General features: G+C 63.3%; 49 protein-coding genes and 1 pseudogene (1 of these 50 running past the window's edge). 25 read left to right on the top strand and 25 right to left on the bottom strand.

Features of this window, described 5'->3' with window-relative positions; all coding sequences use genetic code 11:
• Window positions 1-274 precede the first annotated feature (274 nt).
• Window positions 275-436: pseudogene (locus tag ACZY1I_RS31585) on the top strand (amidohydrolase family protein); the annotation flags it as partial.
• Window positions 437-797: 361 nt separating this feature from the next.
• Window positions 798-1148, top strand: coding sequence for a hypothetical protein (locus tag ACZY1I_RS31590; RefSeq protein ID WP_463761543.1), 351 nt, complete (start codon window positions 798-800; stop codon window positions 1146-1148).
• A 61-nt stretch (window positions 1149-1209) separates the two neighbouring features.
• On the opposite strand, the gene ACZY1I_RS31595 is transcribed toward ACZY1I_RS31590, so the two are convergent.
• Window positions 1210-4578: an NACHT domain-containing protein gene (locus tag ACZY1I_RS31595; RefSeq protein ID WP_463761545.1), complete on the bottom strand. Its 3369-nt coding sequence runs from the start codon at window positions 4576-4578 to the stop codon at window positions 1210-1212.
• A gap of 612 nt (window positions 4579-5190) precedes the next feature.
• Between ACZY1I_RS31595 and ACZY1I_RS31600 the strand changes: the two genes are divergently transcribed.
• A complete protein-coding gene (locus tag ACZY1I_RS31600) occupies window positions 5191-5448 on the top strand; it encodes a type II toxin-antitoxin system Phd/YefM family antitoxin (RefSeq protein ID WP_463761546.1) in 258 nt (85 codons plus the stop codon).
• A 406-nt stretch (window positions 5449-5854) separates the two neighbouring features.
• On the opposite strand, the gene ACZY1I_RS31605 is transcribed toward ACZY1I_RS31600, so the two are convergent.
• From ACZY1I_RS31605 to ACZY1I_RS31625, 5 genes are all read right to left on the bottom strand, one after another.
• On the bottom strand, window positions 5855-6784 hold the full coding sequence (locus tag ACZY1I_RS31605; protein WP_463761549.1) for a TniQ family protein: 930 nt from the start codon (window positions 6782-6784) through the stop codon (window positions 5855-5857).
• On the bottom strand, window positions 6774-7775 hold the full coding sequence (locus tag ACZY1I_RS31610; protein ID WP_463761551.1) for a TniB family NTP-binding protein: 1002 nt from the start codon (window positions 7773-7775) through the stop codon (window positions 6774-6776). The genes ACZY1I_RS31605 and ACZY1I_RS31610 overlap by 11 nt, the downstream gene beginning before the upstream one ends.
• Before the next feature lie 3 nt (window positions 7776-7778).
• Window positions 7779-9848: a Mu transposase C-terminal domain-containing protein gene (locus tag ACZY1I_RS31615; protein ID WP_463761553.1), complete on the bottom strand. Its 2070-nt coding sequence runs from the start codon at window positions 9846-9848 to the stop codon at window positions 7779-7781.
• Complete coding sequence (locus ACZY1I_RS31620) at window positions 9845-10564, bottom strand: TnsA-like heteromeric transposase endonuclease subunit (RefSeq protein WP_463761611.1); 720 nt, start codon at window positions 10562-10564, stop codon at window positions 9845-9847. The genes ACZY1I_RS31615 and ACZY1I_RS31620 overlap by 4 nt, the downstream gene beginning before the upstream one ends.
• Window positions 10565-11400: 836 nt before the next feature.
• Window positions 11401-12468, bottom strand: coding sequence for a tyrosine-type recombinase/integrase (locus ACZY1I_RS31625; protein WP_463761555.1), 1068 nt, complete (start codon window positions 12466-12468; stop codon window positions 11401-11403).
• 713 nt (window positions 12469-13181) lie between these two features.
• Between ACZY1I_RS31625 and ACZY1I_RS31630 the strand changes: the two genes are divergently transcribed.
• The 4 genes from ACZY1I_RS31630 (at window position 13182) to ACZY1I_RS31645 (ending at window position 18998) form a co-directional block, all read left to right on the top strand.
• Entirely contained in the window at window positions 13182-14285 is a 1104-nt protein-coding gene (locus ACZY1I_RS31630) for a tyrosine-type recombinase/integrase (protein WP_463761557.1), read from the top strand.
• A complete protein-coding gene (locus tag ACZY1I_RS31635; RefSeq protein WP_463761559.1) occupies window positions 14282-14629 on the top strand; it encodes a helix-turn-helix domain-containing protein in 348 nt (115 codons plus the stop codon). Before ACZY1I_RS31630 ends, ACZY1I_RS31635 begins: the two co-directional genes overlap by 4 nt.
• 76 nt (window positions 14630-14705) lie before the next feature.
• Window positions 14706-16109, top strand: coding sequence for a hypothetical protein (locus ACZY1I_RS31640; protein ID WP_463761561.1), 1404 nt, complete (start codon window positions 14706-14708; stop codon window positions 16107-16109).
• Between the two features lie 147 nt (window positions 16110-16256).
• On the top strand, window positions 16257-18998 hold the full coding sequence (locus tag ACZY1I_RS31645) for an NACHT domain-containing protein (protein WP_463761563.1): 2742 nt from the start codon (window positions 16257-16259) through the stop codon (window positions 18996-18998).
• A 631-nt stretch (window positions 18999-19629) separates the two neighbouring features.
• Here ACZY1I_RS31645 and ACZY1I_RS31650 read toward each other — a convergent pair.
• Complete coding sequence (locus tag ACZY1I_RS31650; RefSeq protein WP_463761564.1) at window positions 19630-19848, bottom strand: hypothetical protein; 219 nt, start codon at window positions 19846-19848, stop codon at window positions 19630-19632.
• Window positions 19849-20056: 208 nt separating this feature from the next.
• Window positions 20057-21721: a TerD family protein gene (locus tag ACZY1I_RS31655; RefSeq protein ID WP_463761565.1), complete on the bottom strand. Its 1665-nt coding sequence runs from the start codon at window positions 21719-21721 to the stop codon at window positions 20057-20059.
• A gap of 591 nt (window positions 21722-22312) precedes the next feature.
• Between ACZY1I_RS31655 and ACZY1I_RS31660 the strand changes: the two genes are divergently transcribed.
• Window positions 22313-22519 (top strand): PE family protein, encoded by a 207-nt coding sequence (locus tag ACZY1I_RS31660; protein ID WP_463761567.1) that lies wholly within the window; start codon window positions 22313-22315, stop codon window positions 22517-22519.
• A gap of 1275 nt (window positions 22520-23794) precedes the next feature.
• On the top strand, window positions 23795-24697 hold the full coding sequence (locus ACZY1I_RS31665) for a bestrophin family protein (RefSeq protein WP_463761568.1): 903 nt from the start codon (window positions 23795-23797) through the stop codon (window positions 24695-24697).
• A 34-nt stretch (window positions 24698-24731) separates the two neighbouring features.
• On the opposite strand, the gene ACZY1I_RS31670 is transcribed toward ACZY1I_RS31665, so the two are convergent.
• Together ACZY1I_RS31670 and ACZY1I_RS31675 are read right to left on the bottom strand one after the other, a co-directional pair.
• Entirely contained in the window at window positions 24732-25829 is a 1098-nt protein-coding gene (locus ACZY1I_RS31670) for a coiled-coil domain-containing protein (protein ID WP_463761613.1), read from the bottom strand.
• Window positions 25830-25966: 137 nt separating this feature from the next.
• Entirely contained in the window at window positions 25967-28183 is a 2217-nt protein-coding gene (locus ACZY1I_RS31675) for a fatty acid desaturase (RefSeq protein WP_463761569.1), read from the bottom strand.
• Window positions 28184-28254: 71 nt separating this feature from the next.
• Between ACZY1I_RS31675 and ACZY1I_RS31680 the strand changes: the two genes are divergently transcribed.
• Window positions 28255-29283, top strand: a complete 1029-nt coding sequence (locus tag ACZY1I_RS31680) for a helix-turn-helix transcriptional regulator (protein WP_463761571.1) — start codon at window positions 28255-28257, stop codon at window positions 29281-29283.
• Here the strand turns inward: ACZY1I_RS31680 and ACZY1I_RS31685 are convergent.
• Window positions 29280-29573, bottom strand: coding sequence for a hypothetical protein (locus tag ACZY1I_RS31685; protein ID WP_463761573.1), 294 nt, complete (start codon window positions 29571-29573; stop codon window positions 29280-29282). The genes ACZY1I_RS31680 and ACZY1I_RS31685 overlap by 4 nt on opposite strands.
• Before the next feature lie 246 nt (window positions 29574-29819).
• Between ACZY1I_RS31685 and ACZY1I_RS31690 the strand changes: the two genes are divergently transcribed.
• Complete coding sequence (locus tag ACZY1I_RS31690) at window positions 29820-30671, top strand: alpha/beta fold hydrolase (protein WP_463761575.1); 852 nt, start codon at window positions 29820-29822, stop codon at window positions 30669-30671.
• A 71-nt stretch (window positions 30672-30742) separates the two neighbouring features.
• On the opposite strand, the gene ACZY1I_RS31695 is transcribed toward ACZY1I_RS31690, so the two are convergent.
• The gene (locus ACZY1I_RS31695) at window positions 30743-31312 is read right to left on the bottom strand and encodes a DUF2510 domain-containing protein (RefSeq protein WP_463761577.1); all 570 of its coding nucleotides are present in this window, start codon (window positions 31310-31312) and stop codon (window positions 30743-30745) included.
• 315 nt (window positions 31313-31627) lie between these two features.
• On the opposite strand from ACZY1I_RS31695, the gene ACZY1I_RS31700 reads away from it, so the two are divergent.
• From ACZY1I_RS31700 to ACZY1I_RS31710, 3 genes are all read left to right on the top strand, one after another.
• On the top strand, window positions 31628-32209 hold the full coding sequence (locus tag ACZY1I_RS31700) for a dihydrofolate reductase family protein (RefSeq protein ID WP_463761579.1): 582 nt from the start codon (window positions 31628-31630) through the stop codon (window positions 32207-32209).
• Between the two features lie 106 nt (window positions 32210-32315).
• Window positions 32316-32744: a DinB family protein gene (locus ACZY1I_RS31705; protein ID WP_463761614.1), complete on the top strand. Its 429-nt coding sequence runs from the start codon at window positions 32316-32318 to the stop codon at window positions 32742-32744.
• Window positions 32745-32750: 6 nt separating this feature from the next.
• Window positions 32751-33395: an alpha/beta hydrolase gene (locus ACZY1I_RS31710; protein ID WP_463761580.1), complete on the top strand. Its 645-nt coding sequence runs from the start codon at window positions 32751-32753 to the stop codon at window positions 33393-33395.
• Between the two features lie 6 nt (window positions 33396-33401).
• Here ACZY1I_RS31710 and ACZY1I_RS31715 read toward each other — a convergent pair whose 3' ends face one another.
• Together ACZY1I_RS31715 and ACZY1I_RS31720 are read right to left on the bottom strand one after the other, a co-directional pair.
• Window positions 33402-33863 carry a nitroreductase family deazaflavin-dependent oxidoreductase gene (locus ACZY1I_RS31715; RefSeq protein WP_463761581.1) on the bottom strand — a complete coding sequence of 154 codons (462 nt, stop codon included), beginning with the start codon at window positions 33861-33863 and terminating at the stop codon, window positions 33402-33404.
• Window positions 33856-34707 (bottom strand): NmrA family NAD(P)-binding protein, encoded by an 852-nt coding sequence (locus ACZY1I_RS31720; protein ID WP_463761583.1) that lies wholly within the window; start codon window positions 34705-34707, stop codon window positions 33856-33858. Before ACZY1I_RS31720 ends, ACZY1I_RS31715 begins: the two co-directional genes overlap by 8 nt.
• A 119-nt stretch (window positions 34708-34826) precedes the next feature.
• On the opposite strand from ACZY1I_RS31720, the gene sigI reads away from it, so the two are divergent.
• Both sigI and ACZY1I_RS31730 read left to right on the top strand, forming a co-directional pair.
• Window positions 34827-35702 (top strand): RNA polymerase sigma factor SigI, encoded by an 876-nt coding sequence (sigI, locus tag ACZY1I_RS31725; protein WP_463761584.1) that lies wholly within the window; start codon window positions 34827-34829, stop codon window positions 35700-35702.
• A gap of 9 nt (window positions 35703-35711) precedes the next feature.
• A complete protein-coding gene (locus tag ACZY1I_RS31730; RefSeq protein WP_463761585.1) occupies window positions 35712-36707 on the top strand; it encodes an SMP-30/gluconolactonase/LRE family protein in 996 nt (331 codons plus the stop codon).
• 16 nt (window positions 36708-36723) lie between these two features.
• Here ACZY1I_RS31730 and ACZY1I_RS31735 read toward each other — a convergent pair whose 3' ends face one another.
• Together ACZY1I_RS31735 and ACZY1I_RS31740 are read right to left on the bottom strand one after the other, a co-directional pair.
• Window positions 36724-37359 (bottom strand): TetR/AcrR family transcriptional regulator, encoded by a 636-nt coding sequence (locus ACZY1I_RS31735; RefSeq protein ID WP_463761586.1) that lies wholly within the window; start codon window positions 37357-37359, stop codon window positions 36724-36726.
• Window positions 37356-38084, bottom strand: a complete 729-nt coding sequence (locus ACZY1I_RS31740; RefSeq protein ID WP_463761588.1) for an oxygenase MpaB family protein — start codon at window positions 38082-38084, stop codon at window positions 37356-37358. Before ACZY1I_RS31740 ends, ACZY1I_RS31735 begins: the two co-directional genes overlap by 4 nt.
• 313 nt (window positions 38085-38397) lie before the next feature.
• Here ACZY1I_RS31740 and ACZY1I_RS31745 point away from each other — a divergent pair, with 313 nt between their 5' ends.
• Window positions 38398-38991 carry a hypothetical protein gene (locus tag ACZY1I_RS31745; protein ID WP_463761589.1) on the top strand — a complete coding sequence of 198 codons (594 nt, stop codon included), beginning with the start codon at window positions 38398-38400 and terminating at the stop codon, window positions 38989-38991.
• A 7-nt stretch (window positions 38992-38998) separates the two neighbouring features.
• On the opposite strand, the gene ACZY1I_RS31750 is transcribed toward ACZY1I_RS31745, so the two are convergent.
• Genes ACZY1I_RS31750 through ACZY1I_RS31760 form a run of 3 tightly spaced genes read right to left on the bottom strand, consistent with a single transcriptional unit; the run spans window position 38999 to window position 40997 of the window.
• Window positions 38999-39568 (bottom strand): zeta toxin family protein, encoded by a 570-nt coding sequence (locus ACZY1I_RS31750; protein ID WP_463761590.1) that lies wholly within the window; start codon window positions 39566-39568, stop codon window positions 38999-39001.
• On the bottom strand, window positions 39565-39948 hold the full coding sequence (locus ACZY1I_RS31755; RefSeq protein ID WP_463761591.1) for a TA system antitoxin ParD family protein: 384 nt from the start codon (window positions 39946-39948) through the stop codon (window positions 39565-39567). Before ACZY1I_RS31755 ends, ACZY1I_RS31750 begins: the two co-directional genes overlap by 4 nt.
• Before the next feature lie 59 nt (window positions 39949-40007).
• Window positions 40008-40997 carry a helix-turn-helix transcriptional regulator gene (locus tag ACZY1I_RS31760; RefSeq protein ID WP_463761593.1) on the bottom strand — a complete coding sequence of 330 codons (990 nt, stop codon included), beginning with the start codon at window positions 40995-40997 and terminating at the stop codon, window positions 40008-40010.
• Window positions 40998-41465: 468 nt separating this feature from the next.
• Between ACZY1I_RS31760 and ACZY1I_RS31765 the strand changes: the two genes are divergently transcribed.
• The 3 genes from ACZY1I_RS31765 to ACZY1I_RS31775 all read left to right on the top strand — a co-directional run bounded on the left by ACZY1I_RS31765 (window position 41466) and on the right by ACZY1I_RS31775 (window position 43691).
• The gene (locus tag ACZY1I_RS31765) at window positions 41466-42434 is read left to right on the top strand and encodes a sensor histidine kinase (protein WP_463761594.1); all 969 of its coding nucleotides are present in this window, start codon (window positions 41466-41468) and stop codon (window positions 42432-42434) included.
• On the top strand, window positions 42431-43081 hold the full coding sequence (locus ACZY1I_RS31770) for a response regulator (RefSeq protein ID WP_463761596.1): 651 nt from the start codon (window positions 42431-42433) through the stop codon (window positions 43079-43081). The genes ACZY1I_RS31765 and ACZY1I_RS31770 overlap by 4 nt, the downstream gene beginning before the upstream one ends.
• A gap of 64 nt (window positions 43082-43145) precedes the next feature.
• The gene (locus ACZY1I_RS31775; RefSeq protein ID WP_463761615.1) at window positions 43146-43691 is read left to right on the top strand and encodes an FKBP-type peptidyl-prolyl cis-trans isomerase; all 546 of its coding nucleotides are present in this window, start codon (window positions 43146-43148) and stop codon (window positions 43689-43691) included.
• Here the strand turns inward: ACZY1I_RS31775 and ACZY1I_RS31780 are convergent.
• Window positions 43669-44007, bottom strand: a complete 339-nt coding sequence (locus tag ACZY1I_RS31780) for a WhiB family transcriptional regulator (RefSeq protein WP_463761617.1) — start codon at window positions 44005-44007, stop codon at window positions 43669-43671. The two genes, ACZY1I_RS31775 and ACZY1I_RS31780, sit on opposite strands and share 23 nt — an antisense overlap.
• Before the next feature lie 222 nt (window positions 44008-44229).
• Window positions 44230-44661: a VOC family protein gene (locus tag ACZY1I_RS31785; protein WP_463761598.1), complete on the bottom strand. Its 432-nt coding sequence runs from the start codon at window positions 44659-44661 to the stop codon at window positions 44230-44232.
• Between ACZY1I_RS31785 and ACZY1I_RS31790 the strand changes: the two genes are divergently transcribed.
• Window positions 44650-45423, top strand: a complete 774-nt coding sequence (locus tag ACZY1I_RS31790) for a helix-turn-helix domain-containing protein (RefSeq protein ID WP_463761599.1) — start codon at window positions 44650-44652, stop codon at window positions 45421-45423. The genes ACZY1I_RS31785 and ACZY1I_RS31790 overlap by 12 nt on opposite strands.
• A gap of 1 nt (window position 45424) precedes the next feature.
• On the opposite strand, the gene ACZY1I_RS31795 is transcribed toward ACZY1I_RS31790, so the two are convergent.
• Window positions 45425-46300, bottom strand: coding sequence for an HpcH/HpaI aldolase/citrate lyase family protein (locus tag ACZY1I_RS31795; protein ID WP_463761601.1), 876 nt, complete (start codon window positions 46298-46300; stop codon window positions 45425-45427).
• A gap of 103 nt (window positions 46301-46403) precedes the next feature.
• On the opposite strand from ACZY1I_RS31795, the gene ACZY1I_RS31800 reads away from it, so the two are divergent.
• A complete protein-coding gene (locus ACZY1I_RS31800) occupies window positions 46404-47261 on the top strand; it encodes an aldo/keto reductase (protein ID WP_463761603.1) in 858 nt (285 codons plus the stop codon).
• Window position 47262: 1 nt separating this feature from the next.
• On the opposite strand, the gene zwf is transcribed toward ACZY1I_RS31800, so the two are convergent.
• On the bottom strand, window positions 47263-48762 hold the full coding sequence (zwf, locus tag ACZY1I_RS31805) for a glucose-6-phosphate dehydrogenase (protein WP_463761604.1): 1500 nt from the start codon (window positions 48760-48762) through the stop codon (window positions 47263-47265).
• 54 nt (window positions 48763-48816) lie between these two features.
• Window positions 48817-52764: an ATP-dependent RNA helicase HrpA gene (gene hrpA, locus ACZY1I_RS31810; RefSeq protein ID WP_463761618.1), complete on the bottom strand. Its 3948-nt coding sequence runs from the start codon at window positions 52762-52764 to the stop codon at window positions 48817-48819.
• Window positions 52765-52801: 37 nt separating this feature from the next.
• Between hrpA and ACZY1I_RS31815 the strand changes: the two genes are divergently transcribed.
• The 3 genes from ACZY1I_RS31815 to ACZY1I_RS31825 all read left to right on the top strand — a co-directional run bounded on the left by ACZY1I_RS31815 (window position 52802) and on the right by ACZY1I_RS31825 (window position 54507).
• On the top strand, window positions 52802-53266 hold the full coding sequence (locus ACZY1I_RS31815) for a PPOX class F420-dependent oxidoreductase (RefSeq protein ID WP_463761605.1): 465 nt from the start codon (window positions 52802-52804) through the stop codon (window positions 53264-53266).
• A 259-nt stretch (window positions 53267-53525) separates the two neighbouring features.
• Entirely contained in the window at window positions 53526-54170 is a 645-nt protein-coding gene (locus tag ACZY1I_RS31820) for a cutinase family protein (protein WP_463761607.1), read from the top strand.
• A 196-nt stretch (window positions 54171-54366) separates the two neighbouring features.
• The gene (locus ACZY1I_RS31825; RefSeq protein WP_463761608.1) at window positions 54367-54507 is read left to right on the top strand and encodes a hypothetical protein; all 141 of its coding nucleotides are present in this window, start codon (window positions 54367-54369) and stop codon (window positions 54505-54507) included.
• Here the strand turns inward: ACZY1I_RS31825 and ACZY1I_RS31830 are convergent.
• On the bottom strand, window positions 54504-57671 hold the end of the coding sequence (locus ACZY1I_RS31830) for a hypothetical protein (protein WP_463761610.1). It continues 12990 nt past the right edge of the window; 3168 of the gene's 16158 nt are visible here — the last part of the coding sequence; its start codon lies off the right edge, out of view; its stop codon occupies window positions 54504-54506. The genes ACZY1I_RS31825 and ACZY1I_RS31830 overlap by 4 nt on opposite strands.

Here is a 57671-nt window from a genome sequence, read left to right on the forward strand (position 1 = left end):
CCCCGAAACCGCACCACCGAAAGTAGTGTCAGCGATGTCCTGACAACAACGTGTCAGGGATGTCCCCGGCCACTACACAATAACCACCGACCACGTGGCCTACTTTTCACCGTCGCTTGTGGCCTAGTTTTCGACCGTCGTCAACACCACTGATTGCTGAATGCGATCGCGTCGATATTCACGGTGAGGCACTGTAATCGCGGGAGGGCCTAGCGGCCCACTCATTTTGACAACTGATATTCCTGCAGTTCGAGGTAGATGAAGGCGTCGTGACGGCAACACTCCTACTGACGTGTTTCGCCGTAACTTCTGATCGTGCTTCATCCGCGACTAGGTCGGCATCGAGAACCGGCATCGCATCGGAGTGGAGACCATCTGCTGGGAGATGGACTACCCGCACTCGGACTCGAGTTGGCCCGATGCACCCGAACAACTCGCTCCCAAAGGCGACGCGATCCTCATCGTCAAGATCGACCGCGACCACTTCCACCACTGCGTCGAGTGCGCAGAAGTTCATCGCCGCCACGCGGAGTGACCTCAACGCGCTGGAGAATCAGCTGCGCGGGTGCACTGCAACGACCGGCAGCAGGCCGTCAGAACACGGCCCGGAATAATTTCGACACCGTTGGTGAACGCCGCTTGTCACCCGCCGCCCAAGGTGAACCCCGAGGAGGAGTTGGCGACCGCGGTGTGGGGACGGCGAACTGATAAGACCGGCTGCATTGCAGAAAATGGCACGGCGTCGTGATCCGAGTTCGACGGCGTCTTGTGTCGGTCTGCCGCGAGATGCTGATCCAGTGAAATACATTCGACACAGCCGCATCGTCGAATTGACGGCGCGCAATATCACCGCTTTGTTGGCGAAGTTGGACGATCCAGTCTCAGCCCGCACGCTGGAGTCCCCGGACGGCCAGGTGAGCGTCCGGTCGGTCGCCGACACGTCCGCTCACGGTAGTGAGACCACCACCCAGGCTGTCGGCTCCGAAGGAGTCGTGATATTGACCCGTGACGAGCTGTGGCATCTGATGACGCCCGGCACGACAGTGATGGTGGCTGGCTACACGGTGCTCTCTGTGCCTGACGAAGCGCACTACGGGTATCGCGCGCCGGGCGAGGTCTACATGCCCGAATCCGGGACGAGCTGGTAACACACGGTCGTTATCGGCGGGACGGGCCGCTCCTGCGACGGCGCAGCCTTGTTTGATGGTCTTACCGGTAGACCGGCTGGGAATCGACTTTGAGCCATCGTCCTGATCTGGCAACGCTTAGGAGCGACGCTTGAGGCGCCCCTCGGTCACGCTGCGTTTGCCTGCCTGGTTTCGGCGGGGTTTGCGATGGTAAATCGGTACGCATGCTGATTAGAGCAGCCAGATCGGGGTCGGTCACGTCGCCGGTCACCGGGCGATCATTCAACCAGCCAGAACAGACGATCTGCTTGGCTGCACGCAGGACCGAGCGCCGCTGTGCTGGAGGAAGGTCGGTGAGCACGCGCTCCAGCACGGCGAGTAGCTCCGAGACGACGTTGCCGGATCCGATGCTCCACAGCGCAAGTGCCCATTCCGCGCGGCCTTGTTCATCGCTGATGGCTTCGAGCTGTTGTCGCCACCAGTTCGCGTCGTTGAGGTGGGCTCGCGCTTGAGCGAGAAGCTCGCAGGGGTGGGCGGTATCGCCGAAGGCCGAAGCGCTGGGATTCTTCACGTATCCGGTATTCAGGGGCGACGCGGCACCGATGATGGCGATCTCGGAGGCGAGCCAGCATCGTCCAGCATGTGCGTACAGGGCGGCCGAGGTGTTAGCCCACGGGAAGGTGCTGCCCTTGTGACCAGTCATGAACGCGCGCGCTTTGGCGATCGGCGCGTACGCGGAGCGAGCGCTCGTAAGCTGGTTGATGGCTTCACGGCGACGCCGCTTGGTCTTTTCGTTTGTGTCAGTGAAGCCGGTCGTGGAACTGGTGAAGAAATCACCGGGCGCGAGTGCCGCAGCGACCTGGGCCGGCATCGACCGGATCGAGGTGACCTTTGCGCACTGCCCGTCCAGCACGGCCCCTAGAAGCGCTGATTCGAGCGGGCTGCCGGAGGTCGGCACGAATCCCGTGTTCAGGAGTAGCTCCGCGGCGCCGTCGGACACGTCCAGATCATCGAGTCCTGCGGTCACTCCGGCGGCGGCTTCACATTCGGCCCCAAGCCTGAGCCAACCATCTTGATGCTCAGTACCGATCGCCGCGGATAGTTGCTCCAACCACCACGCGGCGAACGACCCGCGTTGGTTGAGCAGTTCACGAAGCGCGCGAACGCGGGCACTGTTCGCCGGGTCAGCAGGGTTCGCGCTGATCACTGCTGTCAGCCGTGTCCAGGTCGGGTCCGGGCCGTCGTCGTCGGGGAGGTCGGGCAGCGCGGACAGTGCGCCTATATCGCGACGATCGAGCGCCGACAACAGGATGGGCAGCCCGGTATCCGAGCACAGCGCGGTGAGGACTTTGCGGGCCTCGCGGGGACGAAGATGGAACACGCCGTCGGTGAGCAGTGTCCAGGCGGCCAGGTAGGACGCGGTCGACGAACTGTGGGACAGCTCGTCTTCAATGCCGGCCGTCAAGGTGTAGATCCCGTTGCCTTTTGCATTGCCGCCGTAGAACCTGGCGGTGTTGAGCCAGTAGGGTCGGCGCAGCAACTCTCGCAGTACGGTTGCGCTGTCGAACGCCGGGTTGTCTTCTCCTGCATTGCGATACAGGTACCGTGCGGCGAAGTACTCCCGCAATGAGAGGACCTCGAATTCGTAGGTTCCGTCGACCTTGCTGGTCAATGCCCACAGACGGTCGCTGGCCCCCTCGAAGAGTTCGTCTACGACCGATTCGCGATTGCCATAGGTGCGTTGGAAGTGGCGCATCGCCTCTTTGAGTTCGGCGATGCTCATGCGGCCGTTGATCTGCGACTCCTCGGTGTGCGCATGGAGGTACCAGCCGAGGAACGGGATGATCTCGATGAGTTCCTCTTTATGGTTGCGAACGGCCTTGGGGTGCTTGTTCGCTTCGCGAGCCAGAAGGAGGTCGACGTACTTGTCGTAGAGACCGGTGCGCTGGGTGGGAGTGGCGGCACCCTGCTCGTGAAGCAGGTCGAGCAGGATCGTCAGCTGCATCGGGTTGCCGGCGAGTTCGTTGATATAGGGTTCGCGGCTCTTATCTTTGAAGCTCTTTCGTAGCGAGCGGCCGTCTTTGCCTCTGATTCCCCGCACTGCACACCATTTGCGGAGATAGTCGTTGCGTTGCTCGGTGTCCAACTGGTTGAGGGTGATGATCTCGAACAGGTCCGGGGACGGCTCGGGTAGCTCACCTGCGCTGGGGCGTGTAGTGACCACAACTCGTGGCGGATCGGTATACGCCTTGCCCCGACCCACGAACTTATTGATGGACTTGACGACCTTGCCGCGGACCGTGGGGCTGCCGACTTCATCGAGGCCATCGAGCACGACCAGACTCGGTACCCGGTCAAAGATGTCCTGGACGTCCTTGGCGCTCAGCGTGATCCCACCGCTCTCGTGAGTCATCAAGTCAGCAAGGAAACACTCGACGGTCGCCTCGTCGCCGGTGCGTGTTTTTACCTTGGGGCGTCGGTGGCCATCGGTGTGGTCCCAAACGTCGTTGCCGTTGAGCCACAGAGCGTAGTCGCTCAGATCGAGTCGGATCGGGAATCGCGGCGTGTGCTGCTTGGGCAACGCATGGGGTCGTTCCGTTGCCGGTACGAACGAGCTTCGGTGGGTCTGGCAAATGTATTGGCTCAGTGTGGATTTGCCTTGGCCGGGGGCACCGCGGACCAAGGTAAAGGGTGTCTGTGAGTGCAACAGATAGTTGGCTGCGCCGCCGACCGTGGCCGGGTCTGGTTCTCGTCGGCGATTGGTCCCGGTGGTGTGGACCCGGTCAGCGGTGACATCGACGAACAGGTCGACAACGTTTTCCCGGTCGACATCGGATTGGCTAAATTTGACGCGTTTGTCGTCCTCCCACTGGGCCGCCGCGACCTTGCGGATGAGGTCACGAAGGCCCTTGTCCTTGGCGGCGCCTGTGTGCTCGGCGACAAGATAACGCACCAGATCCCAGCCGGCCAGCATCTCAGCGTAGGCCCACTTCGTCTCGGTAGGGGCATTGTCGACCCAGGGGTTGAGCGCCTCACGCCAGATGCAGGTCATCTGCTCGTAGCCGAAGTCCTTGGCATACGCCTCGAGCTGCCTGTCCAGTTGGTCGAACGTGCCCGATTCCGGCTTGGCCGTGCTGCCCACGTTGGTGACCAAAATGTAGTGTCGAACGCCTTGTGTAGCCAGGCGGCGCAGGTTGGCCTCTTCCAATCGCACGGCTTGGTCCAGCCAGCTGACGGGGTCTTTCTCCTTGCCTGCGACCGACCACTTGACCTGGTAGATCAGCAGCTTTCCGGCGTCGCCTTTGCGTATGCCGTCACGTCCGCCGTCGGCCTGGCGCAAAGCCATCGGGATGTACTCGGAGAACTGGAGCGCGAGCAGCGCGCCGACCAGCTGTTGAAAGTCGTGATCACCGAGGCGCTCGTAGAGATATCGATGTCGACTCTCGGGCACCAGATGCCTCCTTCGCTTCACCTGATCATCGAGGCACCGTGGTGGGTACTTCAATTCCTGTGGCCTATTAAATCTGGGCTCACCGACATGATCTCGGAAGCTCACCCGGTGTCGGCCGAAACAAGCCCGTCGATGCCGTGGTTTGTGACATCGGTGTTCGCAATGGGTGTGAGTCGTGATCGTTGGTCTGACGCACCCAGAGCCCCCTCCACAGCCGTACACAGTTGCCGATTACAAGAACATGGTTGGAAGGTCTGGCCGTCTTGGATACTCCAATAACGTTGATTCATAACTGATTCCAAACGACAAACTGAGGACGGGAAACGAGTGGCGAAGCTGCGTTGTCAGCGAGCTCGAGGCTGCCACTAAATTCCGGCGATGTAAGGGACGCAGATCAAGATCTCTGTGACACAGTCACGTATCGGCTCCGGTTGAATGCCGAGCAGCCTGCTCCGCAACTACCTGCTCACTTGTCGATCGGGGGCCGACAGTCACGGCCAGGGGGAAATCGTCACTGTCTCTTCAAGGCGTTCGCAAACCTCGTCGATCGACATGGATCGCCACAGTCGTGGTCGACCGTCGCTGGCGAAGGTGGATGCGAGGTAGCAGCACATGTCCTACTTTTGGTGTGTGGAGACAGTGGGGTGGGGCGAACTGCGCCGAAACGCTTCTGAACTCGTGCGGCGCGTAGACGGGGGCGAGGAGATCACGATCACCGTGGACGGTCGGCCCGCGGCGAGGCTTATCCCGGCGGCAGCGCGTGCCTGGAGACGATGGTCGGACGTGGCCGAATTGTTCACGGTCCAGCAGATCCCACTTTTGCTATCGACCGCGACGAGATTGCGCACGATGTGCGCGATCCATGAGTAGCTGACTGTGAATCTCCTGGACATCAGCGTCATTGTCGCGACTGATGTGGGACACCTTATGGCGCTTACGACCTCACATCCGAGCGCTTCAGAACCCACCAGGAGCAAAAGCTAGGACACGAAGACATCCTTCCGGTCTGCCCCTCTGGCGCAAGCCAATTCAGATTTCCCCTATCCGTGCGGCAGACCCCCAACCGACTTGGCCGACTGACTTCGACACAAGGGCTGCAACGAGATTCAGCTGGTTGCGTACGGTTATCAGCCGTGGTTTGGGGGAGTTGTGCAGCACCGCCAGACATCGCCAGGTTCATCGCCCAGCTAGATCTATCTCGTACATTCCGTTGCGAGTCTGCGCCGCGCGCTGAGCGCGGGGTTCAGCGTGACCGTACGGACCGCAGAAGTTACTTTCAGTCCAGAGTTTCTACTTCCATGGCGGGTTCGTAGTGATGAGGATTGAGGATCGCGCGGCGGTAGGGATCCGTGCCGCCGGTGGGTTCAAAACCTTCGATGACTTTGGCCTTGAACGCAGTGATGCCTTGGGCATCGATTCTCGCGGTCAACTTTTTGGTTCTGCTTCTGGCGACCTTGCGACGCTGAGATAGCAGCAACTCGGTCAGAGCGACAGCGTTGGGATACCAGGTAGCGATCTCCTTATTGGAGAGCATCCCGATGACATCGGTGACACCGAGCTGTCTGCGTCGCCGCTGAATATCCGGTGCATTCATGACAATGGGCCACCGGCTCCACTTATAGAAACAGCCGATAGCGTCGCTGAAGCTTGCGCGTACCGGGTTGCGTCCCCACTGTCTGATAAGCACGCGATGCTGGTGGTTTGCACTGGCAATGTCTGGGCAGGAAGCGATCGAGAATTGCTGCCATGCCCGGCATTCGAGTTCGCTGCTTCCGACCCACCGGTGATGAATGAGGCAGGTTAGTTGGTCGTGGCTGGCGAACACGTCGACCTGATGGCTTTGGCCAAGACGCGCCACGACGCAAATTGAACATGCCGGCCGCGTGCGTGCCGAGGAAGACACCTGGCCGACCAGATAGTGCCAGTTCACGAGATCGGAAGGTTTGCGCAACTCGGGCAGAGCAGAAGCGAGATGGTGTTCGGAGTATCCGGTCAGACTGGCTAGGGCTGCCCGGAAGTCCGGCCGCTTACAGATTGTCGGAAGGAACGCATCTTTCAAGTAGTTTTCCCGCTGCACCCGGGCGAGATAGCTGGTTAAGGTTTCATTCCTGATCGGGCGGACTTGTATCGGGAGGCGTTGTAGGGGCACGACAAAGCGGTCAGGTGAAGTTGCCCGATGCGGTAAGTGGTCGGATTCACTCTTCATCGGATACCACTAGCGCTTCGTCGTCCACGGCGATGGTGTCTAGCAATTCCATACTTATGGCTTCAAGTCCGAGGTCGATGGCGTCAGTGGCTGCGTCGATAAGAAGATCAGCTAGCAGTGCGATCGAACCGCCGGTTCGCGCCTGCAGGTGGTGGGCGTTGCGTTCGAGGAGACCGTTTTCGTGCAGCGGTAGCGGAAGAATGCGTTCAAAGGCTGCAACTAGTCGCGTCCATTCTTGTTGATCGCCTTCACTTCTGCCGTAGTTACTCATGTGGACGGGTCTGGTTCGTTTACGCCACTGAGCCCCGTTCTCGCCGCTGAACAGCGGGGCGGTATTCAGTGAGATACCGGCGAATATCATTGTGGCATCCAGGTTTTCGGCGAATACTTTCAGATTGTCTGCAACCTCTGCTCCGGCGCGATGGTCGGTGTTGAGGCGTTGCACGTCATCGAGGATGACGAATTTGGTGCCTAGGTCCTTGAGGAGGTGGGCGAGATCAACGAGGCGTTCGTCGGCGTTGCTGCCGCGAAGTTGACGGGCTCCCACGAAGTCTGCGAGCCGGACCCACAGTTTGTTGGTGGTGCTTGCCGTGGCGATGGTGGTGTAAACAACGGGCATGTAAGACATATCATTTTCCCGTCCGTGTGCGCGGCGCAGTTCAGTGTCGAGGCGTTTGCCGCACGCCATCACGGCGGTAGATTTGCCGATCCGAGGATCTCCTGAAACGCGAATCCCTCTGCGCGTCACATATTTTGCCGTCCGCGCCGCGCGCATCAATTTGCGTGCCAGGGACAAGATGGCGGTCAGGTCCTTGGTGGGGAAGACGCGTTCCTCGTTGAGGTAGTCGATGCGACATTCGTTGTAGCGAGCGCGTTCAGATGTGCTGAGCGCCTTGATCTCGTCAATGCTCAGGGAGGGCCGTTCTGTGTCGGGGGTCGGTTCGTAGGTACAGTATTCGCGCCACTGTTCTTTCGTCGTGGGTGAGCCCATGTTTCACCACGACTCGGAGAGGCGCATCGGATACATCGGTTCGGCATGGGTTGCCGGTTGGCCAGAGCGCCGCGCTGGAGGCGCGGGTATCGATACTGGCTCCTGAAGTGGCGCTTCATCCGGTGGGCGGGCGCAAAGTTGTTGTCGGGTGAGGTTAGTTCGTCCAGCCGCTGCTTCTGCACGAGATACCTGCTTGTGCTGAGGTGCTGAGGGGCCGTTGAGGAGCGTTCGATGGATGGCTTCAACGCGGTCGAGTATCTGCTTGGCGGTGATCTTTTGTGTGCCCATGCCACGACGGATGGCGTTCAGTACGTCGAGTCCGAATGGCATGCTCACGTATTTCGCTAGCTCCCAACGGCATTCGATCCAGCCGTTGTCCTGCAATACCTGGCGGCCTTGCTTGTCGTAGCCTACCGCTTGGTCACGGACCCAGATTTGAAGCATATTGTTGGGGTCGTAACGGACCTCCCACTTCCCGTTCTTCTTGCGGTTTGCGGACTTGGTGCGGCGCATGTCATGAAAGCGTGGGGAATCACTGTCATATCTCAGCTTATTGAGATAGACGCCAGAGCGGTTGATAACCCTGAACTCGCACGGCAGCAACGAGATGAATTCGTCGCGGGTGAGGGCGCGTGCGGGACTCGGCGCGACTTCCGCCAAGGCGCGATACATTGCGTTGGGGGAGAGGAGCATTCGTGGTGCACTTGTGTGCACCACCCCGCTGTGTGGCTTCTCCTGGTAGACCGTGATGATCCAGAAATCAAGCAAAGCCTGCAGCACATGCAGAGGCCAAACTGCATCTTTCTCCGGCTTGCGGCCGCGATGATTCACTGAGCGTCCTTTGTAGCCGCGAATCCACCGTACGAAGTCATCACCAATGGACTCGAAGAAGCGCTCGATGTGCGGCTTGGCGGTCGGCGTTTTCGGCGGAGCTAGGCGATACGTGATGCCACGAGCTTCTACCGCCCACAAGAACGCCTTCGAAACGAATACTTTTCCGTTGTCCACAACAACTCCGCGGATGACGATCAAGGGTTTGTTCGCAATGCTGCTTTCGATCTGTTGCTGATCAGCTATCAGGTCCGGAAAATAGCTTCTGGCGATATCCATGCTCTCTGCCCAGCCGGGCAACATCTGTTGAGGAACGCTTGACTTGGCAAGCAGCTCCAGTGCGTCGACGGTCTTGCAGGCGTTCGGACGCAGTATTGCGCTAGCGATGGATCGGGTGGCCACATCGATAGCTCCTGCAAGATCGACACGGCAGATTTGGCCATCGGCCATCAACACCATGGCATCGAGCGGCGTGGAATCTAGCTGCACCTCGTCGCCGGCATAGAGCGCGACAATCTTGCCGAAGGCACGGTCCGGGCTAGTAGCGTGGCTGCGCCGTGAGGTCGCGTCGCCGGTCGTGTGTTCCCCTCGGTCGAGCTGATTCAACTGCACATACAGCCAACTTCGACTGGGGATATGGACAGCACTTTCTTTGAGGTCCCAGGTCGCTAGCTCGATGATCTGCTTCTTTGATGGAGTCGACTTCTCGACAAATTGGCTTTTCACAGTCTGAAGAGCGACTAAGACCTGGGGATCCACCTGGGAAAGCCGCACATGGCCCGGCGTCCCTCGTTGGTCTGCGCATCCCACAATGCCTCTGTTGAGGAATCCGCTCCACTTGCGCCACATCTTAGACATTGAGACGTTCACCCCAGCGCGTATGAGCGACTTGCGTTTGGCCTCCAGGCGTGCCCGGATGGTCTGTGTCTGCACTGGAGGCGCGATGACCCCGCAATCGCGCAGGGCCACACCATGTTTGACTTCGTACATGTGCTCGTACCAAAACTCTGCTTGACGCCTCCGTTGGGGTGTCATCAGATCGAGGAGCCGCTGATCAGCGATGCAGGGGCCGGACTGCGACGGCCCGATGAACGTATCGTCGGCGAGTACTACTCCGGCCGGAAGGTTGAGCTCGCTACCGTTATCGAGGCATCGCATTTCCACTATCAGGCCGTCGTAGGCCCGGATTTGCCAGGCGCAGCCGCGAAATCCAATGACGTCGTTTTCAAAAATTTCGTTCATGGACGCACTACCGTGTTCCAAGCCAGTGGGGTCTGCAACTCGACGTGGAGCTCCCCGCACCAAATCATGTTGTACACCGCACAGATAACGTCCGCGGCATCGGTGCTTTCCCGTGCGCTGACCACGTCGATCAAGTCATCAAGGCGAATCCCGTCGGCGCCGGATGCCATGACCTGTCCGGTTAGCGCTGCACGAGTCATGGGAGGCGGCGCAAACCGCTGGTGGCTGTAACCTCCGAGAAAACGCGTGTTGCGATCCACCGCTACGTTGATGTAAGTGAATTCCTCGTATTGCCAGCCGAGTTGGTTGCAGATAGACCGTGTTCTGCCGTGCTGTATTCGGTCAGCCTCAGTCATCCTCTCCTGTGGTTTCACATCGACAACCAGGACTGATCCATCACGTTTACGGACGAAAAGGTCTGGGGCGTGGCGTCTCGGAGTGGAACCTTGAGGCCATAGAAGCCAGAAAGGATTGGAACTAACCCTTGCCGCTTTACCGCTGAAGTCGAGACTCATGAGCGCAGTCAGCTCGAACCGCGACTCGAATCGCACATGTGAACACGACCGCGAGAACCAGTAGCGCCCCTGGTGTGCACGTCTCCCGCGGTAAGCAGGGAACTGACGGATGGGTGAGGATAGTTCGAACGGCACCTGCGCCAACGCCGGCACGATCCGTGACCGTACGCGTCGACCGCTTTCGGGGTTCCGATACAGCATCAAGGTGTACGGGGCCTCGTTGACCGGCAATTCCTCTGTTGTGCGCACAGTTCGCGTCACGACGTCCGCCTGCAGTTCCAGTCGTTGCGACGCTTCATCCCGAGTTGTGTGAAGCTGATTGATTGCGCGGGGTTGACACCCGCGCCAAGACACGCTGAAATAAACAAGTCTCCTCCTAACAAGGGGCAACGGTTTGATACGGCGCAATGCCGCACCGAAAAAGCCTGGATCCTACCCAGGCTTTTTCAGTTTTTCGAGGACGTCCGACGGATCACTGGTCGGGCCTTGACTATTCGCTAAGCAATAAGAACCTCCTGCATGACGACTGTGCGAACTGGTAGGGGCAAGAACGCAGTTCCGCCTCGTCGGCACTATTGCGCCGCTTCTGGCTATACGGATAGTCCAGCACAGATGGAATGTTGTCTACAAGACCCGGTGGTAACCATTCAAAGTAAGACGAGCGCGAAATTGCGTTGGAGCGCAATTTTTTTACGAGCTCGGTTAGGGATCGACTCTCAGCCCTCAAGATCCAACTGTCGTCGCGGAGCCGCTGAGAAAGAGCACAAATGCTCTCTACCGCAGAGGATTCCGATTCGGCGACGCAACTTGTACCAGCGACGCAAGACCCACGATGGCTAGCCCCAGAACGACCCGCAACAGAGCAATAAAACCGTCAAATCGTCACATAGCGTAATAACGTCACGTAACGTAACGTAACGTCACTTAACGTAAGGCCACAAATCGTTAAGCCGCCACAATTTCGGTTGCCAGGCTGGTGGTGAGTCCACGGCTAGCAGCTACGGACGGGACTTGGACCTGACTCCACTCGGTTCCCGCTAACTACGGCTATCCGAGTTGCGATCTAGCATTTGATACAGGGGGTTCTTTGCCACTGCACTTCGCGATTCGGTGCCGGCAGCAGTGACGTACCGCTGCGAGGTCGCCATGGATTCGTGTCCGAGCAACTTCATCAGCGTGTAGACGCTGACGTCGGCAACGGCCAGCTCTGTGGCGAAGGTGTGGCGAAGGCCGTGTATGAGCGCTCCTGGAACGGGTTGTGCGTTTGGGCCGGTCCGGTCAAATGCCCGTTTGATGCGTGATTGAAGGGTTCCTCTTGTGATCCGCTGGCCGTCACGGCCGACGAAGAGCGGCGAATGCGTGAACCACCGCGCCAACCCTGATCCGGCCGTGGCGTCGCGCCTTTCTGTAGAGGGGCAGCGGGTGACGCGGCTATCCAGATAGTCTTCGATGACCGAGAGTAGCTGGGCCTCGATTGGGACGCTGCGTTCCTTGTCGCCTTTACCTTTGACGTGGATGACGGCAGCCCCGTCGTCGGTGGTTCGTACGTCGCCGACGTTGGCTTGGCGAAGCTCCTCGGAACGAAGGCCTGCCAGTAGTGCTGTCAGGATGATTGCGAGGTCGCGCTCGGCCCAATCGGTTCGGCGGGCGGAATCATGGTCCTGCGCAACGGTCTCAAGCAATGCCTTGACAGCCGTGCGGGGCAGGGCTCTCGGCAAGTCCTTCGCCGGCTTAGGCCGACCCACCGCCGACATTGGATTGGCTGCTAGGCGCTCGCCGGTGTACAAAAAGTCGCACAGTACATTCCAGTTAGACCAGCAGCGGCGGATGGACGCGGATTGGTGAGTCTCGGCAAAGGCGGCAAATGCCTTCCGCATCGATTCTCTTGTTATGTCAACCAACTCCATGGATGCGGGTTCGCCGCCAGTGATCACACTTGCGATGGCGAGGAAGTCTTGGCGATAGGCCTTCATTGTGTGCACCGAGGGCTTGCGAGTTTGGCGGTCGTTGAGGAACTCGTTGAACCATTTGGGGAACGAAGCAGACGAGATTCCTGCCGACTCGACGTGGTCGGGTCTACGCGCAGGGGTGTGGCTTTGCGGCATAATTCCAGGATAGCCGAAAGATGAATAATCACGGTTATCAATTTTTCGTCCTGGATGGAGCCCAGGATTCGCGCTGAATACGTCACAGTGATGAATTGGGCGCATTTCGCGATGGGCACCAACATGCCGGCGTGAAATGGTTCGCCCAACCGGGATTGCGTGATTGGGACGGCCGCGGCGGCGTCTAGCGGATGTGTCCGGCACTCTCAGGTTTTCCTGGATTCGGTCGCAATCTGAAGCTGATCGAGTGGATTTTGTCGCCGTAAACACGGTCCAAGCTGGGGCGATGTTCACTCTCAGGTAATCCTGGAAAATGGGGCCGAATCGGACAGCTCTCATGTCTTCCTGGATTACTCGCAACATGTTCTGGATCGGACAACAGCGGGCGCAGCGCATGTCGTTGACAACCCTGCGGGTAGATATTGTGCCGATAAGCGACATTATGTCAAGTAGAAGTCGCCGTTTTCATCTGATGAATCAGCCCATTGGCAGGCTCCTGCGGCGTGCGCTCTTGGTCGTCGCGGCGCTGTAGTGGTTGCCTTGCAACGGAATTGCGTGCTGCGGGCGAATGGGCGTTGGTGGTGGTCCTTGCTGATGAGCGCGTCGTCGGCGCGATCGGTGTTCTCAAGTTGATGGATCTAGCAGCACGGATGTGGTAATGATGCATTGGATGATTCATTGAATCATCCAATGAGACAGCCTGGGAGGCTGATTTGCCCGTTGATAAGAGCGGTCGCGTGTTCCTGGTGGGCTCGGTTCCGCTGCTGCATCCCGAGGTCCAAACCGTCGAGGAAATGCTCGACGGTTGGCGGAACCAGCAACTGTGCCGCAACCTTGACCACGACACCATCGACGGCCGCATCGGCCTGGTCCGCCGCTTCATCGAACACACCAACGAGTTCCCATGGTCGTGGACACCGGCCATCGTCGAGGAATTCTTTGCCGACCTGCGTGGCATTAAGGGCCGGAAGCAATCGACCGTCCGCGGGTACCAGAACGGGTTGCGATTGTTCTGCTCCTACATCGCTAGTCCCGATTACGGCTGGGACCGGGTATGCGAGCAGCGTTTTGGCACACACCCGGCGCAAGTGTTTTTCGCCTGGAATACCGCCACCCACGTCCAGGACAACGAGCAAGATCCCGAAAAGCGACCGTTCACCAAACAGGAATTACAGGACTTCTGCGACCACGCCGACGATCAGGTCACCATCATCGCCAATACAAAAAGGAAAGGGTGGCTGCCGGCGTACCGTGACGCCGTAATGTTTAAGCTCGCTTACTCCTATGGATTACGGTTCAACGAGCTGCGGCACCTGCAGACCGTCGACTTCTCCCGCAACCCCCACGCCCCGGAATTCGGCCGCTACGGCGCAGTGAAGATCCGCTACGGCAAGGCAAAGAAAGGCTCGCCGCCTAAGCGTCGCACCGTGCTGACGGTGTTCGACTGGACACCTGGAATCATCAGCGACTGGCTCAACCAAGGGCAGCCCTACCTCGACGACGGCATTGACCTGTTCCCCAGTGAGCGCGGCGTCCTGGTCGCCGAACGCACCCTGCTGCGCAGATTCCGGCGCTACTGTATGGAGCTCGAGCTGTCTGCCGGGCTGGATCTGCACTCCTTTCGACGGTCCTACATCACCCACCTCATCGAAGACGGCTGGGACGCCAAGTTCGTTCAAGACCAGGCCGGCCACGAATACGCCAGCACCACCTCGCTCTACACCGGCGTCTCAAGTGACTTCAGGACCCGAACCCTGCGCCGCGTCCTGGACCGGACGATCAAGGATGCCCTCTCCTTCGGCGAGGAGACGTCGTGAAACGCGAAGTTGACTACACCTGGCGCCTAGCCGAGCTGATGGCCGCCAACGGCATGCACAACAGCACCGACCTCATCCCCCGTCTGGCCGAACGCGGCATACAACTGTCCCGGCCACAGGTCTATCGCATCGTGCACCAGCGCCCCGAGCGCGTCGCGCTGCAGCTGATGGCCGCCCTATGCGACATTCTCGGCTGTGGCATCGAAGACCTTGTCACCGTCACCGCCGCGGATAGCCGCAAGAAGAAGACCGCCTCCGGTAGTGTCACGCAACCCAACGTCGTCGAACTCAACAAATCCGTCCGACCCCGACGAGCGCGCATCATCACCGATGGCAACGATTAAACCCAAGACTCGCTCCACGAACCGAGGGCGACCACGCGTCACCACCGGGATCATTGAATGCGGCCGCTGCCACCGGATGGCCAACAAGCTGCGTGTCTACTGGCCGGGCGATCAGCTCTGCAACAGCTGTTTCTACACCGCGATGCGCACCTACGGTGTCTGCCCGACCTGCGGACACGACGGCGTCCTACCCGGACGCCGAAACCACACCGACCCGCGCCCCGTATGCCTAACTTGCGCCGGGATACCCGGCGACTACACGTGCGCCACCTGTCATTGCGAAGGCGAGATCTACCGCCTCGCCGAGTGTGCCCGCTGTGTCCTGCGCAGCGATCTCTGCAAGATTCTCCTTCACCATCCCGCCGACCCGACCGCCATGCAGACACTGATCGAAGTGCTTTGTAGTGTCGACCGGCCCGAAAGCATTCTGACCTGGAAACGCAGCGTCGAGGTGTTAAAGCTGCTCGGTGGAATCACCTCCGGCGCAATACCTTTGACCCACGAGGGCCTGAATGCAGCAGGCTGCGGCAGGCACGTCAGCCACCTGCGTAGCTTGCTGCAACACCACGGACTGCTCCCACCACGCGATGAACACCTGGCCCGCTTCGAAGGCTGGCTGGCCGCCAAACTCGACGCCATCGACTCTCGCGCCGTCCGCGCACCAGTCGAACAGTTCGCGACCTGGCACCATCTACGAAGGCTGCGCAGCCAATCCAAACCCGGTCAAGCCTCAGATGGCCCAAAGCGTTCCGCGAAACAAGAAATCACCGAGACCATCAAGTTCCTGACCTGGCTCGAACAAACTCACGGGCGTACCGTCAGCGACTGCACGCAATACGATGTCGACGAATATCTCGCCACAGGCCCCACCACCCGACACCTGATCCGCACATTCTTCATCTGGGCCAAGAAAAGCAAGCTCAACATCGCGGTGCAGATCGGCTTCAGGCAGGCGAAAACCACCCCGACGATCACCCAGGACCAACGGTTAGCCTGGCTCAAGGAACTACTCACGGGCGACTCCGAAAGCCTGCCCTATCGTGTCGCCGGCATCCTGCTGTTGCTCTACGCCCAACCGCTGACCAAGATCGCTACGCTGCAGTCCACCGCGATATCTCACTCCCATGGCGAGACCCGTATTGCGCTGGGCAAGGACCCCATTCCCGTTCCCGAACCTTTTGCCTCCCAACTCAACTACCACCGTCGCCATCGCCCCAACCTTCGCACCACGGGTGGCGCCATCAACACGCCCTGGCTCTTCCCCAGCAGCAGGGCAGGATGTCACATCAATCCGCAGGTCATCATGCAGCGGCTGCGGGCGCTCGGCATCAACCTGCAAGGAGCACGCAACACCGCGCTGCAGACACTCGTCTCCGAAATCCCCGCTCCCCTCGTGGCTGAAATGCTCGGCTACAGCTACCAGGTCACGCATCGACACGCTGAAGAAGCTGGTACGACGTGGTCGAAGTACGTGAAGTAGCAGGCGCGATGGCCGTGAGCACGTGACGCGACCAGGAAACGACGCTCTTGCCACGCGTTGGCCCGCAAGATTTGTAATCGACGACTACCAGACATTACGTGCGCAGCGCCCATCGGAGATACCCCACATGGAACCAACTTCGAAGCCATGACATACGACCTAGCCCGCCTTGGTAGTACTCGATTCGAGCACCTTGTGCAGGCGCTCGCCCTTGCCCGCCTTGGTCATGGGGTCCAGATCTTTGGGCCCGGACCAGATGGTGGCCGGGAAGCTACCTTCGACGGCCCGGTCAACATGGACGCTAAGGGCAATTGGAACGGCTACGGGGTAATCCAGGCGAAGTACAAGGCCACGCTGACGACCACGACCGCAGACCAATCATGGTTCTTCGAGCAGGTCACCGCTGAGCTTGACGCGTGGATAGATCCGAAGAAGAAGCGCTATACCAACAAGCCCGACTATCTGCTCCTCGTAACCAATGTCCCTCTCACGTCGGTCGCGGAGTCCGGCGGTTTGGACCGTCTCGAACGACTATTCGCGCGCTATCGCGATCTTAGCGAGAAGCACGGCGACGGATCCGTCCGCAAGGTCGGCATGCCGGAGTTCAAAGATTATGCAGTCTGGCACCCGGACTATCTCGACCGCCTCCTCGAGAACCACGGAGAGATACGTCGAAGCTACGCGGATCTGGTGTTGCCGGGCGATGTGATTTCACGCCTCTACGAGCAAGTCGCTGAGAGCGACGAGCGGCTAGTGCATGCCTGGGTCGGACACGTCGTGCGCGCGATCAAGAGCGACATCACCGTGGAACTCGGTGAATCCGGCGACACTACCAATTCGCCTCTGTCGCTAGCGGAAGTTGCCGTCGACTTGCCTTCGTCCTTTGAGCCTCGCCACGAATCACCGTTGCCGGCGTTGAAACTCCTCGTTGAGCGCGGTGACCAAGTTCTGACGCCTGCACTCTTGCCCGCTGAGCGAGACCGAGTGGTCGTGTTGGGCGGTCCGGGCTCCGGCAAGTCAACGCTTTCGCGACTCCTATGTCAGCTCTATCGGCTTGCGCTCGTACACGGAGAGGCAAGCAGCAGAGTGACGCAGCAGGTCGTGGGGCAGGCCAGCTCGATTCGCAAAGCGCTGGATGCAGCAGGTTTGCCCAATCCCACACTCCACCGGCTTCCTGTTCGCGTTGTGTTGAGCACATTTGCTGACGCAGTTAGTAGGTTGAGGCAACTTACTCTGCTACAACATATCGTCTCGCTGATCAATCACCGCACGTCAGACCCAATATCCGTCTCAGAAGCTAAGCGGCTAGTAGCAGCCTGGCCTCTGCTCGTGGTGCTCGATGGGATGGACGAGGTCGCGTCTGCCGACAACCGCGACGAGGTGTCGACTCGGATCTCGGACTTCTTCACCGAAATGGCAGCGCTCGGAGCAGATGTCTTTACTGTCTGCACATCAAGGCCAATCGGGTTTGAACGCAATTCCGAACTCGATTATCAGGAACTACATCTAACGCCGCTAGATCCGAACGCCGCTATGCGTTACGCATCGCGCCTACTCGAGTGCAGGTTCCCAGACAATGCTGATCGGCAAGAGCAAACCCTAGAACGGCTGCGTGCAGCATCGAAAGCCCCCGACACGGCTCGTTTAATGACGTCGCCACTGCAGGTCACAATAGTGAGCCTCCTACTCGAACAGCGGCGTCAAGCCCCAGCGAGTCGTTATGTGCTATTTAAAAGTTATTACGACACGATCTATGCACGAGAGTGCAACAAGCCTCCTGGCATCGGGGATGTTCTTGAGGCTCACCGTCCGCAGTTTGATCAACTTCACGAACGATGCGGACTTGCTATACATGCCCGCGCAGAGCGTGCTGGCGCGGCAGAGTCGATCCTTCCGGTCGACGAATTCGAGCTCATCGCCCGCAACATCCTCGAATCTGAGGGGTACCGCGAATCGGAACGCGAGGAATTGGTTCGGCAGATGCTGCATCTCGCTCAGCAACGACTAGTGCTTCTGGTTCCGAGGATGGACGGCCTTGCGTTTGAAGTCCGAAGTCTCGCCGAATTTTTTGCCGCTCGGTGTCTGATGGCCAGCGAGGACGCGGCCGACAAACTCGAATTACTCGTTCCCTCGGCTCACTGGCGCCATACCTGGCTACTCGCCGCCGGCTACATCTTCGCAGAGAGGCTCTACCTTCGCGACGCAGTTGTGAGCCGGCTACTCGCCGCGGATCACGCCAACTCCGTAAATCGCCTCGTGATGCCTGGCGCGGTTTTGGCCATTGACGCCCTTCAAGATGGATTTGCTGCCCACGCGCCAAGATTTGAACAGGATCTAGTGGTTGCCGCTCTCCGGCTTGTGACTGGGCCTATCGGCAGCCACATCACGCTGCTCGCAGATGCCTTAATTCCCTTTATGGAGCGGTCCGTAGACGTTAGCAACACGGTATGGCGCGAACTCGAAGCTCTACTGGCAGACCAGGCTCCCGGGGCGACCCGAGCATTTCTCGCTGGCCTCGCTGCTTCCGACTCCGACGCAATAGCTGTCCGCGCAACCAACAAGCACGCTGCCTACGTAGAGCAAGCAGGCGCAATTCTAAGCGCCGATGGCTGCGATGATGCAGCAGCAATTGCAGCTATCCGGACGCAGCTCATCGACGCAAAACTCATCGACGACGACGACTCCGACCTAAGGCTCCTCGAAATTGCCCGCAAAAGTACCAAAGGTACCGAGGATGATCGGTCATTACGGCGAGCCCGAGAAATTTTCGTAGACGGATGCCGAGACAATTATGTCCAAATGTCGAAGATTCGCGCCTCTCTCGCCGAAGCGATCGAGCGCGATAATATCGGCGATATCCTGTCGTCGGCGCTAATGGAATCTTCCTAGCATAAAGCCCCGCAAACTTTTCACCCGTTTATGTGTCCCACGGTGACCGTTGCCCGGCCACCGTGGGCCCTTCGCCATAACGAAATGGCAAGGGACTTGATCGGCGAGTGGTCGTCACCGGCGTCGCGACAGTCGGAAAATTACGCCGTAATACTCTGTAGTGCATCATATTTCGCGATGCGACGGCTAATTTTTCTTGAGCGCAGGGCCGATTGCTTATGCAGCGCAGGCGGTTTCGTCCATCGAAAACTGCATCGGCGACGAGCGTACGTGATTCATCTGATGAATCAGCTTGGTTGAGCCGGACGCCAGCGGGCGGCCGTGACAGGTCGCCAGGTCGTCGGGTAGTTCACCGCGCGCCCCTACTCCCCGCCGAGGGATCGAAAGCGGACTAGTTGTCGCTCCACGCTCGATCTCGCCGTTGGTGGTGCTTTGACGTATCCGATACTTGGTTCGTGTCCGAATCGCCACCAATCCACGTCGATCTAGAACAGACGGAACGCAGAATCGCTCGGCTCACGACTACGAAGGCGAGTGGATTCACCCCACGAACGGCGACCAGTTTCACATCTTCAATGGCTTCGCGCTGGTCAATCGCCTGCTGTGTTCGGCAGGCCCGGCGGGCACAAGCTCAGGCCGCCCGACTAAGACAATGCTCAAGCACTGTCGCGATCATTTTGCCGAAACGCTGTCGATCCTCCAGCCCACGATCCTGATTTTTCAGGGCGACAAAGCGGCGGCTAATTGGACTGACATCCTGGTTCGCGGTCGCGACTTGCGTGCTGGCTACCCACCGGTTTCCGAAGCGCACCTTGGCGAGCACCGAATAATCGTCTGCGAGTTCAGCCATCCGTCTGCACATGGGTGGCAGCGGTGGGGAGCAAACATGGACGCATACTACTTAACTCAATTGGTCGAACCGACCTTGCAAGAGGCGCTACGCCTCTCAGGCCGCCCCTAACTAAGAAGCAGCGCCATACCGCTCGCCGCATCCTGGCCCGGATCGTCGATGAGCATGGCTGCGGTCCGCTCTAAACGCCTAGCGGGCCATCTTCGGCTCAGATTCGTGCGCCTTTTTCGAGATTGCATCGGCGGCACAAGATTTGCAGGTTGTCGACGCTTGTGGCGCCGCCGCGGGAGAGTGGGATGTCGTGGTCGTATTCGAGATATTGTGTCGCGTGACATTGCCTACACATGCCGCCGTCACGCTGCCAGACTGCCGATTTCACGTGTTGTGGGATTGTGCGAGTATCCCGCTGGCCGGGAACCAGTATGAGGCGTTTTGCGATTCGCAGCGTTCCTTCCAAAACCGCAGTCACATAAGCGCTGTCGTTCACCACATATGTGGCGCTGCCTCGCGCCGTGGTCGCGTCAATGACGACGTTTGAGTACTCGCCGCGCACCGAGATCACCTTCGTCCACGCCAACTCGGTGCCACTTCCGACGCCGACGAACCGAAGCTTGCGGCTGCTGGCGATCAGCCGACCTGGGTTCTGCTTTGGCCCACCGGCGAGGTACCGGATCTGCGTCGCGGGCTCATCTAGGTGGACGGTCTCGCCTATCTCGAGGTGCAGACTTGCGGCGTGAACGGAAGGGAGGTTGCCGTCGCGGATGCGTGAAAGCTCCAGGCCACGAAGCAACCGGTTGCGCATGTTGTCGATCGAGGGATCGGCGATCCTTAGGGCCGCGACGGTGGTGTCGAATTCGTCGAGTTCGTGTTGTTCGATCACACCGTCGGCGAAGGCGAACGTGACGATACGTTCCAGGTGGGTCAGTGCGAGCGGGCGTAGGATTGCGCGCCCGGAGTCCTCGGCGATCCGAGCGCGCCGCAGTGATGTCCAGAGGGAATCCCAAGGCGGTCCGTGGGGTCCGGTGGTGGCGAGCACGTTCGTGGCGTCCACCCGCCACTGGTTGAGGACGGCGTTGGCATGGTTTTCACACGTCCGGCAGGGGCGGGGCGCGCCGAATCGGCGCGTCTTTCGTGGTTGGCCGCAGCGCTCACAGACAGCCGGGCCGTGCTGTGGCGGTAGGCGGTAGGTTTCTCCGGTGAACCGGCTGCCGTCCCACCAGTGTTGAACGCTCGCATCGGCAGGATCGGGGTACCAGTCGGCGCGCCGGCCTGAGGGCGGCTGTGGGGTGTCCGGATTCGGTCCACCGGGTGTGGCCCGAGTTTGAACCGGTGGTTCCTCGTCGACGGTGATGCCGTAGTCGATGGCTAAGCCTTTCAACCCGGTGTCCCATCCTTGGCCGACGGCGCGGAACTTCCAACCGTCATTTCGACGGTATATCTCACCCAAAACCATCGCCGAAATAGCTTGGGGATCAGCGAGCTGGAATTCGACCACTGCTCCACCGCTCGACGCAACGGTGATCGATACGAACCGGGTGTCCGCGAATGTGCCGGAATCCACAGAACCTGCGAGAACAATCGCGTCAATGCCGGACTCGACCGCTCCTAGGTCGATCAGCATCGTGGCAGCGGTGGGTGTCGTTTCGTGAAGTGACACTGCGCCGGATTGGTGTCGGGGCGCGTTATAGAACACGAAATCGTGATCGGATCGAACTTTCCGCTCCGAGGTAACCAAAAGCGCCCCAGGGTCGACGCTAATACCTGTCCCCCATCGGAGCCGGACCGTCAGCTGAGCAGTCGGCACCGGCGTATTGGCGCCACGTGCTAATTGCTTTGGGTTAGGACACACTTTTGACCGATCCGATCCCGCCACTTTCGATGGGCGGCCGCCGACATCGTTGGATCATGCATCTCGCTGCGCCACCCCGCCGGTTTCCACGAGAAGGGCCGTGGCGGCCTCGGCGGTTTAGCCAAGATGTCGGCCAGCTCCGAGGCAGTTCCACGCTCATACATTCAATCCCATCGACGGCCCGCTGAGAGACCCTACTCAGCTGCGCCGACATTCTGTCCGTTGAAGGAGTCGGACTGATGATAGTCGCGACCCCGAGCGATGCCAGGGCCGTTGCCTCGGGCTCGCCAGCTGACCGCGAGACCCGACCAGCAAACAAAAATCCCACGCAATTGCTGGTCGGCGGCTGACCGTCGCCCGGTCCGGCATCACGTACGACACACGCCGTCCGGCCTTGGCAGCCAGAGTCAATCCTCCGCAGTGCACGGATAGGAATACGACGAAATCGAATATGGCGGGTTACCAGTAAGACCCAAATCGAAGGTAGCCCCCTGACCTGCATTCTTGGATCGCCTGCCCGGCCACACTCGGGTACTCGGCTACTCAGTCCGACCTCGTAGATCCCGGCCAAGCTCAGTCCCCGCTTAATCATCCGGCGCAGGGAGGTCGACAGACATGTCGCATATGAGCGCGACGCCCGAGTGCGTGAATGCCGCGGCGGCAGATTTAGCAACTATCGGTTCGGCGATTGACGAGACCCACCGGGCGGCGGCCCCATCAATTCTCGCCATCGCCCCCGCGGCCGCGGACGATGTATCGGCGAGCGTCGCGCAGTTATTCTCCGCGCATGCGCAGGACTATATTGGGGCCATTGCGTTCTGAATTAAACTATTTCGCTACCGCTGGGAAAGCCTGGCAGCGATGATTGTTCCACACCACAAGTCGGTGCCAGGCATTCATTATTTCCTGCCCTCCTAAATACTTATACCCCTTTTAGCCGTTCTTGATCTCCGACAAATCATTACTTATTCACCGAGGTGATTCACAGGCAAACCAATTTCCTACCCGTATATCAACAATGCCTTCCGCTAAGCATGGTCATCGGCTAGACCGCCGCTGTTCACTCCCAGACGACCTTCTCCCCTATTGAATCTAAAGATCCAACTCGACGTCCAACTGAGCCTGGCTGTTGCGCTTGCCGGCTTGGTCATCGCGGCGCTGTACGTCCGGTGGTCCAGGTAGGCAATAGATCAGGTGTTCCCTTGTTGCGGGGATTCCCGACCGCGCCTCCCACATCGCCGTTGAGGGTCTATCGCCGACCGCGGCTTTGGAACGGCTACTCGCCCAAGCTAGGTGGCCCGAAGCCAATCGATCACCCGGCTATTTGGGTAGAGCAACCCCGCCCAGGATCTGCTGCAACTCACGCCGAATCGCCGCATTGACATCCGGCAGGCTCGACGAACACGGCAGGCTTGTATTCGCGTCTACACACCCGGGCCCATCCGCTGCGCACGGCGCATTGTCCGTCGTCATACACGACGAAGGATCCGCGGCGGCCGGTACGGGAACTAAGACCAACGCCGCCCAGACGGCGCCGGCGCCTATTAAGACCAGATTTTTTCTCATGCCGCTGACCTCTCTGTCGTCTCCCGATGACGCTAGGGTCATCCTGCGCCTGCTCGGGCACTTTGCAAAGGCCGCGCCATTGAAAAATCACCAGCACAGTGGTAGTCGGTGCAGCACCCACATCGTTTTTGCGCCTCATTTCGAGCGATCTCCCGCTGAGCAATCAGTTGCCTGCACAATCTCCGCGGTGCAGACAATGTCCGCGATGTTGTCGTCGCCGAGGGACTCCAAAGCGAACGGTATCTAATGCCGCGGTTTACCGGTAAACCGCCGCACGTCGCAACGGGTGTGTCAACGGCCTCTCCTGCTTGGTGCAGTTGCGCGCAGGTCTTGCCTCGCGCAGCTCGTGCTTTCTCTTTGACGTGGAAAACCAGGGTGTTGCGCCAGACATCGAAATCTGAAACGATCCGGCGGCGGTGCGGCAGGGGCATGATCCGCAGGTGGAGCGTGCTGTAGCCGTTGCCGTAGAAGCCGTCACGAAGAACCCCCGCACGCCTGCTGAGCGTCTATCCCAACTAGGCGAAATAGATCATGATTGAATACGATGCGCACAAATGGCTGAGCCACTTTTTTGACATCCGCGGCTCGCTGGTCCGGGAGATAAGCGGTCGAGTCTCCCTATGCGGCGCTTGGTCGGCAGCGGTTGTCGCCTTTCACAATTATGTCGCTCCGGTCGGCATGCCAATCCAGCTGCACACATTAATGGGCCTCGCCCTCGGTCTCCTTCTGGTTTTCCGCACCAGCTCCAGCTATGACCGTTTCTGGGAGGGACGCAAACTCTGGGGCGGGATCATAAATGAAACACGGAACCTCGTGCGGAGCGCCAGCACATACATAACGGCGGATCCGGCGCTGGTCGCCCGACTCACCCGATGGACAGCCGTCTTTCCCTGGGCGGTCATGGACAGGCTGCGCGGTACCGACGGCCTCGGGCCGCCAATCACCGAACTTCCGCCCGCCGAGGCGCAGGAGGCGATCGACGCCCAGCATCCCGCCCTCGCTGTCGCCGGCAACATGTCCGCTTGCCTGCGGGAGGCGCGTGAGCGCGGCCTGATCTCCTCAGACATCATGCTCACGTCGATGGACCAGAACATTCAGCTCCTGGTCGACTACCTCGGCAGCTGCGAACGAATTCGCAATACGCCGATGCCCTTTGCCTACGCCGTTCACCTGCGCCGGGCGCTCGTACTTTATTGCTTTACCCTCCCCTTCGCCATGGTCGATACCTTCGGCTGGACGACCATTGTCGACGTCCTTGTCATCGCTTACACATTTTTCGGCATCGAGGAAATCGGCGTGGAGATCGAAGACCCCTTCGGGTATGACGCGAACGACCTCCCTCTCGAGGAGTTCTGCGACAAGATTCAGCAAAACATCTATGCCCAAGCGGGCATCGAGAAGCTAACTCGCGACGGCTTGCCCGAGGGGTCCTAACGCACCTACCAAGGCCGGCGGTCGATCTCGGCGGTCAGCCGCGCGGCGTGGTGGTGATGTGCACGTGATCGAAGTGGCCGTAACCCGACGCCTGCGGACCCGCCGGCGTGTAGTACGTGCCACGCCAGATCACATCCTGCAGCCCGAACCGGCCCGCATTGCTCATCGCGAATGCGAGAATTTCGTCTCCGAGCGCGATGCCCTCGGGGCTCGAGGGGTTAGGGATCATGATGTCGATCGCCAGTCCGCTCGGATGCCACGGCTTCGGGTCCGGCCGGACCCCGTCGATGGCGGAAATCTGGGGAAACCGTGCGCTGATAGCCCGGGCGGCCAAGATGGTGTTGGCCTGTAGCCCGGCCTCGTTCGCGACGCCGACGGGCAAGGACTCCGGGATATCCCCGCCTGCAGCTGCGAGGGATAAACCAAGGTCGCCGGGAGCCGCGGCTATCGCCGGGTCTGCCGGGGCGACTGCGATTGGCGGCGGAGGTGTGGCCGCGTTGTCGATCAGGGCTTGCTGTTGCGGTGTCAACGCTGCGTACTGCGCCTCCGCGGCTGCAATTTGGCGCAGCAGGTCACTCAATTTCGCCTGCAGTTCTGCGCGCACCGCGGCGGCCCGCTCGGCCGCGGCGCGAGCGTCGGCAGCCGATCTCTCCGAGGCCGCAGCGGCTTCGGCCGCGTGCGTACGCCCGAGTTGGAAGGCCTTCATCTGATCGGCCGTCTCAGCGGCAACCATGCGTTGTAGCGACAGTTGGTCGATCAGCTGCTGTGGCGAGGCCGCAGCGAGCACCGCCGCCAATTGACCGCTATGGCCACTCATATAAGTCATCGCTGCCACCCTGTTGGCGGCGGCCTGATAGGGCTGAAGCTGGACGTTCGCGACCTCGAGTGCCACCAGGTCGGTGCGGTGGCGGGCTTCGGCCGCTGTCTCGGCAGCCAGTCGAGCGTCGACATCGCGCTGGGCGGCCGTGACCGCCTCACGGCTCTTCAACGCCTGACTGGACAATTCGTTGAGCCTGGCCATCGCGTCAGCCGCCGGGTCCGCCTTCACGTCGCCCATGGACGTCGCCAGCACGACGACCGCCGCAACCGAGCCGCACACTGTTCGCCGCAGTGAATGGCGCGCCCGTCCCATACGGATTGTCACGATCCTTCGCTGGATGGACCGATCTTGGCCCGGCGTTGTATGTCTCGGACAGGTTACGAACTGGCGTTGGCGATGTCTAGTCGAGTCGACTCGCGAAACTGCCCAAGCGGGTGGATTGCGTCGGATTAGAGGTCCAATTCGACGTCAGACCGAGCCTGGCTGTTGCACACGGTGATGCGGTCGAGCTGTGGGCCATCGGTTTCAAGCTGCGTCGTACCGCTCAGTTTCGGAGTCACGCAGGCGCGGCAGAGCCCGCGCTCGCACCCGGTCGGTACCCGGATGCCCGCGCGACTCGCGGCTTCCAGCAGAGTCGTCGCGCTGTCGATCTCAATCGAACGTTCGCTGCGCCGGAACCGAACCGTGTATCGGTGTCCATCGTCGACGGGCCGGTCAAGCGTCGGCGGTGTGAACGACTCCGTGTGGAACTTCGCGGGATCCAGCCCGAGGCAGGCGAGGTGACGTTCCGCAAGCTCGATCATCGCCGGCGGCGCACACACGTACGCTTCGCGGTCGGCAACATCGCGCACGTAGCGCTTGACGAGAATCTCGGAGAACTGCCCTTGTGTGGTTCCAGGTCGATTCGTCGGCTTGTCGGTGAAGAAGTAGATCTGGACATCTGCGCTAGCAGCGAGTTCGCGCAGTTCCGATTCGAAGATGATCGACTGATCGTCCCGGTTGAAATACAACAGCACTGCGTCCGAACCCGGAGCCTCGCGGGCCATCTTGCGGAGCTGGCTGATGATCGGAGTGATTCCGACGCCCCCGGCGATGAACAGCGACTTGCGCGGCACGGTCGTCATGGTGAGCCCACCGGTCGCGCTGGGCACGCCCACCAGCGTCACGTGCTTGCCGGCGCGCACGGTTTCGTTGAGCCGGTTGGAGACTCGCCCGTCAACAACTCGCTTGATGCAGATCTCCATCGCATCAGAACCGTCGCTGTCGTGAACGAGGCTGTACTGACGGACCAGGACCTCGTCGCCTACCTCGACCCGTAGCGAGACGAATGCACCTGCATCCCAATGCACGTAATCCCAGCCGCGTGGCTTTTGCAGTCGCACTCGCAGGGCCTGCCCCTGTGCGATTGCCTCGGCCGACAGCACTTTGACCGGCACGTTGTAGAACCGCGGCTTGTCCAGGTACGGGCTCTCGGGGAGCTCCTTATAAGCGGCGCCGAAAGCTATGCGACGAACGAGCGACCTCGGTTGCACGAGGAGGCGTCGCAGTTGGCCGTACTCACGCTCGCCGGTTGGGAGTGACAGTCCGGTCATCGCGTTGAGGAAGAGACGGACCGTTTGCAACAGCGGTGTCTGGTGATAAGGCAGGCCGTGTCGTGCCGCGATTTCACGCACTTCGGGCGCAATTTCGCGCTGCCGGTTGGGGGGAAGGTCCGGGAACAGGTGGTGCTCGATGTGGGTGTCGAGGCCGCCGTAGAAGATCCGGAAATCGGGCCGGTTCTCGAACGGCACCTCCTCGACCAGGACCTGCTCCAAGAATTTGTCGAGCTCTGGACTGCGGTCGAAGTTTCTGGTCGCGCGGAATTGACGTGCGAAGTACTGGTCCGTCGTCTCGTCCGGACCTGGGTCGGGAAACATCTCCAGCTCGCCCGCGTGATGTTCGATGGCGACGAGGAAAAATACCGACATATATCCCGCGACCCCGCCGAGGTAGCTGGCGAGCAAGGCTGGCAGGAATTTCGAGCCCGCCGCCAGCGGCTCGCGGACGTACCGGTCTAGGGCGTCCCGGGCAGCGACACGTACCGGAGAGCGCAGCGTGTCGAGGCTGAAGAACCGTTCGCCCTTGACGTGCCGCGTCACGTTACCGAGCACGAACGGTGCGGCCTGCGGCGCCGTCACGATGAGCCCGGCGATAAGCCCGAGTTGCAAGACGTGATGGCCGAACCAGTCCTGACCGGCCATGGCGCGGGCGACGCTGTAGCCAAGGTCGTGATCGCGGCCGGCGATGTTGGTGTGCGGGTGATGGCCCTCGTGGTGCATCACCTTCCACTGGCGAATATCAACGTTGAAGTCCCATTCGTAGCGATCGGAGTGGTATTCGCCGCAGTTGGGCAGGTGGTCGTAGCTTCCGTGAATGATGTTGTGGCCGAGCTCAGAGAACTGAAGCAGTCGATACAGCATCTCGAGGACGACTGCGCGGCCGACCGCCTTCGGGCTGCCGTCTTGCAAAAGTTCGGCCCGACGTCTGTCGATCGCCTTTCCGTAGGCGGTCACATTGCGGATGTGCGCGAGGTCATCGTCGCCGACCAATGCCTTCGTCCGTCGATACAAATCCTGGAGTTCGTCGGCGAGGGTCTGCTCGGAAACGGCGGCGATAGCGTTCGTCATGCTGTCACGTTAGGTGGGATTGCGGACTGACTGAATGTTCCTACGGGACGCTGATTTGGTATTTTCGGACAATGGACGTGGCTCCGGTCTGGGCGGTGCCTCGCGGCACCGAGGGCGTTCGGATCATGCTCCAGGGCGGAATCGCGCACGGTATGACGGCCGAAGGGTGCCTCACGGGGAGCGGCGTGGTCGAGGCCGCCCTGGACCACGAGGACGCCGAGATCTGGGCGCATCAGGAGTTTGATGTCATCCGCAATCTCATAGCCGGGCTTGGAGACAGACCGGGCGTTGGCATCGAGGTCGGGTTGCACGCCACGATGGGCCGCGCCGGGCTGATCGGGTTCTTGGTGTTGGCCAGCGCCACCGTGTGGGAAGGCGTGGAGTTGGCCTTGCCGTTCCTGGCGCTCTCGCCGACGCACCTGCGAATTTCGATGGAGACTGACGATGAGTACGCATATCTCGTCGCCGACGATAGCGAACTGCCTACGGATGTAAGGGCTTTCATCGTCGAGCGAGACCTCGCCGGCATTCTGGCCGCGGTGCACGGTGCGCACCTCAACCTGATGCCACTGTGGGTCGACACGACGCTCGACGTCGGGCGCGCCGCCAAGCTCGCGGAACTCTGGCAGCTTCCGCTGCGTGATGTGCATCCCGATCAACGCAGAAATCGACTGGCTGTACCGCGCGCCATCGTGGAACAGCCATTGCCGTTGGCGGATGCCAACACTGCGCGCCGGATCGAGCGGCAGTGCCGGGAATTGCTCGAGCGCAGGCTATCTCGCGTTGGAGTGGCGGGACAGGTACGCAGCCGGCTGCTTCACAAGCCCGGCGAACTGCCGTCGATGCAGACCGTCGCACAGGAACTGCATGTCGATGCGAGAACGCTGCGCCGTCGGCTGGTAAGCGAGGGCACGACATTTCGTAGCCTGCTCGACGACGTCCGACGAAAGCTGGCGATCGAGCTTCTGGAACAAGACTTCTCCGTAGCGGAGGTGGCAGAGCGCCTGGGATACGCCGAGACCGCGAACTTCACCCACGCGTTCAAGCGTTGGGAAGCCATGGCGCCCAGCTACTTTCGCCAGTCGAGAGGCACGCGCTAGCTCGGCTCGGATACCTTGGCCTGCCAACGACTGCGGCGTTGCTCGTCGGTCTGCTCCCACCACGGCGGCGAGCCGCGTTCCCCCAGGGCAACTTTGGTGGCGTGCACACCTGCCCGGGCCTCCGGCTCCTGCGGAGTTCCCTTGGTGCGGCGCACCTCCCGGCGCCACGCCATCAATATCCCGACGAGCTCGGTCCGACGCTCCTCGGGTATTGCCGGGTCGGTCGCTCGCCACCGGCGGCCGTTGATGATGATGTGGTGCCCGTCTTCAGTGGCCGCCGGTCCGCTCATCAAAAGATGGTATTGCGCCTCCCCCTGCGGCCCAGTATGCCGACGTCTGGAACGGCAACTGCCCGCTGGACGAGTTACGGCACAAGCTCGCGTCAGTGAGACCAGCCACAGTATTACCCGTAGGTAACCTACGGGAGCGTAGGTTAAGTATCGACAGTAATGGGCACAGTTCTTGATGTTGCCGAAGCGCGGCTCCGATAGCGCCTCCGTCTGATGAGGTGCCCATCGGCCGAGACTGGATGAGACATGACCGAGTTGAACTATCTCGAACTGCACGGAGACCGCATCGCCTACCAAGATGCCGGTCAGGGCCCGGCCCTGCTGCTGATTCACGGGATGGCTGGTAGTTCGGCCACCTGGGAAGCGATCACTCCGCAGCTGGCCAAGAATTATCGGGTCATCGCGCCCGACCTGCTCGGCCATGGCAAATCCGCGAAACCGCGGGGGGACTACTCGCTGGGCGCTTTCGCGGTGTGGCTGCGCGACCTCCTCGACCAACTCGGCATCGACCGGGCAACGGTGATCGGGCAGTCCCTTGGTGGCGGTATCGCCATGCAGTTCGCCTACCAACACCGGGACTACTGCGAGCGGCTGGTGCTCATCGGCAGCGGTGGACTCGGCCCCGACCTCAGTCCAATGTTGCGGATTCTGTCGGCGCCCGGCGTCGAGTTTGTGCTTCCGGTCGTGGCCCCGCAATGGGTGCTGAACCTGGGCAACAAGGTGGGTTCGCAGCTGACCTCAGCCGGCATCCAGGCGCCTCGCGCCGGCCAGATGTGGCAGGCGTACTCGTCGCTCTCGGATTCAGCGACGCGCCACGCGTTCTTGCGGACATTGCGCTCGGTGGTGGACCACCGCGGCCAGGCCGTCAGTGCGCTGAACAAGCTGCATCTCACGGCCGACCTTCCCACCCTGCTGATCTGGGGCGATCACGACAAGATCATTCCGGTCTCGCACGCTTACGCCGCCCACGATGCGCTGGCGGGGAGTCAACTCGAGGTGCTCGAGGGCGTTGGACACTTCCCCCACGTCGAGGCGCCTACGGCAGTGGTGGACATTCTGGAGAAGTTCATCGCCACGGAGACACCGCAGCAGGCGTAGACCTGGCCTGGCGCGATCCCCTGTTGCTTCGAAACGGTATATCCGGTCCTTCGCCGAGCCTGACGCAGCGATCAAGGAGCGATACCGAAAAACTCGGTGATGTCGAAGACGATCGTCTGCTCGCTCTCGTCGGCGAACCTGATGGTGATCGAGTCGTATCGACGTCCGCCGGAATTTATTGTCGCCTGGCCGATCTGCTGCCAGCCGTTCGTGTCGCCTGCGATCCGTCGGTCGAGACCAAAGCGTTCGGTGAGGTATTGCTTCTCAGCTCGGATACCGATCGCGGTGCAGACAGCGCCGTTGATCACGACCGCTGTTTGGACGCTGTCGCCCTGGCCGCCGGTGAACATGTCTGCGCGCCAACGGAAGCCGCATGATGAGCACTGCCATTGCGGCGCCTGCCCGGTCAATAGCCGCCGCATCGCTCCGCCCGCTGCGGCCTTGCCCTCGGACACCAGCACCATGTGGGCATGGGTCGGCTCGCCGTAGATGATGGGAATGCGCTGACCCGAACGGCAAGCAGGGCAGAGCGATATCTCCGCGAAGTAGTGTTGCGTCCACTGCCGACCATCCCAGTAACGCCGGCCCGGCGCACCGGACGGATCCACGTACCAACCTGGTGGCGGGAGTGGCTGGTCCACGTGGCTCAGTGTCTAGCGTTCAGGCCCCCTGCACAACCGAATCGACCGCGTACTTTTTCGGGATGGCCGATTTCGGGGCGGGCGGCCACTGGCCAAGCCCGCAATCCTCATCGATGAGCAACTGCGTGGCGCGGGCACGGTGTGCTCAGGTGTCGGTGCGGTGTTGGCTCTCGGCGCAGGCCCGGGTCATCGGCGTTGCGCGAAGGGCGCAGTACCGGTCGATTGCAGGGCGGCCGGCAGAGCTCGGGCGGTGAGTTTCGCCATCGACCCCAGTCTGTATCTGTAAGAACATCGACCGCGCAGAAGAGGAGCACCATGACCGCTACGTACACCTTCGACGTCTTCTCCAGCCTCGACGGCTTCGGCGGCGTCAACGGCGGTGACTGGGGCGGTTACTGGGGCAAGCAGGGCCCCGAACTGCTCGACCGTCGTCTTGCTCTCTATAGCGGGGAGCAGCGAATCGTTCTCGGCGCCAACACCTATCGGTTATTCGCGCAGATGCTGTCGGAGAGCACCGATGAGTCCGACGTGCACGACCCCTGGGTCACCCGGATGAGGCACTTGCCGGCGACGGTGGTGTCGACCACCCTGACCGGGCCTCTTGACTGGCCGGACGCGACGATCGCGGGCGGCGACGCCGTCGACGTGGTCGCCCGACTCAAGGACGAGTCCGACGTGCCGTTGCGCTCGCACGGCAGCCTTTCGATGAACCGGGCACTGATGGCCGCCGGCCTGGTCGACCGTGTCCAGGTGACGCTCTTCCCGGTGATCACCGGCCAGACCGGTGATGACCCGATCTTCAAGGGCGCGGCCGACTTCGACCTGGAGTGGATCGAGAGCCGAACCCTCGACGGCAATATCCAAGAGCTCATCTACCGGCCCACCCTGCATATCTGAGTGCAGCTCTTGCGACTGTTTCTATGACAATGGTGGGGTGGCATATCGATGTGCGGGCTGCGATTTCGTTTACGACCTCGATCAGGCAGGGATCGTCGAGCGCAGTATCCGGGAACGGATAGCCGAGATCGCGGCAATCCTGCGCGATCCCGACGCGGACCTGCGATCCCGACGGCAACCCAGTGTGTGGTCGCCGTTGGAGTATGGCTGCCATCTTCGGGACGTGCTGCTGGCGCAGCGCGAGCGGGTGCTTGCGGCCCGCCGCACAACTCGGCCGGACTCTGCCCCATTGGGACGCGAGGAGCGGGTCGAGCACGACGGCTATGCCGAGCAGGAGCCCGAAGATGTGGCTCGCCAGCTTGCCGACGCCGCAAAGCTTTTCGGCAATGTCCTGGCCCGGCTGGGTGCCGAGGACTGGAATCGCACAGTCATCTACAACTATCCGGAGACTCGCGAACGGTCGTTGCAATGGGTCGCCGTGCACACGATGCATGAGGTGCAGCACCACCTCCTCGATATTCGCGATCAGGTCTGATTGCGAATGACCGGCGATTTGGTCACCGAGACTTTCGATTACGACGGCGGACGTCGGGTCACCGTGTATGTTCCCCCGGATCCGCCAGCGGCGGTTTTGTTCGCCGGCGACGGCCAGTTGATCTCGCGCTGGGGCGCGCTGCTCGAAACGACCGACGTACCCCCGACGATGATCGTCGGCGTTCACCGACTCGACGATGAAACGCTTCGGCTTCACGAGTACTCACCAGGCTTTGACCCGGAACGATTCGCCTCGCACGAAAGGTTTTTCGTCGACGACGTCCGCCAGTGGACAGCGTCGCGATTCGGCGTAGCACTACCTGCCGTGCGAACCGCTGTGTTCGGAGTCTCGGCAAGTGCAGAGCTGGCGCTCGCCGTTGGGCTTCGCCATCCAGACGTTTACGGCGCGGTCTTGTGCGCCTCGCCGGGGGCCGGCTACCAGCCACCCGCAGTAATGCCGCACCGACTCCCCCGCACCTACCTCGTTGCCGGCACGCAGGAGCCGTTCTTCCTGCGCAACGCGACGCGGTGGGCGGCGGCGCTCAACGAGGCAGGCGCAGACGTGGTGATGAAAGAGCGAATCGGATCCCACGGCGGCGCGTTCTGGCAGGAAGAACTCCCCTTGATGGTGACGTGGGCGTTCGGTGGCTGACCTCCCCTATGGCGCGCGCGGTGCATCAATCGATTCGAACCGGAAGACGGCGAGCCGTCCCGCCAAAGCTTCGAATTCATCGGCACTTCCGTCGCGCACCAACCCTGATCGTTTGGCGAAGGCAACGCCGACCGGAACCTGGACGGAAAAGGCTCGAAGCACCGGGCGGGCTTCGTCCGTGTTGAGTTCCACGATCCGCACCTGACGGGAATGTCGTCCACGCGTCAGCGTGCCGGTGCGTGCCGCCCGAGCGTTGGCGGCCCAGTCTGCGCCGGGATATCCCGCCACCACATGGAGGCCACCCTGAAAGTCGAACGGCGTCATCGGGGTACTGCGCGGACGACCAGACTTTCGGCCGGGCACGGTCAGCACCATGGCCGGGCCGGTCGGTATGCCGAGCTTCTGCACCGCCATCATCACCTTGTTCATCGGCTTCAGAAAGCGCGGCGGCTTCAAGATTTCAGACATTCGAAACTCCTTCGCGAGCGAACAGGCCGGAATTTTCGGACACCCAATCCGCGAACGTGCGGGGTGGGCGGCCCAGGATCTTCTCCACCTCGTGGGTGACCAGCGCCGGCTTGTCGAGGGTCTGAGCGAGCATCGCGACATAGGCCCCGCCGAACTCGGCCGGGAACCCCAAGCCGACGAACCGCTGCCGAACCACATCCGGCGGAATCTCGAGGTACCGCAACCGACGGTGCAGGACCGATCCAATGACCTCGACCAACTCGGCGTTGGTAAGCGCCTGCGGGCCTGTCATCGGGATCTTCTGGCTGACCAGGTCGTCGGTGAGCAGCGCCCGCGCCGCGACTGCGGCGACATCGCCGTCGGCAATCGGTGATACGGATGCCGCGGCATAGGGACCCGCGACGACGTCACCGCTGCGGATCTGCGCCGACCACATGCCGGCGAAATTCGACGCGAACACCGACGGGCGCAGGCTCACCCATGCCACACCGGAATCGACTGCAACCTGCTCGGCTTCCTTATTGCGATCTCCGCGAAAGCGCGACGGTTGACGCGCAAAGTCGTCGTCGGCGTTGATCGCTGACAGCGCAACCAGTTTCGTGACTCCGGCCGCGACGGCGTCCGTGACGGCCGCCGCCAGGTCGTCGCCCAGCGCACGAGAATTCAGAAACATCGCCGAAGCCCCCGGTAGTGCTTCGGCTACCGAGCCGACCATTTCGACACCCGCGGGCACCCGCGTGGTGTTCGGTGAGCGGGTGACGGCCCGCACTCGAGCACCCGCGGACGCGAGTGCGGCGACGAGCGGCCGGCCAACATTGCCGGTAGCTCCGGTTACGACAATCATCGTGGTTGAGTCCTTTCGAGGACGGTCTGAAGAGCGGTCTGAAGATAGGACGGGCAACCGGATGGGAAAGTTACAGTCGGCATCCGTAACTTTTCCGGCCACCGATTCGTCTACGACTTATGCAGCCAGCGTCGTCACCCAGTGACCAGGTCGCCCAGGCCTGGCGTCAGCACCGTGCCTACCTGGTGAACCTCGGATACCAGATCATCGGCGATGTCGGTGACGCCGAAGATGTTGCGCAAGAAGTGTTTCTGCGGCTTTCCAGAGCGGATCCCAACGAGATCGAAGATGTCCGCGGTTGGCTGACCGTCGTCACCAGTCGGCTGTGCCTCGACCATGTGCGTTCAGCGCGAGCCCGGTACGAACGCCCCGGCGATCCCGACCAGCCGGGCGTAGACATCGGCCGAGTCGAGAAGCGCCTGCTGGACCCGGCCGACCGGGTCACTCTCGACGATGAGATCCGAACCGCACTACTAGAGGTGCTGCGCCGGCTCAGCCCTGGTGAGCGGGTGGCCTTCGTCCTGCACGATGTGTTCGGGGTTCCCTTCGACACCATTGCCGAGACCGTGGGCCGGCCGGTCGGCACCTGTCGTCAGCTGGCTCGGCGCGCACGCGCCAAGTTCACCGACGCTCAGCCGAAACCCGCCCATGTCGCCCCGGTTGAGCATCAGCTCGTCACCGAAAAGTTCATCACCGCGTGCGCGAATGGCGACATCGCGGGGTTGGCGGCGGTTCTGGATCCTTCGGTATGGGGAGTCGGCACTGTCCTCACAGATCCCGCGCCGCCTCCGCAGATCAACTACGGGCCACTCCCTGTTGCCACCAACCTGCTGCGTTACGTGGGGCCGGAGGCGACGCTGGTCAGTGGTCCCGTCGGTCAACCTGTGCTGCTCGCGTTCGCGCAACGGCGCCTCTTCGCGGTCATCGTGCTGACAATTCGCGACGGCTGCGTCACCAAGATCGAGGCGACGGCCGACCCGGCAGCCCGGGGCTAATATCCCGCTGTGACTACGAACAAGCCGGCTATTCGTCCTGTTCGGTGGCAGCCGCCGCTGTCGCAACCGCTGCCGGAACCGGACCGCACGACCGGCGTCGTGGTCGTAGGGGTGCCCGGTTACGCCCCCGAGGACGTCGTCGTGGACGCCGAGGGCAACATCTGGGCCGGCGTCGACGACGGACGAATCATCCGTGTTGGCGCCGACGGCACCGATGCTCGGGTGATGGCCGACACCGGCGGGCGTCCATTGGGCCTGGCAGTTTCACGCGACGGCCGACTGCTGATCTGCGACAGCCACCGCGGGCTACTCAGGTATGACCCGGTATCCGGAGAATTCGAGACCCTGGTGGCTGACGTAGCCGGACGACCTTTAACGTTCTGCTCCAACGTCGTCGAAGCATCCAATGGCACAATATATTTCACCGAATCCACAGATGCTTTCCACTATGAGTTCTACAAGGGAGCGGTGATCGAGGCCCGCGGCACCGGCGCACTATTTCGCCGCGGTGCCGACGGCGAGGTCGACGTCCTTGCTGCCGGTCTGCATTTCGCCAACGGCGTCACGCTCACGGCCGACGAGTCGGCGGTCGTGTTCGCCGAGACCACGGGCTGCCGGGTGTCGAAGTACTGGCTCACCGGAGAGCGGGCCGGTTCGATCACTCCGTTGGTCACCGAGCTACCTGGCTACCCCGACAACATCGCGACCGGAAGCGACGGCCGGATCTGGGTTGCCATGGCATCCGACCGTAACCGGCTCAGCGAGTGGTTCAGTCCGCGCGCGCCGATCCTGCGAAAGCTGCTCTGGCAGCTGCCTTATCGCTGGATGCCCGATCCGAAACCGACCGTATGGGCTGTCGCGTTCGACCCCGACGACGGTCACGTCGTCACCCAACTACGCACCACCCATCCGAGTTTCGGCCTCGTCACCGGCGTGGTCGAAACCGGCGGGCGGCTGTGGATGGGATGCATCGGCGCGGCTGCGCTGAGTTATCTCGACCTGTAGGAACACCGCCGGCCACTCACGGGGTGGCCGATACCGCGCGCTCAACCATCGGTGTCAGCACGTCGTGGGCGAAGCGTCGAAGCTCGATGTCGTCGCCGAAGTCGGGATCTGTCGGCGGCGTGGCCAGGTAGGTCATGAAGAGTCGCGCGAAAACGTCGGCCACCCACCGCGCGGGCTGATTGGGCGTGCCCGGCGCATCGCCGTGAATGTGCCTGGCGATGAACGCCGCTCCCATGTCGAGTAATTCGGCATTGTCGGCGGGGGAAAGTGCGGACTCGGCGTGGGCCGCCCGTCGCAGCATCGGATGTGTCCGGGCGAAGCGCACCGCCGCGATGAATGCCTCGACGACACCATCGTGCGGGTCCGCCGAGGTGTCGATCCCATCGGCCACCGCGGCCAGGAAGCGCTGCGTCTCCCGTCGCACCAGCGCTTCGACGAGATCGTCACGGCGGGGGTACCGCCGATAGACGGTCATCCGGGCCACTTTGGCCCGGCGCACCACGTCTTCCACCGTCAACCGTTGCAGCCCAACGGTTGACGCCTCCTGCAGTGCGGCGTCCAGGATCCGTTGGCTGGTCCGGTCGGCGCCGTCGAGGTCGGCCGCGCCGCTGGTGGCGGCACCTAGCACTTTGAGCAACGCGCCGTCGGTCACCTGGCCGCCTGCAGTTGCATTGCGCCGCTTGCCCGCGCCCGGGCCAACTCCACATAGCGCGGAGTTCCGAACGCCCAGCGCAACATTCGCGCGTCGAGTTGAAGATAGGGACCGATCATGGCGCTCACCACTGGTGACGGGCGGTCGAACCCGGTCAGCTCGCGCGCCCACCGCGGCGCGGCACTCATACCCGCGTGGAGGGCGAAGCGGTGCAGCGCGGCATCTGCCGCCGGCGGCAGGCTTGGCCCGAACGGCGCGGATAACAGGAAGTCGATGAATTCCCTGGTCTGGCCGTTGACTGCCAGTTTGGGTCGCATTGTGGCGACGTACTCGTCGAGTTCGGCCGTGCTGGTCGGTACCCACTCGGCGCCGCCCATCCTGCCGATGACGGCTTGCTCGGCGAGGTAGGCATCCTTTTCCGCCGTACTGAGCCGACGGTTTGTGCGCTCATAAGTGCGCAGGATCATCCAGGGAATTGCGGTGTGCACCCACGCGATCAGCTCGGGATCGAGTGCCCGGTAGGCCACGCCGTCCGGTCGGGTGCCGTTGACGAACGAGTGAATGTGTCTGACGTGCTCGATGATTCGGGTAGCCGCTGCCGTATTGCCGAAGGTGGTGGCCAGCACGTAGCCCAAGGTGGCGCGGGCGCGTTGGAAGGGGTCTTGGCGGTATGAGGACATGTCCTGCACACCGGCGATGACCGACGGGTGCAAAATCTCGAGCACAATCGCCGCGGTAGCCCGCCTGTGCCACCGCCGCCAGGTCGGCATTCACCCGCCAGGACACGCTGTCTGGGCCGATCAGGCCGGGGTCGCCGTCGGGTCCGCCATAGATATCGGGGTCGTCGTGCCGGCCGGCTAACTTCTCGAAGTCCTTGACGATTCGACGGCGTGGTAGCTCCACGGCACTAACCTCCAGAGACAAATGAGACTTTCATTACCTAATCTATACCACTTTTGAGAGGTGAGGGTCCCAACTTGGGCGTTGCGCTTACCCAGAAAGTGGGTTGACTCGCGTAAATGGCCTTACCCTGGATGTATGGCAGACCACGACACCGGCGACGCCGAGGGTGTTGCTGCAGCTGAGGCTTCAGGAGCCAGTGATTCGAATGAGGCCGACGGAGCCGCAAGCGCCGGCAGAGATGCCGACAGCTCCTCCGCTGGTGGCTCGACGAAATCCCGGATACTCGCGCGGAAACCACTGATCGCTGCCGGGGCAGTGGCGGTGGTCATCATCGCCGCCATCTCGGCGTTCTTTATTTTGTGGCCCGATCCGCCCAGTCGCTCTGCGGGTGGCACCCCAACGGGGCCCGGTAACGGGCCGTGGCTGCGCGGCACCTATCAAGCGCACAACGACATCCAGGCGCCGATCGGGCACTACTCGAACGACCACGTCCTGGTGCTCACTTCCGATTGCCCCGGGTGCGACGCGACAGCCTCGGGGGACGTCGGGACCGGCAACCTGCATTGGAACGGCGCTGGCTGGGAGGCCAGCGCACCCACTGACTGCGGCCAGGTCACCTCCGCGTTCACGATCGGGCCAGTGCTCAACGGCATCGCTCAACAGGTGTCGAGCAATTGGTCAATGTGCGACGTGAATGTCACGACCACCTTGACGCGCACCGGGGACTGAAGCGCGCCTACCGCGAGTGCAGCGCCGACGGCGTCCACGCCGGCCAGTCGGGCGTGCCGAGCAGTTGACCGTTGTTGAGTTGGGCCACGATGCGTGGCCCCTCCCGCCTGCTGTTGTCGTACAGGGTCGCGATATCGCAGCGGGCCGTTGCCGCCGCAATGAGTGCCCAAAGACGTTGGTAGCGTTGGCGAATCTTCTCTTCGGGCACATCGTGACCGCCCGCTCGGACGCGGGCCCGCACGCGGTGCACCGCCAGTTCTTCGGGAATCAGCAGCGCGTGCAGGACGACGGTGTATCCCGCCGCCTGGGCCGTTTCGATCAGCTGCAACTTGGACGGATGGGAAAACACCGTTTCGGCGATGAACGGCCTGCGCAACTTAATGAGCTTGTCCCTCGTCGCCGCAGCAACTGCCGCGGCGTCATACGCGTGGGACAGGGGGTCGTCGGGCCACCGCTTTTGGGCGATTTCGTCGGCATTGACGAATTGGCTGCCCGGCAACAGCGGACCCAGAGTCAACTCGACAAACGTCGACTTACCTGCGCCGTTTGGTCCGACGACGAGGTCAAGTCGATTCACGTAGGTGCGACGACCGAAGTGCCGTCGGGCCGATACTCGACGATCTCGCCGGCATCATTGAGCGCCACCGTAGTGATACCGCGGTCGGCGAGCGTCTGGCCGTAGTTCGCCTTGGCCAGGCTCTCCTGGATAGCCGCGGAGATCTCGGCGTTGAACACCACACCTTCCTCGGCGCCCAACTCCCGCAGATCGAGTTGTCCGGCCAGCGCGGCTTCGACGCGTTGCCGCGCGGCAGACTGATGACTCGACACCGCGCGTCCCACCCGTGCCCAATGATCGAGCTGTTGCTTGGCTGAGCGACTCTGCCGGCGACCCTCGGCCGCGGCACTGTCCAGCAGATCGGCGGCAACTCGGGTCACGCGATCTGCAGCCTCAGCCATCGCCCCTCCGAGCCTCGATGTAGCAATCTGTAACATACCGTAGCAGATTGCTACGGGCGTTACGTGCGAAGCGTGATGCGGGGGCTCTCACCGTAGGCCTGCCGGTACTGCGCCGAGAATCGTCCGGTGTGGGCGAAACCCCACTTCTGCGCGACGGCGGACACCGTGGTGGTCGACGGATCGCCGCGCATCAGATCCGCTCGCGCGTTGTGCAGCCGGACTCGCCGCAGATATTCGGTCGGTGTCATGCCGGCCTGCTGGCGGAACAGATACTGCACCGCCCTGGGCGTGAGGTGCAGCGCTGCGGCAACGTCGTTGATACCGATACCGCGTCCCGCGTGGTTCTGGATGAATACGATTGCATCCCTGAACGATTGGGGCACTGTCAGGGTGTCCAGCAGATCCTGGCCGGCGTTCACGTTGGACGGGAAACACTCGAGCGTTGCCGCCGTGAGCATGCGCGTCGCCGCGCGGACCATGAGCGGCCGCTGCGCAGCATCCGCGGAGTTGAAGCCGGCGATCACGTGATCTAGGGCGCGATGCCACGCGCCCGCGATCGTGCGTGAGCGTGGATGCGGACCCGCGAACTCGATGTGCTCGGGCAGCGACGGGTGTTCCTCGGCCGCGACCCGGTGCAGGAGCTTCGCGTCGATGCTCACCACGTGGAATTGCGCGGGCTTCGTTTCCAAGGTGCACGGCACGTCATCGGCGCACAGCAGAAAGGCATCCGGGCCACTGATGGTCTCGTCGGCCAGAGCGAGCGAACCCGCCCGGGGCTGGATCACCGATACTGAATCGGTGGGCCGGACCTTGACCCGGATTCTGCCTTTGACCAGGAACTCGTCGATGGTGATCCCGTCGGCTGCTTGTCGCCGGACGGTCAGAGACGACCCGCTTGCGAAGCCGTCCAGCTGCCAACCCGCTTTATATGCGTTTGCGAAGTATCGGCGAACGCCCTCGGAGTCGGTCGTGTGGAATCGCTCGATCGTCAGTGCGCCAGTGTTGTGGCCCTCGCCCAGTTGGTCTATCAACCTCGGCTCTTTGGTCATGACGCTGCCCCGCGTAACTGTGGGTCTCGCAGCATGAACCAGTTGAAACGTACCGCGTTGCATGGCATCCCCTTGAATTCGAACCAGTTGATCAGCGACCTCCACACCAGCGCGGGCATAGTCCAGCTGATTAGTATGAAAATGGCCTTCATAGCTACACCGTATGGACGCTGAGCTGGTAAAACATCGCGCCAGAGAGCGATTTCGCATCCCTCTCGCGAGGGATGCGAGGCGGTAGTGTGGCCTGCCATGCGCCGCATATTCGCCTCGGAGCCGGATTTGCAGAGCTCGCCCCGATCGGTGACCTGGCAGTCGCTGGTGGTGGCCGTGATTGCGGCGGCGGTCGACGTCACCTACATCGTCGTTTCCGGCATCTTCTCTGATGCGCCCGTTGCGGCCACAGCGGTGGTGATCCTGATGACGGCAGCCGATCTCGCGTTGGCGGCGCCGCCGAGCACCGTGGCCGCAGTGGCCGTGCTGCAGGCCGTCACGAGGGTGATCGCATGCTTGCTGCTGTACAGCCATGGCAGGGCGGCCGGCTTGCGCGACATCGGCATCGTCGTGGCCGGGTATCGCACCGGCGCGTGGCTGTCCAACCGAACGTCGGCGGTGATCATTCCGGTGATGATCGTGTCGGCCGCCTGCGCGTGCGTTCTGAATTCGGCGTACGCGAACGACTGGCGAATCCTGCTGGCGATCTCGGCATCCAACGGGATCGTGCCGTGGCTGGTCGGCCGCTATACGGCGGTGGGCGGCAGGCACGTCTTCGAACTCAAACAGCGAGCACGCCTGCGCCAGCAAGAGCACCGCCTGGCGATGGCTGAGGCGCTGGCCGATGAGCGCGAAGCGATCGCGCGCGACCTGCACGATGTGATCTCGCATCATGTGAGTGCCATGGCAATTCACGCGGGCGCGGCCCGGATGGCCCTGACCGACAGCCAGCCAGAGGTGACACGGTCGCTGTCGGCGGTGGAAGCCTCAAGCCGGGCGGCAATGGTGGATCTGCGTCGTCAACTCGACCTGTTGCACGGCCGGCAGGATGCCGAGGATCGCCAGGCCGGCCTGGCCAATATCGATGAACTCATCGAGTCGGTGCGCAATGCCGGTCTCGATGTCGATCTCGACGTGCCCGCCGATCCCCCCGCGTTGCCGCAGTCCGTGGACATTACAGTGTTTCGCATAGTGCAGGAATTGCTGACCAACGCGTTGCGTCATGGAGATGGCGCCGCGCGCTTGAATGTGCAACAGCACGTCGATCAGCTGGTGATCATCGAGTCGAATGCGGTTGCTGCGCAGCCTTATTCCGGCGATTCGCTACATCGCGGGCTGGACGGCATCCGCCGCCGGGCCGAGCTCTTCGGCGGCACTGTGGAATGCGGCGTTGATGATGACGGCCAGTGGCGGACCGTGGTGTTCCTGCCTATCGGAGCGTCGTGACCGAACCGATCCGTGTCCTGATCGCCGATGACCACGCGGTGTTTCGTTCCGGCCTGCGCGCGATCGTTGACGCGCACCCGGACACCACCTGCGTCGCTGACGTCGGCGACGGTCGCGCCGCCATCGATGCCACGCTGCGACTGCGCCCGGACGTCGCCGTCCTGGACGTGCGGATGCCCAAGCTGGACGGCATCGGCGCCATCGCCCCGATCATCGCGGCCGGTTCCACTCGCGTCGTCATGCTGACCACGTACGACGGTGAGACGGTCCTGGCCCAGGCCCTGCAAGCGGGCGCGAGCGGCTTTTTGCTCAAGACCCTTCCGCCGGAGGAGCTCATCGGCGCCATCCGCGTCGTCGCAAGGGGTGACTCTGTCGTCGATCCCGCGATGACGCGGCGACTGGCCACCCGAGTCGCGGCGTCGCTGGCCCCGCTGCCCACTCCCCCCGAGGTGCAAAACCTCACGGCTCGCGAATACGAGGTGCTGCTGCTGGTCGCCGAGGCCCGCAGCAACGCCGAGATCGCCGCGGCGCTGGTAGTCAGCGAGGAGACGGTGAAGACGCACGTGTCCCGAATCCTGGCCAAACTCGGCGTGCGCGACCGCATCCATGCAGTCGTCTATGCCCACCAACACAAACTCGTCGGCTAGCCAGGGCTACCAGTGAGGGACGCGGTGGGTGGCCTGTAGCCTGACGCCCGTGAAGTCATCCTGGGTGTATCGGTATTGCTCGGTCGCGCTGACGGCCTTCGTCGCAGCCACGGTGCTGGCACTTGCCGCTCCGGGTGCCGCGAATGCGGCCGGCTCCTGTCCCACCGCAGCACCGCAAAACGGTGCATCGCCGGACTGGACGCTGTCCGGGGCCACCGGCAGCATCGCGGTCGTCGGGCCTACCGATGCGACCGCGCCGCACGTCAACGTGACCGCGCCCTTCAGCGTGACTCAAACTCAGGTGCACACCCTGACAGCCGGAGACGGACCGGTGGTCCCGGCCACTGCGAAGGTCTCCGTCTGCTACCAGGGCGTCAATGGGCGTGATGGTTCGGTGTTCGACAGCAGCTATGAGCGCGGCGCCCCGGCCGACTTCCCGCTGACCGGAGTGATCCCGGGCTTCCAGAAGGCCATCACCGGACAAAAGGTCGGGTCAACTGTCGCCGTCGCGGTGACCTCCGCCGACGGCTACCCACAGGGTCAGCCCAGCGCCGGAATCCGACCGGGCGACTCGCTCATCTTCGTACTCAAGATCCTCGCCTCGAACTGACCGCCGTCCCGATAGCGCGGATGTTGCGCCCGTAGAGGAAGTCTGCCCACGAGTCGACGTCGGGGTGCTTCTTGAGCAGTGCCCGACGCTCGCGCTCGGTGAGGCCGCCCCAGACGCCGTATTCGACGTTGTTGTCGAGGGCCTCGGCCGCGCACTTGTGCATTACCGGGCATCGCCTGCACAGCGTCGCGGCTTCGCGCTGGTCGGCGCCGGTCACAAAGAGATGATCGGGATCTTGGGTTCGGCAGAGTGCGTCCAGGACCCATTCGCGCTCGGCTTCGTCGCGCACTGTGGTGTTTGCCGCCAACAGCGTCATTCGCTGCGGGGCCGATCGGGTCTGCTGCACCGAACCGTTCCTTTCTTTCGCGCCACAAATAACGCCTCCGACGACCAAATTTCAGTGGTCAGTGGCGTCGTGACCTGATTGGATTATGTATAGAATACGGACTGTAATCCGATGCAACAATGGCGCAGATGTGTGCGGTTAATCACGGGCCCGGCGGAGCGCCAGTGTGCTTGGGGCGCGGCCGTTTACCCGCTACCGATCTCCGCCGAGGAAGTTGAGGACTTCCCACAAGTGTCCGTCCGGGTCGGTGAAGAACCCCGAGAAGATGCCCCAGGGGCGCCCGCCAACGGTTCCGACCAGTCGGCCGCCGGCTCGACGCGCGACGTCGAGCACTCGGTCGACTTCCGCGCGGGAGGAGACGACATGCCCGATCGTGAAGCCGTGGCCAGTCACCGCGGCGACCTCTACACCGGCGTCTTTCGCCATTTCGGTTGCCGGGTACAGCGACAGGATCAGTCCGTCGCGCAGTTTGAACATCGCCGTCTGACCAGCGGGTTCGGTGTCGCTTCCGGCAAACTCGGTGCCGATGATGCCTTCGGTCTCGAAGCCGAGTGCGCGATAAAACTCCACTGAGCGGTGCAAGTCGGTGACCGCGAGGGTAATCGTGTCGATATGGGGTTGCATGATGTTGCCCGTCCTTTCAAGAATTCGGTAGTCCGTCCGGGTTATTGGGAAGCGACGGATATCCGCACCGGCTTTACGGTGTGGTGCTCATCGGGCGCCGGCGTAGCTCGAGTGCTTCCCGATGTGCATGCGGACCTGATTTTCTGGCGTGGTGGCCTGTGCATCGCCGGGTACGACACGGTGGCACACGACTTCGACCGCGGCGTCGCGGAGACCACCTTCGGTGTCCGACTCCCTCCCGGCGCGTTGCCATCGCTGCTCGGAGATACCGCGGCGCAGGCCACCGATCTGCGGGTGCCGGCCGAGCTGTCGGCGAAAAATGTTGCGCTGGAACAGCTCTCAGGGTCTACGGCGAGCTCGCGAAACAAGGCCGCTGTGCTCGCCGATGTCGCCGGGCAACTCATGGCCGACGTGGAACCGGACGTGGACGTGTGTCGCTCGGCGGGTGCGGTGCTCGCGCATGCACACGCCGGATCCAGGGTCACGACGATCGCGGCGGAGCTGGGATGGTCGACACGCCGACTACATCGGTTCTGCATGACGACGTTCGGGATACCCGCCGCGCTACTTCGTGGTTTGTATCGGTTCCGCACCGCGCACACCCTTCTCACCTCGGGCGTAGACCCGGCCACGGTCGCGGCCGAGACCGGATATGCCGACCAGGCGCACCTGACGCGCGAAACAAGCCGATTCGCCTTGACGACTCCTGCCCGCATCCACCCGCTCAACTCTGCGCGCGCTGCGACGTCACGTCTTGAATGAATCAGACAGTGCCTTCGGCGACGAGATCGGCGAGAGCCAAGATCCGCTGGGCATCACGGACGTGCAGACTCTCGATCATGCGGCCGTCAACGGTGATGACGCTGTTTCCGGCGGCTTGGGCCTCCTCGTACGCCGTCACGACCTTGCGGGCGTGGTCCACCTCTTTCTCGGAAGGCCCGAACACATCATTCGCCGGCGCGATCTGGGACGGGTGGATCAGGGTTTTGCCGTCGAAGCCCATCTCTCGGCCCTGCCGGGCTTCGGTGACAAAGCCTTCCTCGTCCTTGATGGCGTTGAAGACCCCGTCCAAGATGGCTTTGCCGGTGGCCCTGGCTCCCAGCACGGCCAATGCCAAGGCGGGTACGACGGGAGCACGGCCTGGTACGTGCAGCGCGTGCAGATCGTTCACCAGATCGTTGGTACCGATCACCAGCACGGCGAGGCGTTCGCCGGCCGAGACGATCTCGTCCACCCGGAGGAAGGCCCGCGGTGTCTCGATCATCGCCCAGAGCTGCAGTGACTCCGGTGCACCGAGGGCTTCGAGCGCACCGATCAGCGTTGTGACCTGTTCGCCTGTCTCGACTTTCGGCACCAGTACGCCGTGCGCGGCCGAGTCGGCGACTGCCGCGAGATCGTCGTCGTGCCACTCGGTGCCCAGGCCGTTGATGCGCACCACCACCTCACGAGGTAGGTAGCCATCTGAGGAGACCGCATCGCAGACTCTGGCTCGCGACTCGGCCTTGGCGTCGGGCCCGACGGCATCCTCGAGATCGAAGATCAGCACATCAGCCGGCAGCGTCTTGCCCTTCTCCAGCGCCCTGGCGTTGTTGCCGGGTAGGTAGAGGGCGGATCGGCGCGGGCGCAGTGTCGGTGCCATGAAGTTCACTTTCTGTTGTGCCGCCGCTTCGTGCTCTCGGAAGTGGGCATCCCGTTACGTGTTTGACCAATTATCGACAGACCAGGAGGCTGAGCGTATGAACGTGAGCCCTACAAGCGTCGTCCCGTCAATCACTCTCAACGACGGGAACGTCATCCCGCAGCTAGGATTCGGTGTTTTTCAGATCAAGCCCGGCGAGACCGCCGAAGCGGTCCGATCGGCACTCGAGGTCGGTTACCGCCACATCGACACCGCGGAGATGTACGGCAACGAAAAGGAAGTGGGCCAAGGTATTCGGGACGCCGGAGTCGATCGCAGCGAAGTCTATGTGACCAGCAAACTCAACAACGGATTTCACCGGCCGGACGATGCGCGCCGGGCCTTCGAGGCGACACTGTCCGCACTCGACACGGACTACGTGGACCTCTTCCTCATCCACTGGCCGCTACCGACGCTGTACGACGGCGATTTCGTGTCGACCTGGAACACGCTCGAGGAGTTCGCCAAGGACGGACGCGCCCGCAGCATCGGTGTATCGAATTTCGAACCTGCCCATCTCGATCGGTTGATCGACGGCTCGCAGGTAGTGCCCGCGGTCAATCAGATCGAGGTGCACCCCTACTTCGCCAATGAGCAGGTGCGTGCCTATGACCTGGCGCACGGCATCGCGACCGAGGCATGGTCGCCGATCGCACAGGGCAAGGTTCTCGACGACGAAGTCATCACCGGCATCGCCGAATCGCTGGGCAAGACACCCGCGCAAGTCGTGCTGCGCTGGCACATCCAGCGCGGAGACATCGTCTTTCCGAAGTCCGTCTCCCCCGAACGGGTGAAGTCGAATTTTGAGCTGTTCGACTTCGACCTCACCGGGGATGACATGGTCGCGATCACCGGCCTTGATCGAGGTGAGGACGGCCGGACCGGACCTCACCCCGACAAGTTCGCCTACATTCCCAAGTGAGCTATTTCTTGGCCTCGCGCCACTCCCGCTCGAACGGCAATCGCCAGGCATTCGGCGCGATCAGTTGATGTATCGCGTTGGGGCCCCAGGTACCCGGCTGGTACATCTTGGCCGGCGGCGGATCGGCAAGCAGCTCTTCGGATCGCTCCCATAGGGACTCGATGCCCTCGGCTGTGGTGAACAGCGTGTGGTCGCCGTGCATCGCGTCGAGGATGAGTCGCTCGTACGCCTCGAGCACGTCGGAAACGGTATCGATCTCCTTCGTGGAGAACTGCATGGACATCTTGTCCAGCTTCATTCCGGGCCCCGGCCGTTTTCCGTAGAAGGACAGCGAAACCTTCGAGTTGTCGGCGAGGTCGAACGTGAGGTGATCGGGGCCTTGTGTCCCTACCCCGGACCCAGGCGGGAACATGGTCCGGGGAGCTTCTTTGAACGCGATGGAAATGACCCGGATGCCCTCGGCCATCTTTTTGCCGGTCCGCAGGTAGATCGGTACCCCGGCCCAGCGCCAGTTGTCGATGCCCACCTTCAGGGCGATGAACGTCTCGGTGTCGGAATCCTTTGCCACGCCGCTTTCTTTGCGGTAGCCGCCGTACTGGCCCCGCACCACATTCGCCGTCTCGATCGGCAGCATGGACCGGAACACCTTGTTCTTCTCTTCGCTGATCGCGCGCGGTTCGAGCGCCGTCGGTGGCTCCATCACCACGAACGCCATCACCTGGAACAGGTGCGTCACCACCATGTCCTTGTAAGCGCCGGTGCTTTCGTAGAAATTCGCCCGCGCATCCAGACCGAGGGTTTCGGGAATGTCGATCTGGATGTGGTCGATGAAGTTGCGGTTCCAGATCGGCTCGAACAGTCCGTTCGCGAAGCGGAACGCCAGGATGTTCTGCGCCGCTTCCTTGCCCAGAAAGTGGTCGATGCGGAAAATCTGGGCTTCGTCGAATGTTTCGTGCAGGAAGTCGTTGAGCGACACCGCGCTGTCGAAGTCGGTGCCGAAGGGCTTCTCCATGACCACCCTGGAGCGCTCGACCAGATCGGCTTCGCGCAGCATCGTGATGACGGCGCGAGCGGCCTTGGGCGGGACCGAGAGGTAGTGCAGGCGGCGCACTTCAGTGCCCAGATTGCTTTCGGCCTTTGCTACCGCGGCGGCCAGGGCCTCGGGTCCGGCCCCCTGCGGTACGTAGGTGATGATCTTGGCGAAGTCTTCCCACTGTTCGGGCGTGAGCTTGTGGGTAGCGAACGAGTCGATCGCGTTCTTGGCGATCTCCCGGAATTCGTCGTCGCTGAGGTCCTCTAGCGAGGTGGCGACGACTTGGATATCCGGTGCCAGCTCCGACTGGTCCAGGTAGGCAAGTCCGGGGATCAGCTTGCGTTTAGCCAGATCTCCTGTCGCGCCGAACAGCACGATGACGTGCGGTTCCAGCGGTTGGGAGTCGTGTCGGTGCGGGCGGGCGCCGGGCGCCGGATAAGAGATCGTTTGCGGTTTCTTGGTGGCCACTCCCGCGATACTTCCATCGCCGCGCACCGAGTGCGAGTCCGCGTTCGGTCCGGTTTAGAAACGATCGTGTACCGCGTCGATTGCGCGGTAAATGCGCTGCTCGCTGACAGAGCCCCGCGTACCGAGTTGCTGGGCCCACAAGCTGACCCGCAACTCCTCGATCTGCCGTGCGATGTCACGGACGTCGGCCGTTGCCGCCCGCGCGGGTGACAGCGCCCGTAGCAGCTCCTGGTAGGCGTCCTGGACGGCCTGCACGCGGAGCCGTCGATCCCGGTCAGCCTGGATCCCTTGCGGTAGCCGGTCCAGGCGACGATGGATCGCGGTCAGATAGCGGGCGAGGTCGCCAAGTTGGGCGGCGCCGGTGGCGGTGACGAAGCCGGGCGGCAGGAGCCGGTCGAGCTGCGCCCGGACATCCGAGATCGCCTCGGCGTGACCAGCCGGCGGCTGGGCGGGCAGCAGCAGTTGCACCTCACGCGCGACGGACAACACCTTTTCGACGCGGCCCACGACGTCTACGGTCGTCGGGACCAGTGCCTTCGCGACCCGATCGCGCAGCGCCACGAACTCGCCGCGCGTCCACACCGGGCGCGGCGCCAATGCGTCCGTCGCCGCGTCGGCGCAGTCATCGAGCAAGGCGGCCAGCGAGCCGTCGGGATTCGCTCCAAGGGTCAGCCGTGTCCTCGGATCCAGCTGTCGCTCAATGGCTTTGACGGGTGATGTCACGCTCAGGCGCAGCAGTCGGCGGCAGCCCGGACCCATGGCAGTCCCCTGCTCCGCCGAAGTCGCGAACACGCGCACATCCACGGCGCTGCCGGTATCGAGGAAAGCCGGAAAGCCGCGCACGGCGCGCCCGGCGACCGCGTTCTCCACCAACCGCGGCAGTTCGTCCAGGTCATCCGGCCAGGCTCGCAGCCCGGTCCGCTCCAGCTCCCCGGCGACCGCGTGGGCGACGGCCTCGCGCGCCGGTGCCGCCAGCCGCTCCTGCAGTGCAGGCAGGTCTTTGCCGCGGCCGACCTCGGTGCCATCGGTGGACTCGACGGCGAATGTCACCCGCAGATGCGGCGGCAACTTCTCCAGGTCGAACGCGTCGACCGGCACCAGAACCCCGGTGCGCCGGCGCAATTCACGCTGCAAAGCGTCCAGCAGCGGCTCACCGGCCGGGTCGATTCCGGTCAGCACCGCGCGGGCGGTGTCGGGCGCCGGAACGAAATTGCGCCGCAGATCTTTTGGTAGCGAGCGGATCAGGGCAGTGACGAGCTCCTCGCGCAGCGCCGGTACCTGCCAGGCGAATTCGTCGCCGCCCAATCGGGCCAGCACGTCGATCGGTACGTGCACCGTCACACCGTCGTCGGCGGCCCCGGGTTCGAACCGATAGGTCAACGGCAGCGCGGCATCGCCCGTCCGCCAGGTGTCCGGGCGGTCCCCCAGGTCTTCGGTATCGCTTTTGCGCAGCAGGTCGTCGCGGGTGAACGTCAACAGTTCCGGGGTGCGGTGCCGCTGCTTCTTCCACCACCCGTCGAAATGCCGCGCGGACACGACGTCGGCGGGAATGCGGGCGTCGTACAAGTCGTAGACGTCGTCGTCGTCCACCAACAGGTCGCGGCGTCGGGCCCGCTCCTCGAGTTCCTCGAGCTCTGCCCGTAGCCGCGCGTTGTCACCGAAGAAATGATGGCGGGTCTGCCAGTCGCCTTCGACCAGTGCGTGCCGGATGAAAAGCTCTCGCGCGACTGTGGGTTCGACACCTCCGTAACCGATACGACGGCGTGCGACCAGCGGCAGCCCGTAGAGCGTCACTCGCTCATACGCCATCACCTCGCCGCGTGCGGCATCCCAGTGCGGCTCACTGTAATTGCGCTGCACGAGCTCCCCCGCGACCCGCTCCACCGCCTCGGGTTGAATGCGTGCGGCGGTGCGCCCGTAGAGGCGGCTGGTCTCGACCAACTCGGCGACCACTACCCAGCGCGGCGGACGTTTGGTGAGCACCGAGCCGGGTGCCAGCACGAAGCGCGAGTTGCGCGCACCCAGATACTCGCGGGTGTCTTCGCGGCGCAGCCCCACATGGGAAAGCAACCCGGCCAGCAGGGCGGCGTGTATCCGGGCGGGGTCGGCAGGCTCGTCGGATTCTTGTCCACTCTCGGTGATCCCCAGATCGCGGGCGATGCGCCGCAGCTGGCCGACCAAGTCCTGCCACTCGCGGATGCGCAGAAAGTGCAGAAACTCGTTGCGGCATAAACGTCGAAAAGCATTGCGAGACAGTTCAGCTCGTTGCTCGCGCAGATACCGCCAGAGGTTGAGGTAAGACATGAAGTCGGAACTCTCGTCGGCGAAACGCGCATGCTGCTGGCGAGCGGCCTCCTCGCGGTCGATGGGTCGTTCCCGCGGATCGGGAATGGTCAGGGCTGCGGCCAGCACCAGCACTTCGCGCACGCATCCCTCGGTTTCGGACTGCAGAATCATCCGGCCCAGGCGCGGGTCCACGGGTAGTCGAGCCAGCCGGCGACCGAGGTCGGTGATCGCGCCGTGCTGGTCGAACGCGCCGAGTTCCTGCAGCAACTGCACGCCGTCGCGGACGCTGCGCTGATCCGGCGGGTCAAGGTACGGAAAGTTCTCGACCTCCCCGAGTTGCAGTGCCGCCATCTGCAGAATCACCGCGGCGAGGTTCGTCCGCAGGATCTCGGGGTCGGTGTATCGCGGGCGGGCAGCGTAGTCGTCCTCGGAGTAGAGCCGGATGCAGATGCCGGCCGCGACCCGACCGCAGCGGCCGGCGCGCTGGGCCGCCGAGGCCTGTGAGATCGGTTCGATCGGCAGCCGCTGCACCTTCAAACGGCGGCTGTAGCGGGAGATGCGCGCGTTGCCCGGGTCGACGACGTAACGGATGCCGGGCACCGTCAGCGACGTCTCGGCAACATTGGTCGCCAGTACGACGCGGCGCCCGCTGCGAGGCGGTGTGAACACCTTGTGCTGGTCGGCGGTCGGCAGCCGCGCGTACAGCGGAAGGACCTCGGTATTTCTCAATCCGCCCAAAGCCTCTGCGGTGTCGCGTATTTCGCGTTCGCCGGATAAAAACACCAGGACGTCGCCAGGTGGTTCGTGTTCGAGTTCGTGGATAGCGTCGACGATCGCCTCGATCTCGTCGCGCGTCTCGGTGCGGACGATTTCGTGGTCGGGGTCGTCGGGATCGGTGGAATCTTCTCCCGAGCCGGACCCGACGGGGACTTCCAGTGGCCGGTAACGGATTTCAACCGGGTAGGTCCGCCCGGTCACTTCGACGATCGGCGCTCCGCTGAAGTGCGCGGCGAACCGCTGCGGTTCAATCGTCGCCGAGGTGACGATCACCTTCAACTCGGGGCGGCGCGGCAGTAGCTCGCGTAGATAACCGAGCAGGAAGTCGATGTTGAGGCTTCGTTCGTGGGCCTCGTCGAGTATCAGGGTGTCGTAGCGAAGCAGCTGACGGTCGCGTTGGATCTCGGCGAGCAGAATTCCGTCGGTCATCAGCTTGACCAGCGTGCGGTCGCTGACCTGGTCGGTGAACCGGACGGTGTAACCGACTACGTCGCCCAGCGGGCTGTGCAACTCGTCGGCGATGCGTTGTGCGACCGTGCGGGCGGCAAGCCGCCGGGGTTGGGTGTGTCCGATGGTTCCGCGGATGCCACGGCCGATGTCCAGGCAGATCTTGGGCAGCTGGGTGGTCTTCCCTGAGCCGGTCTCGCCCGCGACGACGACCACCTGGTGGGTACGTATCGCCTCGGCGATCTCCTGCCGCCGGTCGCTGACCGGCAGATCGGGGTAGGCAATGGTGGGGACGGCGGCTTGCCTGGCGGCGACCAGCTTCTCGCCAGCAGCGATCTGCGCGGCGAGTTCCTGCAGCTTCTCGGGCTTTGCGCCGCGAAGGTTCTTCAGCCGCCGGCCAAGTCGTGCGGCGTCGCTGATGCTCAGATCGTCCAGGCGTGCGCGCAACTCGACCCGGGAGGTTTCGGGGGACGGTTCGGCCACTCGGGACAGGATAGGCGGCTGTGCGAGGCGCGGTTACGGTGGACTGATGGCTTCGAAGATTGCGACAGCCGACGTTGTGGGCCTTTCTGGGCTGCTCGATTTCATCCGGCCCCGACACCGGATGGCGCTGACCACCTTCCGTGCCGATGGGTCACTGCAGAGTTCGCCGGTGACCGGGGGCGTCGACGAGCAGGGCCGGATCGTCATCGCGAGTTATCCGCAGCGCGCCAAGAGCGTCAACATCCGGCGCAAACCGACCGCGAGCGTGCTGGTGCTGTCCGACGAGTTCAACGGCGCCTATGTGCAGGTCGACGGTGACGCCGAGGTGATCGACCTGCCCGATGCGGTTGAACCATTGGTCGACTACTACCGCGCGATCGCAGGTGAGCACCCGGATTGGCAGGACTATCGCCGCGCGATGACCGACCAGGGCAAATGCCTGATTCGAGTCACCCCGCGCCGGTGGGGCCCGGTAGCCACCGGCGGTTTCCCGCCGCCGTCGGACGGCTGACAGGTTCAACCTTTGGTCAACAGGCGTAGAAATTTCACCGGTTGAGTGAAGCCTTTGAGCGCCACCGTCTCTTCCCGCGTACAACCGTGCGTGTCGCGGTGGCACTGGAAGTGCTCACCTGGGTGGGCAGTCCCGAGCAAGATGGTGACGCCGGCCAATAGCAGGGAACGCCGCACAGCAAACATCTGCGGGACGTGCAGGTGCGCCGGGCGGACAGCCGCCAACCGCGCCGCTGCCTGCGGTATGCCAGGATCTTGCTATGACTGCACGCAGCCTTGCCCGCATCACCGGTGTCTTCGTCGCGACGACGTGGGCACTGCTGAGCGTGCCCCTCGCCGTTCCGCACGCATCCGCGGACCCCTGCTCCGACGTCTCGATCGTCTTCGCCCGCGGCACTCACCAAGAGCCCGGACTCGGCAACGTGGGCCAGGCCTTCGTCGACTCGCTCACCTCGCAGGTCGCGCCGCGCTCCGTCGACGTCTACGCGGTGAACTACCCGGCCAACGACGACTATCACAACAGCGCGACCAGTGGCGCCGACGACGCCAGCGCCCACATCCAGGGCGTCGTGGCCAGCTGCCCCAACACCAAGATCGTGCTGGGTGGATATTCGCAGGGCGCGACGGTGATCAACTTGGCCAGCAATCAGGTGCCGGCCGCGGACGCCGGTCATGTCGCCGCCATAGCCTTTTTCGGGGAGCCGACCAGCGGATTCTCTAGCGCACTGTGGGGCGGTGGCCCGCTGCCGACGCTCAACCCGGCCTACGCCGGCAAGCTGATCAGCCAGTGCACCCCGGATGACCCGATCTGCACCGGCGGCGGCAACATCATGGCGCACGTGGTCTACATCGAGAACGGGATGACGACGCAGGCCGCGACCTTCGCCGCCAACCGGATCAAGTAGCCGACTCCCCCGCGCTTGCGGGCGCCGACGAAGTCGCGGAAGTTCTGCGGCACCTCGGAAGCGTCGATCTTCTGGAAGAAGTCCGGCGTCGTGACCGCCGAGTACGTCTCCTCGCCGATGATGAAACCGTCTGGTCGAATGGCCAGAAGATCACCATCCGCAGGGCCACCAAATAGAACCCTACGGGATCGTCGGCGTGAAAAGCCTTGCCGCAGGCGAACTGCTGCGCTCGCTGGTCTATCCGGTCAAGGGCTCGGAGGTGTGCCGGACCGGCAGGTTTGAACTGGCGCTTCAGCGCTGCGGTAATAACCTGCTGGTCCGGTCCGGCTGTCTTTAGGTGCTGTTGCCGGCCTTGCCGGGCGTGCCGTCGTTGCCGGCTACACCCGGGTTGCCGGGTGTGCCAAGCGGCGCTTTGCCGCCCACACCGCCGTTGCCCTTAGAGCCGGCAACGCCCGCGGTGCCCCCGGTGCCGCCAGCCCCGACTGTGCCGCCCTTACCGGCTGCACCAGGCGTTCCGGCGTTGCCGCCGTTGCCACCGTTGCCGCCGTTGGGACCGGTGCCGCCGTCGCCGCCGATGCCGCCGATGCCGAAGCCATCGCCACCGTCGCCGCCGATCGCTCCGCCCGCGCTGCCGCCGGCGCCGCCGGCGCCACCGTTGCCTGCCTTTCCGCCGTTGCCGGACGTGGGTCCGCCGGATCCGCCAGCGCCGCCGGCGCCGCCAAGTCCGCCGTTGCCGGCGGTGCCGGCGTCGCCGCCCTTGCCGCCATTCGGGATGGCCAGGGTGCCGTCGACCCCCTTGGCGCCGGAGCCGGGGGTACCACCGGCGCCTGCTGCGCCGCCGACGCCACCGGCTCCGCCGTTGCCGGCGCCGAGGGCATTGCCGCCTGCGCCCGCGGCGCCACCTGTGCCGCCGGTGCCGCCGTCGCTGCCCTTGGCGCCTGGGGTCGCGGCGTCGGGGCCGTTCCCGCCAGTGCCGCCGACGCCGCCGTCGCCGCCGATGCCGCCGTTGCCGGAGATCGAACCGCCGTTACCGCCGAGCCCGCCGGTGCCGCCCGCCCCGCCGTTGTTGCCGGTGGTGCCGGCCACCCCGGCGCCGCCCTTACCGCCGTTGCCGCCGTTACCGATGTTGCCGCCGGCTCCGCCGTTGCCGCCGTTTCCGCCGTTAGCGCCGGCCGTGACGGGGTTGAAGCCAGCCCCACCGTTGCCGCCGTTGCCGACAGGACCGACGACCGAGGTGCCGCTGGCGCCGTTGGTGCCGCCGGTGCCGCCGGTGCCTGCGTTGCCGCCGCCGCCGGCCGTTCCCACGTCGCCGCCCTTGCCGCCGACTCCGCCGTTGACGTTGGTAGCGGTGCCGGCCGCGCCGTTGCCGCCGTTTCCGGCCGTGCCAGCGTTGCCGCCGGCGCCTGCGCTCCCGTTGACGCCGACCGAGCCCGCGCTGCCCTTCCCAAGGACGGTGCCCGCGGCGCCGGCGTTACCGCCGTTGCCGCCGGCGGCGCCGTTGCCGCCGCTACCGCCGTTCTGACCACCGCCGATGCCGGTGCCGAAGCTGTTGATGTCGGCGACGCCGTTGCTGCCGGTCGTGCCGTTGCCGCCGCTGCCGCCGAGAGCGCCGGTCCCGCCGTTGCCGCCGCTGCCGGCGTTGCCGGAGATCGCGCCACCATTGCCGCCGGTGCCGCCGTTGCCGCCGCTACTGCCCGCCACACCGGCGGTGCCGGAGGAGCCGGGCGTGCCCGGGGTGGTCCCGTTGGTGCCGGCGATGCCGTTGCCACCGTTGCCGCCGGTGCCGCCGTTGCCGATGTTGCCGCCGGCGCCGCCAGCGCCGCCGTTGCCGCCGTTGACGCCCACCGTGGTGGAGGTGAAGCCGGTGCCGCCGTTGCCGCCGTTGCCGACCGGACCGGTGACCGAGGTGCCGCTGGCGCCGTTGGTGCCGCCGCTGCCGCCGGTGCCTGCGTTTCCGCCGTTACCGGCCGTTCCGACGTCGCCGCCCTTGCCGCCGGCCCCGCCGTTGACGTTGGTAGCGGTGCCGGTCGCGCCGTTGCCGCCGTTACCGGCGGTGCCTGCGTTGCCGCCCTTGCCGCCGCTGCCGTTGACGCCGGCCGTGCCCGCGCTGCCCGTGCCCAGAACGGTGCCCGCGGCCCCGGCGTTGCCGCCGTTGCCGCCGGCGCCGCCGTTGGCGCCGCTGCCGCCGTTCTGGCCGCCGCCGATGCCGGTGCCGAAGGAGTTGGTGTCGGCGACGCCGTTGCTGCCGGTCGTGCCGTTGCCGCCGTTGCCACCGAGAGCGCCAGCGCCGCCGTTGCCGCCGCTGCCGGCGTTGCCGGAGATCGCGCCACCATTGCCGCCGGTGCCGCCGTTGCCGCCGCTACTGCCCGCCACACCGGCGGTGCCGGAGGAGCCGGCTGTGCCCGGGGTGGTCCCGTTGGTGCCGGCGATGCCGTTGCCACCGTTGCCGCCGGTGCCGCCGTTGCCGATGTTGCCGCCGGCGCCGCCAGCGCCACCGTTGCCGCCGTTGACGCCCACCGTGGTCGAGGTGAAGCCGGTGCCGCCGTTGCCGCCGTTGCCGACCGGACCGGTGATCGAGGTGCCGCTGGCGCCGTTGGTGCCGCCGGTGCCACCGGTACCTGCGGTACCGCCTGCGCCGGCCGTTCCGACGTCGCCGCCCTTGCCGCCGACCCCGCCGTTGACGTTGGTTACGGTGCCGGTCGCGCCGTTGCCGCCGTTTCCGGCGGTGCCTGCGTTGCCGCCCTTGCCGCCGCTGCCGTTGACGCCGGCCGTGCCCGCGCTGCCCGTGCCCAGAACGGTGCCTGCAGCCCCGCCGTTGCCGCCGTTGCCACCAGCGCCGCCGTTGGCCCCGCTGCCGCCGTTCTGGCCGCCGCCGATGCCGGTACCGAAGGAGTTGGTGTTCGAGACGCCGTTGCTGCCGGTCGTGCCGCTGCCGCCGTTGCCACCGACAGCGCCGGTCCCGCCGTTGCCGCCGCTGCCGGCGTTGCCGGAGATCGAGCCACCGTTGCCGCCGGTGCCGCCGTTACCGCCGCTACTGCCGGCCACACCGGCGGTGCCGGAGGAACCGGCCGTGCCCGGGGTGGTTCCGTTGGTTCCGGCGATGCCGTTGCCGCCGATGCCGCCGTTGCCGCCGTTGCCGTAGGTACCGGCGTTACCGCCATTGCCACCGGTGCCGCCGTTGACGCCCACGGTGGTGGAGCTGAAGCCCGCCCCGCCGTTGCCGCCGTTGCCGACTCCAACGAATGCGGCGCCGTTGCTCCCGTTGCTGCCGGTGGTGCCCTTGCCGCCGCTGTTGGTGCCGCCGGTGCCGCCCTTGCCCACGATCGCGGCTCCGCCGTTGCCGCCGTTGCCGCCGTTCGGGTTGGCCAGGGTGCCATCGGCGCCCTTGCCGCCGTCGCCCGGAGTTCCGGCCTTGCCTCCGTTGCCGGCCGCACCACCGTTGCCGTCGGTTCCGCTCGTGCCCTTGCCCAGGGCGACGCCGCCGAGTCCGGCGTTGCCGCC

Source organism: Mycobacterium sp. IDUB_37, assembly GCF_055419245.1.

Bases quoted from the DNA above. Each gene is read 5' to 3' on its own strand.
- ACZY1I_RS31600 (WP_463761546.1), top strand. From the start codon at position 5,191: ATGTCCTACTTTTGGTGTGTGGAGACAGTGGGGTGGGGCGAACTGCGC.
- ACZY1I_RS31605 (WP_463761549.1), bottom strand. From the start codon at position 6,784: ATGAAGAGTGAATCCGACCACTTACCGCATCGGGCAACTTCACCTGAC.
- ACZY1I_RS31610 (WP_463761551.1), bottom strand. From the start codon at position 7,775: ATGGGCTCACCCACGACGAAAGAACAGTGGCGCGAATACTGTACCTAC.
- ACZY1I_RS31615 (WP_463761553.1), bottom strand. From the start codon at position 9,848: ATGAACGAAATTTTTGAAAACGACGTCATTGGATTTCGCGGCTGCGCC.
- ACZY1I_RS31620 (WP_463761611.1), bottom strand. From the start codon at position 10,564: ATGCTGTATCGGAACCCCGAAAGCGGTCGACGCGTACGGTCACGGATC.
- ACZY1I_RS31625 (WP_463761555.1), bottom strand. From the start codon at position 12,468: ATGCCGCAAAGCCACACCCCTGCGCGTAGACCCGACCACGTCGAGTCG.
- ACZY1I_RS31640 (WP_463761561.1), top strand. From the start codon at position 14,706: ATGGCCAACAAGCTGCGTGTCTACTGGCCGGGCGATCAGCTCTGCAAC.
- ACZY1I_RS31645 (WP_463761563.1), top strand. From the start codon at position 16,257: ATGACATACGACCTAGCCCGCCTTGGTAGTACTCGATTCGAGCACCTT.
- ACZY1I_RS31650 (WP_463761564.1), bottom strand. From the start codon at position 19,848: ATGGCTGAACTCGCAGACGATTATTCGGTGCTCGCCAAGGTGCGCTTC.
- ACZY1I_RS31660 (WP_463761567.1), top strand. From the start codon at position 22,313: ATGTCGCATATGAGCGCGACGCCCGAGTGCGTGAATGCCGCGGCGGCA.
- ACZY1I_RS31665 (WP_463761568.1), top strand. From the start codon at position 23,795: ATGATTGAATACGATGCGCACAAATGGCTGAGCCACTTTTTTGACATC.
- ACZY1I_RS31670 (WP_463761613.1), bottom strand. From the start codon at position 25,829: ATGGGACGGGCGCGCCATTCACTGCGGCGAACAGTGTGCGGCTCGGTT.
- ACZY1I_RS31675 (WP_463761569.1), bottom strand. From the start codon at position 28,183: ATGACGAACGCTATCGCCGCCGTTTCCGAGCAGACCCTCGCCGACGAA.
- ACZY1I_RS31680 (WP_463761571.1), top strand. From the start codon at position 28,255: ATGGACGTGGCTCCGGTCTGGGCGGTGCCTCGCGGCACCGAGGGCGTT.
- ACZY1I_RS31685 (WP_463761573.1), bottom strand. From the start codon at position 29,573: ATGAGCGGACCGGCGGCCACTGAAGACGGGCACCACATCATCATCAAC.
- ACZY1I_RS31690 (WP_463761575.1), top strand. From the start codon at position 29,820: ATGACCGAGTTGAACTATCTCGAACTGCACGGAGACCGCATCGCCTAC.
- ACZY1I_RS31700 (WP_463761579.1), top strand. From the start codon at position 31,628: ATGACCGCTACGTACACCTTCGACGTCTTCTCCAGCCTCGACGGCTTC.
- ACZY1I_RS31710 (WP_463761580.1), top strand. From the start codon at position 32,751: ATGACCGGCGATTTGGTCACCGAGACTTTCGATTACGACGGCGGACGT.
- ACZY1I_RS31715 (WP_463761581.1), bottom strand. From the start codon at position 33,863: ATGTCTGAAATCTTGAAGCCGCCGCGCTTTCTGAAGCCGATGAACAAG.
- ACZY1I_RS31720 (WP_463761583.1), bottom strand. From the start codon at position 34,707: ATGATTGTCGTAACCGGAGCTACCGGCAATGTTGGCCGGCCGCTCGTC.
- sigI (WP_463761584.1), top strand. From the start codon at position 34,827: ATGCAGCCAGCGTCGTCACCCAGTGACCAGGTCGCCCAGGCCTGGCGT.
- ACZY1I_RS31745 (WP_463761589.1), top strand. From the start codon at position 38,398: ATGGCAGACCACGACACCGGCGACGCCGAGGGTGTTGCTGCAGCTGAG.
- ACZY1I_RS31755 (WP_463761591.1), bottom strand. From the start codon at position 39,948: ATGGCTGAGGCTGCAGATCGCGTGACCCGAGTTGCCGCCGATCTGCTG.
- ACZY1I_RS31760 (WP_463761593.1), bottom strand. From the start codon at position 40,997: ATGACCAAAGAGCCGAGGTTGATAGACCAACTGGGCGAGGGCCACAAC.
- ACZY1I_RS31780 (WP_463761617.1), bottom strand. From the start codon at position 44,007: ATGACGCTGTTGGCGGCAAACACCACAGTGCGCGACGAAGCCGAGCGC.
- ACZY1I_RS31790 (WP_463761599.1), top strand. From the start codon at position 44,650: ATGGGGTTGCATGATGTTGCCCGTCCTTTCAAGAATTCGGTAGTCCGT.
- ACZY1I_RS31785 (WP_463761598.1), bottom strand. From the start codon at position 44,661: ATGCAACCCCATATCGACACGATTACCCTCGCGGTCACCGACTTGCAC.
- ACZY1I_RS31795 (WP_463761601.1), bottom strand. From the start codon at position 46,300: ATGGCACCGACACTGCGCCCGCGCCGATCCGCCCTCTACCTACCCGGC.
- ACZY1I_RS31815 (WP_463761605.1), top strand. From the start codon at position 52,802: ATGGCTTCGAAGATTGCGACAGCCGACGTTGTGGGCCTTTCTGGGCTG.
- ACZY1I_RS31820 (WP_463761607.1), top strand. From the start codon at position 53,526: ATGACTGCACGCAGCCTTGCCCGCATCACCGGTGTCTTCGTCGCGACG.